This window comes from Bifidobacterium sp. UTBIF-78, from assembly GCF_006408945.1.
Taxonomy (GTDB): domain Bacteria; phylum Actinomycetota; class Actinomycetes; order Actinomycetales; family Bifidobacteriaceae; genus Bifidobacterium; species Bifidobacterium myosotis.
Genome location: NZ_JFAO01000019.1, coordinates 1 through 57671, shown reverse-complemented (window position 1 = coordinate 57671; position 57671 = coordinate 1). Strand labels below are relative to the sequence as shown.

Annotated in this window: 49 protein-coding genes and 2 riboswitches (1 of these 51 running past the window's edge); of the genes, 39 read left to right on the top strand and 10 right to left on the bottom strand. The window is 64.1% G+C overall.

Annotated elements, in window-relative coordinates; all coding sequences use genetic code 11:
• On the bottom strand, positions 1 to 1617 hold the 5' portion of the coding sequence (gene ligA, locus BG22_RS05260; protein WP_140493848.1) for an NAD-dependent DNA ligase LigA. Its footprint begins 1263 nt before the window's first position; only the first 1617 of its 2880 coding nucleotides appear in the window; the start codon lies at positions 1615 to 1617; its stop codon lies beyond the left edge, outside the window.
• A gap of 214 nt (positions 1618 to 1831) precedes the next feature.
• Here ligA and BG22_RS05255 point away from each other — a divergent pair, with 214 nt between their 5' ends.
• On the top strand, positions 1832 to 2806 hold the full coding sequence (locus BG22_RS05255; protein WP_140493846.1) for a cation diffusion facilitator family transporter: 975 nt from the start codon (positions 1832 to 1834) through the stop codon (positions 2804 to 2806).
• Positions 2807 to 2852: 46 nt separating this feature from the next.
• Here the strand turns inward: BG22_RS05255 and BG22_RS11130 are convergent, their stop codons facing one another.
• A complete protein-coding gene (locus BG22_RS11130) occupies positions 2853 to 3161 on the bottom strand; it encodes a CHY zinc finger protein (RefSeq protein ID WP_258186217.1) in 309 nt (102 codons plus the stop codon).
• Positions 3162 to 3439: 278 nt separating this feature from the next.
• Here BG22_RS11130 and BG22_RS05245 point away from each other — a divergent pair, with 278 nt between their 5' ends.
• A complete protein-coding gene (locus BG22_RS05245) occupies positions 3440 to 3814 on the top strand; it encodes a hypothetical protein (protein WP_140493844.1) in 375 nt (124 codons plus the stop codon).
• 269 nt (positions 3815 to 4083) lie between these two features.
• Here the strand turns inward: BG22_RS05245 and glnA are convergent, their stop codons facing one another.
• From glnA to BG22_RS05225, 4 genes are all read right to left on the bottom strand, one after another.
• Positions 4084 to 5520, bottom strand: coding sequence for a type I glutamate--ammonia ligase (gene glnA / locus BG22_RS05240; protein ID WP_094667715.1), 1437 nt, complete (start codon positions 5518 to 5520; stop codon positions 4084 to 4086).
• Between the two features lie 487 nt (positions 5521 to 6007).
• Positions 6008 to 6790, bottom strand: coding sequence for a DUF4191 domain-containing protein (locus BG22_RS05235; protein ID WP_140493842.1), 783 nt, complete (start codon positions 6788 to 6790; stop codon positions 6008 to 6010).
• 84 nt (positions 6791 to 6874) lie between these two features.
• Positions 6875 to 8362 (bottom strand): NAD(P)/FAD-dependent oxidoreductase, encoded by a 1488-nt coding sequence (locus tag BG22_RS05230; protein WP_140493840.1) that lies wholly within the window; start codon positions 8360 to 8362, stop codon positions 6875 to 6877.
• 147 nt (positions 8363 to 8509) lie between these two features.
• A complete protein-coding gene (locus tag BG22_RS05225; protein ID WP_094667712.1) occupies positions 8510 to 9130 on the bottom strand; it encodes a DUF3043 domain-containing protein in 621 nt (206 codons plus the stop codon).
• Between the two features lie 111 nt (positions 9131 to 9241).
• Between BG22_RS05225 and BG22_RS05220 the strand changes: the two genes are divergently transcribed.
• From BG22_RS05220 to BG22_RS05080, 29 genes are all read left to right on the top strand, one after another.
• Positions 9242 to 10633 (top strand): dipeptidase, encoded by a 1392-nt coding sequence (locus BG22_RS05220; protein ID WP_140493838.1) that lies wholly within the window; start codon positions 9242 to 9244, stop codon positions 10631 to 10633.
• Positions 10634 to 10740: 107 nt separating this feature from the next.
• Positions 10741 to 10849, top strand: a riboswitch (TPP riboswitch).
• A 72-nt stretch (positions 10850 to 10921) separates the two neighbouring features.
• Positions 10922 to 11542: an ECF transporter S component gene (locus BG22_RS05215; RefSeq protein WP_094667710.1), complete on the top strand. Its 621-nt coding sequence runs from the start codon at positions 10922 to 10924 to the stop codon at positions 11540 to 11542.
• Positions 11543 to 11557: 15 nt separating this feature from the next.
• Positions 11558 to 13195: an ABC transporter ATP-binding protein gene (locus BG22_RS05210; protein WP_181163391.1), complete on the top strand. Its 1638-nt coding sequence runs from the start codon at positions 11558 to 11560 to the stop codon at positions 13193 to 13195.
• On the top strand, positions 13192 to 14040 hold the full coding sequence (locus BG22_RS05205) for an energy-coupling factor transporter transmembrane protein EcfT (protein WP_223852026.1): 849 nt from the start codon (positions 13192 to 13194) through the stop codon (positions 14038 to 14040). The genes BG22_RS05210 and BG22_RS05205 overlap by 4 nt, the downstream gene beginning before the upstream one ends.
• An 88-nt stretch (positions 14041 to 14128) precedes the next feature.
• Positions 14129 to 14998 carry an RNA methyltransferase gene (locus BG22_RS05200; RefSeq protein WP_140493836.1) on the top strand — a complete coding sequence of 290 codons (870 nt, stop codon included), beginning with the start codon at positions 14129 to 14131 and terminating at the stop codon, positions 14996 to 14998.
• 53 nt (positions 14999 to 15051) lie between these two features.
• Positions 15052 to 16119, top strand: a complete 1068-nt coding sequence (gene pheS, locus BG22_RS05195; RefSeq protein WP_094667708.1) for a phenylalanine--tRNA ligase subunit alpha — start codon at positions 15052 to 15054, stop codon at positions 16117 to 16119.
• 7 nt (positions 16120 to 16126) lie between these two features.
• Positions 16127 to 18736 carry a phenylalanine--tRNA ligase subunit beta gene (pheT, locus tag BG22_RS05190; RefSeq protein WP_094667707.1) on the top strand — a complete coding sequence of 870 codons (2610 nt, stop codon included), beginning with the start codon at positions 16127 to 16129 and terminating at the stop codon, positions 18734 to 18736.
• Positions 18737 to 18759: 23 nt separating this feature from the next.
• Complete coding sequence (locus BG22_RS05185) at positions 18760 to 19563, top strand: DUF4190 domain-containing protein (protein WP_094667706.1); 804 nt, start codon at positions 18760 to 18762, stop codon at positions 19561 to 19563.
• Positions 19564 to 19748: 185 nt separating this feature from the next.
• Positions 19749 to 20843, top strand: coding sequence for an N-acetyl-gamma-glutamyl-phosphate reductase (argC, locus tag BG22_RS05180; protein WP_140493834.1), 1095 nt, complete (start codon positions 19749 to 19751; stop codon positions 20841 to 20843).
• On the top strand, positions 20840 to 22015 hold the full coding sequence (gene argJ / locus BG22_RS05175; RefSeq protein WP_094667704.1) for a bifunctional glutamate N-acetyltransferase/amino-acid acetyltransferase ArgJ: 1176 nt from the start codon (positions 20840 to 20842) through the stop codon (positions 22013 to 22015). Before argC ends, argJ begins: the two co-directional genes overlap by 4 nt.
• Before the next feature lie 146 nt (positions 22016 to 22161).
• On the top strand, positions 22162 to 23118 hold the full coding sequence (gene argB, locus BG22_RS05170; protein WP_094667703.1) for an acetylglutamate kinase: 957 nt from the start codon (positions 22162 to 22164) through the stop codon (positions 23116 to 23118).
• Positions 23108 to 24412 (top strand): acetylornithine transaminase, encoded by a 1305-nt coding sequence (locus tag BG22_RS05165; protein ID WP_140493833.1) that lies wholly within the window; start codon positions 23108 to 23110, stop codon positions 24410 to 24412. The genes argB and BG22_RS05165 overlap by 11 nt, the downstream gene beginning before the upstream one ends.
• A 137-nt stretch (positions 24413 to 24549) precedes the next feature.
• Positions 24550 to 25515 (top strand): ornithine carbamoyltransferase, encoded by a 966-nt coding sequence (gene argF, locus BG22_RS05160; protein ID WP_094667701.1) that lies wholly within the window; start codon positions 24550 to 24552, stop codon positions 25513 to 25515.
• An 8-nt stretch (positions 25516 to 25523) separates the two neighbouring features.
• A complete protein-coding gene (locus tag BG22_RS05155) occupies positions 25524 to 26048 on the top strand; it encodes an arginine repressor (protein ID WP_094667745.1) in 525 nt (174 codons plus the stop codon).
• A gap of 219 nt (positions 26049 to 26267) precedes the next feature.
• Complete coding sequence (locus BG22_RS05150; protein ID WP_140493831.1) at positions 26268 to 27506, top strand: argininosuccinate synthase; 1239 nt, start codon at positions 26268 to 26270, stop codon at positions 27504 to 27506.
• A 342-nt stretch (positions 27507 to 27848) separates the two neighbouring features.
• A complete protein-coding gene (locus tag BG22_RS05145; RefSeq protein WP_094667699.1) occupies positions 27849 to 28256 on the top strand; it encodes a GntR family transcriptional regulator in 408 nt (135 codons plus the stop codon).
• Positions 28257 to 28269: 13 nt separating this feature from the next.
• A complete protein-coding gene (locus BG22_RS05140; RefSeq protein ID WP_258186214.1) occupies positions 28270 to 29439 on the top strand; it encodes a DUF1648 domain-containing protein in 1170 nt (389 codons plus the stop codon).
• 123 nt (positions 29440 to 29562) lie between these two features.
• Entirely contained in the window at positions 29563 to 31044 is a 1482-nt protein-coding gene (gene argH / locus BG22_RS05135; protein WP_140493829.1) for an argininosuccinate lyase, read from the top strand.
• A gap of 219 nt (positions 31045 to 31263) precedes the next feature.
• A riboswitch (TPP riboswitch) is annotated at positions 31264 to 31366 on the top strand.
• 242 nt (positions 31367 to 31608) lie between these two features.
• Positions 31609 to 31803, top strand: coding sequence for a sulfur carrier protein ThiS (gene thiS, locus BG22_RS05130; RefSeq protein ID WP_094667688.1), 195 nt, complete (start codon positions 31609 to 31611; stop codon positions 31801 to 31803).
• Positions 31804 to 31836: 33 nt separating this feature from the next.
• Positions 31837 to 32706 carry a thiazole synthase gene (locus BG22_RS05125; protein ID WP_094667687.1) on the top strand — a complete coding sequence of 290 codons (870 nt, stop codon included), beginning with the start codon at positions 31837 to 31839 and terminating at the stop codon, positions 32704 to 32706.
• A gap of 249 nt (positions 32707 to 32955) precedes the next feature.
• Positions 32956 to 33765: a thiazole biosynthesis adenylyltransferase ThiF gene (gene thiF, locus BG22_RS05120; RefSeq protein WP_140493827.1), complete on the top strand. Its 810-nt coding sequence runs from the start codon at positions 32956 to 32958 to the stop codon at positions 33763 to 33765.
• An 88-nt stretch (positions 33766 to 33853) separates the two neighbouring features.
• Positions 33854 to 35161 (top strand): DsrE/DsrF/DrsH-like family protein, encoded by a 1308-nt coding sequence (locus BG22_RS05115; protein WP_140493825.1) that lies wholly within the window; start codon positions 33854 to 33856, stop codon positions 35159 to 35161.
• Positions 35162 to 35373: 212 nt separating this feature from the next.
• Positions 35374 to 35964 (top strand): HD domain-containing protein, encoded by a 591-nt coding sequence (locus BG22_RS05110; protein ID WP_140493866.1) that lies wholly within the window; start codon positions 35374 to 35376, stop codon positions 35962 to 35964.
• Entirely contained in the window at positions 35961 to 36890 is a 930-nt protein-coding gene (locus BG22_RS11445; RefSeq protein ID WP_140493823.1) for a putative ABC transporter permease, read from the top strand. The genes BG22_RS05110 and BG22_RS11445 overlap by 4 nt, the downstream gene beginning before the upstream one ends.
• 194 nt (positions 36891 to 37084) lie before the next feature.
• Positions 37085 to 38407, top strand: coding sequence for a tyrosine--tRNA ligase (tyrS, locus tag BG22_RS05100; protein WP_140493821.1), 1323 nt, complete (start codon positions 37085 to 37087; stop codon positions 38405 to 38407).
• A gap of 133 nt (positions 38408 to 38540) precedes the next feature.
• Positions 38541 to 40709: a hypothetical protein gene (locus tag BG22_RS11125; RefSeq protein ID WP_258186213.1), complete on the top strand. Its 2169-nt coding sequence runs from the start codon at positions 38541 to 38543 to the stop codon at positions 40707 to 40709.
• A gap of 5 nt (positions 40710 to 40714) precedes the next feature.
• Positions 40715 to 41755: an HAD-IIA family hydrolase gene (locus BG22_RS05090; RefSeq protein ID WP_140493862.1), complete on the top strand. Its 1041-nt coding sequence runs from the start codon at positions 40715 to 40717 to the stop codon at positions 41753 to 41755.
• A 65-nt stretch (positions 41756 to 41820) separates the two neighbouring features.
• Positions 41821 to 42006: a hypothetical protein gene (locus BG22_RS05085; RefSeq protein ID WP_094667680.1), complete on the top strand. Its 186-nt coding sequence runs from the start codon at positions 41821 to 41823 to the stop codon at positions 42004 to 42006.
• A 34-nt stretch (positions 42007 to 42040) separates the two neighbouring features.
• Positions 42041 to 42829 (top strand): TlyA family RNA methyltransferase, encoded by a 789-nt coding sequence (locus BG22_RS05080; RefSeq protein ID WP_094667679.1) that lies wholly within the window; start codon positions 42041 to 42043, stop codon positions 42827 to 42829.
• Between the two features lie 272 nt (positions 42830 to 43101).
• On the opposite strand, the gene BG22_RS05075 is transcribed toward BG22_RS05080, so the two are convergent.
• The 3 genes from BG22_RS05075 to BG22_RS05060 form a co-directional block, all read right to left on the bottom strand.
• Complete coding sequence (locus tag BG22_RS05075; protein WP_094667678.1) at positions 43102 to 43782, bottom strand: hypothetical protein; 681 nt, start codon at positions 43780 to 43782, stop codon at positions 43102 to 43104.
• A 512-nt stretch (positions 43783 to 44294) separates the two neighbouring features.
• Complete coding sequence (locus BG22_RS05065; RefSeq protein WP_094667677.1) at positions 44295 to 44957, bottom strand: TrkA family potassium uptake protein; 663 nt, start codon at positions 44955 to 44957, stop codon at positions 44295 to 44297.
• A gap of 80 nt (positions 44958 to 45037) precedes the next feature.
• The gene (locus BG22_RS05060) at positions 45038 to 46501 is read right to left on the bottom strand and encodes a TrkH family potassium uptake protein (protein ID WP_140493817.1); all 1464 of its coding nucleotides are present in this window, start codon (positions 46499 to 46501) and stop codon (positions 45038 to 45040) included.
• A 264-nt stretch (positions 46502 to 46765) separates the two neighbouring features.
• On the opposite strand from BG22_RS05060, the gene BG22_RS05055 reads away from it, so the two are divergent.
• The 3 genes from BG22_RS05055 to BG22_RS05045 all read left to right on the top strand — a co-directional run bounded on the left by BG22_RS05055 (position 46766) and on the right by BG22_RS05045 (position 50407).
• The gene (locus BG22_RS05055; RefSeq protein ID WP_140493815.1) at positions 46766 to 47797 is read left to right on the top strand and encodes an NAD kinase; all 1032 of its coding nucleotides are present in this window, start codon (positions 46766 to 46768) and stop codon (positions 47795 to 47797) included.
• Entirely contained in the window at positions 47797 to 49605 is a 1809-nt protein-coding gene (locus tag BG22_RS05050) for a DNA repair protein RecN (RefSeq protein ID WP_140493813.1), read from the top strand. The genes BG22_RS05055 and BG22_RS05050 overlap by 1 nt, the downstream gene beginning before the upstream one ends.
• Before the next feature lie 109 nt (positions 49606 to 49714).
• Positions 49715 to 50407: an HAD family phosphatase gene (locus BG22_RS05045; RefSeq protein WP_140493811.1), complete on the top strand. Its 693-nt coding sequence runs from the start codon at positions 49715 to 49717 to the stop codon at positions 50405 to 50407.
• Between the two features lie 21 nt (positions 50408 to 50428).
• Here the strand turns inward: BG22_RS05045 and BG22_RS05040 are convergent, their stop codons facing one another.
• Positions 50429 to 51049, bottom strand: coding sequence for a GNAT family N-acetyltransferase (locus tag BG22_RS05040; protein WP_258186212.1), 621 nt, complete (start codon positions 51047 to 51049; stop codon positions 50429 to 50431).
• A 276-nt stretch (positions 51050 to 51325) separates the two neighbouring features.
• On the opposite strand from BG22_RS05040, the gene BG22_RS05035 reads away from it, so the two are divergent.
• The 5 genes from BG22_RS05035 (at position 51326) to BG22_RS05015 (ending at position 57646) form a co-directional block, all read left to right on the top strand.
• Positions 51326 to 53377 carry a sodium:proton antiporter gene (locus tag BG22_RS05035; RefSeq protein WP_181163390.1) on the top strand — a complete coding sequence of 684 codons (2052 nt, stop codon included), beginning with the start codon at positions 51326 to 51328 and terminating at the stop codon, positions 53375 to 53377.
• A 1348-nt stretch (positions 53378 to 54725) separates the two neighbouring features.
• The gene (locus tag BG22_RS05030; RefSeq protein WP_140493807.1) at positions 54726 to 55100 is read left to right on the top strand and encodes a GntR family transcriptional regulator; all 375 of its coding nucleotides are present in this window, start codon (positions 54726 to 54728) and stop codon (positions 55098 to 55100) included.
• 52 nt (positions 55101 to 55152) lie between these two features.
• Positions 55153 to 56070, top strand: a complete 918-nt coding sequence (locus BG22_RS05025; protein WP_140493805.1) for an ABC transporter ATP-binding protein — start codon at positions 55153 to 55155, stop codon at positions 56068 to 56070.
• Positions 56071 to 56138: 68 nt separating this feature from the next.
• Positions 56139 to 56873: an ABC-2 transporter permease gene (locus BG22_RS05020; RefSeq protein WP_181163389.1), complete on the top strand. Its 735-nt coding sequence runs from the start codon at positions 56139 to 56141 to the stop codon at positions 56871 to 56873.
• Between the two features lie 5 nt (positions 56874 to 56878).
• Positions 56879 to 57646 carry an ABC-2 transporter permease gene (locus tag BG22_RS05015; protein WP_181163388.1) on the top strand — a complete coding sequence of 256 codons (768 nt, stop codon included), beginning with the start codon at positions 56879 to 56881 and terminating at the stop codon, positions 57644 to 57646.
• Positions 57647 to 57671 lie beyond the last annotated feature (25 nt).

Here is a 57671-nt window from a genome sequence, read left to right as displayed (position 1 = left end):
ATCGCCCAGATGCTCGATGTCGAAGGCCTTGCGCGAGGCCAGCGAGATCACGCGCTCGGTCAGCTGCGCCGGGCAGCTCTCGACGTTCGGGCAGCGGATGTCCTTGTCACCCTCCTTGGCCGGTGCCAGCTTGGCACCACAGGACGGGCAGTACTCGGGCATCACGAACTCGCGCAGCTGCGCCTCACGTCCGCGACGGCGCTCGAGCACCGGGCCCACGAGCTCCGGAATCACGTCGCCGGCCTTGCGCACCACCACGGTGTCGCCGATGAGGATGCCCTTGCGCTTGACCTCGAAGGCGTTGTGCAGGGTGGTGCGGGCCACTGTGGAACCGGCCACGTAGACGGGCTTCAGTATGGCCACCGGCGTCACGCGGCCGGTGCGGCCCACCTGCACGGTGATGTCGAGCAGTTCGGTGTTGACCTCCTCGGGCGGGTACTTGTAGGCGATGGCCCAGCGCGGCGCGCGCGAGGTGGCGCCCAGCGTGCGCTGTAGGCCGAGGTCGTCCACCTTGACCACGATGCCGTCGAGCGCGTGTTCGATGTCGCCGCGATGCTCGCCGTAGTAATCGATCATGGCCAGAATCTCGTCGAATGACGTCACCGAGCGGTTGTGCGGCGAGACCGGCACGCCCCACTTGGTATACAGCTCATAGGCCTCGGACTGGTCGGCCACCACATCGTGCGTGCCGCGCGGATGGTCGGCACCCCAGTCGAGCCGGCCGAGGCCGTGCGCATAGAAGCTCAGGCGACGGGTCGCGGTGATGCGCGGGTCCTTCTGACGCAGCGAGCCGGCTGCGGCGTTGCGCGGATTGGCGAACGGTGCGCGGCCGGCGTCCTCCTGCTCGGCGTTGAGCGCGCGGAAGTCGTCCCAGCGCATGAACACCTCGCCGCGGATCTCCACGAAGTCCGGGATGTCCTCCTTCGGGCCGCCGAGGTTCGCGGGAATCGAACCGATGGTGCGCACGTTGAGGGTGATGTCCTCGCCGGTGACGCCGTCGCCGCGCGTAAGTCCCTGTTCCAGTACGCCGTTGCGGTAGATGAGGTTCAGGGCCAGACCGTCGATCTTCACCTCGCAACTCATCGGCAGCGGTTTGCCGGCCGGCCAGCCGAGGTCACGGATGACCGAATCGTACCAGTCCCTGAGCTCCTCGATGGAGAAGACGTCGTCGAGGCTCATCATGCGGCTGGGGTGGCGTACGGACGCGAAGTCGTTCGAGAACGTGCCGCCGACACGATGCGTGGGGCTCTGCGGATTGTCGAGCGAGGGGAAGGCCGCCTCGAGTTTCTGCAGACAGCGCATGCGGGCGTCGTAGGCGGCGTCCGAGCTGACGGGCGCGTCGCCGATGTAGTAGGCGATCTGGTCGGCCTCCACCCATGCGGCCACGCGCGCCCACAGCCGGGCGGCGGCCTCGGTATCAAGATCGTTCACATCGAGCCGGTCGAGGCGCATCGCATCCTCATCGGTGGGCTCCAGCGCGGCGATCCACGGTGCGGAACCGGGTGCGAACCGGATGATGCCCGTGTCCGGGCGCAGTTCGGCCACCTGTCCGTTATCTTCGGTCGCGGTGTCGTCGAAATCCCATGCCAGCTGTTCGGTGCGCTCTTCGGTGCTCATAGTCGTCTACTCTAGCCGACGCCGTGCGCTGGTTGTTCGGTGGTCGATCGACGGATATACGTCGGTTGACCGGCGTCCGTTCATCGAGCTCCCGCCCTCTGGTCATTGGCCGGTCATTGGCCGGTCATTGGTCATGCCGGCTGTTTCGGCTGTCGTCCAAGGTGTGTCATGTCCGGTTGCAGCCCGCCTACAATGCTGTGTGAGGGAGTGACCAATCGTGTCTGATCAGAACAATCAGAAGAATGCGGGCGCGGCGGTCAAGGCCGCGCTGCTTGCCAACGTCGGTGTCGCCTGCGCCAAATTCGCGGCGGCCGCGTTCACCGGTTCATCGTCCATGTTCTCCGAATCCGTGCACTCGGTGGCGGATTGTGCGAACGAGCTCGTGTTGATGGTAGGGGACCGGGCCTCGGACCACCAATCCCGTGGTGATCATCCGTTCGGTCTGCATCGCGTGAAGTACCTTGCGAGCTTCATCGTGGCCACGCTGCTGTTCTTCGTCGGTGGTGTATTCGCCGTCTCGCAGGCCGCAGGCAAGCTCGTCGGTCTGCTCGAGGGCATGATGTCGCGCGATGCGAATTCCGTGGAACTCATCGCCGCGCTAGTGGTGGTCGGTGTTTCCGCATGTCTTGAAGGATATGGTCTGCACACGTCCGTCCACGAAGCACGCGAACGGATGAAGCGCGTGCAGGTGGAGGACGATTCGCTGATCGGCTTCTGGCGGCGCACCAAATCCGCCGAACTCGCCTCGGTGATGATGGAGGATACGCTGGCCCTGATCGGTCTCGCGTTCGCAGGCCTTGGCATCGGCCTGTCGATCGTCACCGGCGACGAGCTGTACGATGCCATCGGCGGCATGCTGGTCGGTCTGGTGCTGGTGTGCGGATCGGCGGCGCTGGCGTTCAAGTCCGGTTCGCTGCTGGTGGGTGAAAGCCTTGACCGCAGCACGCGCGCGCTCGTGGTGAAGGCCGTGGAGGGCACGGCCGGCGTGGACCGGCTCATCAACATGCAGGCCATCCACATGGACGAGGATTCCGTGCTGCTGTGCCTCAAGGTGGAGACCTCGAAGCTGGATCGCGACTACGACGTCGAGACTGTGGACAAGATCGAGACCAACGTCCGTCGCACGCTGCCATGGTACGAATGGGAGATCTACGTCGAGCCGGACATCTGGCGGGCCAAGCAGGCCTAGTGTGTTGCGTCAGGAATACGCTGATTATCAGTTGTGAGACTGGCCGCTAGGCCGGGCATTCCCCGAAATAGATGTCGTGGTGCAGCCGGCAGCCGGGATTGAACCGGGCGCCACATGACGGGCAGCGCGGTTCGGTGGATTCCATGGCCCGGCCGTATTCGGCTTCGGTCATCTGATGCCGGCATATGCCGCACATCACGGCGGGGGAGTCGGGGTCACTCCATGGGATGCGTGGGTGACCGGCCAGTGCGTCGTGGCATTGGTAGCAGGCGTAGTACTCGCCGCAGCAGGCGAAACGGTTGGCCACGATGTCCAGCGGCGAATGCCAGTGCCGGCAACGGCCCTGCCTGTCCACGTCCAAACCGTGGATGATGGGAGCACGCGTGCCTTGATCGTTGTGGATAGCATGGCCGTCTTGGTCTTGCCGCCGGCTCCTTGTATCGTCTCGGCCTCTTCGCTCGCTCCGGTCACGCGCCACTGATGGTGCCGCTGATGCTTCAAGCGGTACCGCAGCCTCATCGGCGCGGCGCCCCATTCCTACGATGTTCATCCCCATGATGCGACACATCATACCGCCCGATGCGTGGAGTGGGGGATGCACGAACGCCCGGTTTCTCGATACAATGAATATTTATGGGAAAAACGACGATCAGGGTTCAATTCGATGACCCACTGGATGCGGCGCATTTTCTCCAGCAGTGTCGCAAGGAAGGGCTTGACGCGGAACTGGAGGATTCCCGTCCGCAGATCAAACGCAATGGGCCGGCGCTGGCGGCGTGGCTGAAAACCCATCCCGGCTGGTACGAGGTCGGTGAGTCGGTGAATCGTACTGCGGCGAACAAGGCGGTGCTCAAGATCCGCAACGGCGAACGCCGCGGATTCGAAAGCGGCAAATTCGAGGCGCGCATGGAGAACCGTGACGGCCGCTGGCTGGTATACGCGCGTCACATCGGTCGCCCGGCCCGGCCCAAGGTACAGCCGACCACCGGCATGGACCCATTGTTCTGAGCAAAGACTTGGTGACGGTATCAACGACAGGCGGCACTAGTGTGCTGCGCCGTAAATTCGTTGACGAATGACTACCCCTCAGACCCACTCCGCGGGCCAGCTGGCAAGGGGAGCCGAAATTGCCCCACCCGCAACGGACAACAACAATGGCCTCCGGCACATAACCGGAGGCCATTGTTGTTGCAGGTTCATGGGATAGCAATGTATCCCGTTTGGCTACCCACGAGTTGCGGAATCATTGGAATTCCAACGATTCCAACCCCTACCTATCAGATGTGGTAGTAGAGCTCGTACTCGAGCGGGGTCGGGGTCAGGCGGGCCTGATCGATCTCGTCGCGCTTGAGGCCGATCCAGGTCTCAATGAGGTCATCGGTGAACACGTCGCCGGCGGTGAGGAAGTCGTGATCCTCTTCCAGCGCGTCCATGGCCTCGGCCAGGGAGCTCGGCACCTGCTTGATGCCGGCGTGCTCTTCCGGAGGCAGCTCGTAGAGGTCCTTGTCGACCGGCTCCGGCGGCTCGATGTGGTTCAGGATGCCGTCCAGGCCAGCCATCAGCTGGGCGGAGAAGGCCAGGAACGGGTTGCAGGACGGATCCGGAGCGCGGAACTCGATGCGCTTCGCAGCCGGGGAGGTGCCGGCCAGCGGGATACGGATGGCGGCGGAACGGTTGCGGGCGGAGTACACCAGGTTGACTGGGGCCTCGAAGCCCGGGACCAGACGGTGGTAAGAGTTCAGGGACGGGTTGGTGAAGGCCAGCACGGAGGAGGAGTGCTTGATCAGGCCGCCGATGTACCAGCGGGCCAGATCGGACAGGCCGGCGTAACCCTTCTCATCGTAGAACAGCGGCTTGCCGTCCTTCCACAGGGACTGGTGGCAGTGCATACCAGTGCCGTTGTCGCCGGCGATCGGCTTCGGCATGAAGGTCACGGACTTGCCGGCCAGAGCGGCGGTCTCGTGGACGACGTACTTGTACTTCATCAGGTCGTCGCCAGCGTGCTGCAGGGTGTTGAAGCGGTAGTTGATCTCCTGCTGACCGGCGCCGGCCACCTCGTGGTGGGAACGCTCGAGGATCAGGCCGACCTTCTGCAGGTTGGCGACCATGTCGTCGCGCAGGTCCTGGCTGTGGTCAATCGGCGGAACCGGGAAGTAGCCGCGCTTGACGCGGTTCTTGAAGCCGATGTTCGGGGTGCCGTCCTCTTCGGTGTCAACGCCGGAGTTCCACGGGGCCTCGATGGAGTCCACCTCGTAGAAGGAACGCTGCATGGAGTTCTCGAAGCGCACCTTGTCGAAGATGAAGAACTCGGCCTCCGGAGCGAAGGACGCGGTGTCGGCGATGCCGGTGGACTTCAGGTAGGCCTCGGCCTTGCCGGCGACCTGACGCGGGTCGCGGGAGTAGGGCTCGTCGGTCAGCGGGTCGACGATGGAGAAGGCCACGTCGAGGGTCTTGTGCTTGCGGAACGGATCCACGAAGGCGGTCGTGATATCCGGGACCAGCTTCATGTCGGACTCGTTGATGGCCTGGAAGCCCTGCACGGACGAACCATCGAACGGCATGCCTTCGGTGAAGGCGTCCTTCAGGAACTCGCTAGCCGGCACGGTGAAGTGCTGCTGAACGCCGATCAGATCGGTGAAACGAACGGAGACATACTCGATGCCTTCCTTATTGATAAGGGCCTCGGCGTCTTCCTTGGACTTGAGTTCGGTCACGGGACCGCTCCTTTCGTATGAAATATAACGGTACCTATCGTAAAATCGCGCGTTTCGCAAGGTCGAAACTTGGGTTACGAGAATGTTTCGACATAGTGGATTGCGTTGGCCTAACGCCGGTATTCCAACGAAACATACAGTGCCCTGCCAAGGCGCCGTCGTTCGGGCCCGTCCGCAACGTGGACAGTGCTTGAACCGTGTCAGTGGAATCGGATGGGCCGCCGAGGGCGGAGGCGGGTCGTCTCATGGGGATGGGGATGGGAATGGAGGGGAGCGGTTCAGGACGGCAATGTGCGAGCCGACAGACGATCCAAAGCAAAATCAACGAGCTTATGGCGTGGCGTACCAAGTCGTAAGAACGGGAACAACGGCAGGCTGAATACGAACAGTCCCCGATACCTTCCGTAAGGGAAGCCATCGGGGACTGTTCGGTGACGGTTGTCGATTGGCGATTCGGCCGGTCGTCGTCCGACCAGCGATGCCGGACTCAGCGGCCGCGCATGGCGCGACGGGAGACGCGCTGACGACGGTTCGGATCAATGCCCTTGGGGATGCCGTAGCCGGTCTTGGCCTGCAGAGTGCGCAGACGGTCGTCGAGCGTGGACACCTCGGCCTTGGTCAGCAGGAAGCGGCGGCGCGGGTGGATCTTGGCGATGAGCGGGTTCTTGTGGTCGGTGGGCTCGTAGCTCTTGGCCTTGGTGACGGCACTGCGCACGTCCTTGAGCTGCACCTGCTTGGGGCCGTGGCCCACGGCGATACGGTAGACCGGGATGGACGAGCCGGCGGTGACGCCCTTGATCTCGCGCTCCTGACGATCCATGGCCTTCATCACGCGGCCATAGTCGCCCTCGCCGATCAGGTAGATGCCGTTCATCGAGGTGCCGCGCCAGATGGCGTCCTTGGTACGCGGGTCGACCCACACCGGCTCCTGCGGGAAGTTGAAGCCGGCCTTGCCCATATTGCTCAGCACGCTGATGGCCGCGCCGGTCTTGCCGTCGATCTGCTTGTAGCCGACGGCGTCCGCACGACGGGTGAGCATCATCGTGGCCAGCAGGATGCCGAGCATCACGGCGGTGATCATGACGAAGATCCAGGTGAGCCAGCTCCACTTGAAGATCAGTCCGATGATCACGGCCACCACCACCGGCAGCAGGAACGAGCCGGCCTCAAGCCACGGCAGTGCCTTGTCTTCCTTGGCGGTGTACTTGTAGATCTGGATGATCTGCTTGATCGTGCTCTGCTTCTTCGGCTTTGCGTCCTTTTCAGCCATCACACTTCCTTTGTTGGGACGAAACACACACTGGGCATCAAGTCTATCAGGTGCGCTGGTCCGCGCGCTCCCTGATGCCGCCCGTCAGCGCGTGTTCAACGGTCGTCCGTCCGCCTTGAGCAGGCCTTCGCCCAATGTCTCGCTGAAGGTGGGGTGCGGGTGGATGAGCCGGGCGGCGTCCGACAGCGGCACGCGATTGCCGACGAGCTGCTCCGCCTCGGCGATGATGTCCGATGCCAGCGGCGAGATTATGTGCACGCCGAGCACGCGCGGGGTGTCCGGTTCGGCCGCGTCGCACCCGGAAATGATGGTCAGCGAGCCGCCGCTGCCGCGCATGAGCATGCGCGCGTTGGACAGCATCGGATAGATGGTCTCCTTGACTTCGACAAGATCCTCGCGGGCCTGAGCCTGATCGAGCGTGAGCCCCACCGAAGCGGCCTCGGGGGAGGAGAAGACGATCTGCGGCACGGCCTCGTCGTCTACCGGCTTGACGTGCTGTCCGTTCAGCGTTTCGGCGATCACCAGACCCTGCGCGAAGGCGCGGTGGGCCAGCGCCGGGCCGACTGTCACGTCGCCCACCGCCCAGACGCCGGACTTGCTGGTGCGTCCGTAGGGGTCGGTGACCACGCATCCGTCGTCGGCGAGCGCGACGCCCCACGCGGCATCGGTGACCGGTGTGCGCCCGATGGCCGCCAGCGCGATTTCGCCCCAGACGGTCTGCTCGCCGTCCTCGCCCGCGTGACGATAGTGGACCGTGGCCCCCAGATTCGCGCCGGTATCCACGTGGGTCACGTCGGTGTGGGTGATGACATGCACGCCGTGGCGCTTGAGCTCGCGGGTCAGGGTCACGCCGGCGCGGCGGTCCCATGCGGACAGCACGCGGTCCTTGCGGATGAGCAGGGTGACGTCCGATCCGGCCGCATTCCACATCGACGCGAATTCGAGGGCGATAGCGCCTGCGCCGATGATGACCGCGGAGGAGGGGAATTCGTTGAGTTCGAGGGCCTGCGTGGAGTCGATGAGCGCCCCGGCGAACGGGTTGCCGGGCAGCGGGCGCGGTTCGGCGCCGGTGGCGAGCACCACGTTGGGGGCGATGACGTCCAGCGCGGAGCCGGATGGTTCGGGCACTTCGGCCTTGTGATAGGTCAGGATGTCGTTCTGGCCGGGGGAGGGGACCAGATGCACGATGTGTCGGCCTTCGGCGTCGGTCTCGTCGGCGTTGAAGGATGCGGCGCCGCGCAGTACGGTGATGCCGCGGTGGGCGAGCAGGCCGGCCAGTCCCTTGACCATGGTGTCGACCGTACGCATGCGGTAGTCGCGCAATGTGCCGAAATCGATGCCGTTCACGGAGGCGTTGACGCCGAGTTCGGCGGCGCGGTGCACGACGTCGATGGTGTGGGTGGCGGTGATGATCGCCTTGGAGGGGATGCATCCGCGGTTCAGACAGGTGCCGCCCATGGTGGCGTCGCGCTCGATGAGAGCCACGTTCATGCCGAGTTCGGCCGCTCGCAACGCCGTCGAATAGCCTCCAGGCCCTGCGCCGATGATTGCCAGATCGTATTGCTCGCTCATGAATCCTCCTCGAATCGGTCGTACCCTATGACAACTGCTGCCAATTATAGGAAGCCATGGTGCGATATCCGCGGGAAAACGACGAAGCCCCCGTGATGGGGGCTTCGCAACGTCGGTGAGCAGAAGAAACGAGGAGGTAAGGACGGACTAGTCCTCCGGCCAGTGGCCGCGCTTGTCGTACCGCGGCTTGGGGAGCCTCCAGCGACGCATCTGGATCGAGCGGCTCCATGCGTAGGTCAGGGAACGGGAGCCCTTGGCCACGGACGCCTCGCCATACTTGGCGATGAGCTTCTTCTTGAGCTTGCGCCACATCAGCGCCACGTCGATGATCACCAGAATGAGGTAGCCGTACATGAGCACCATCATCAGGATGGACGTCCAGGCGTTCTGCGCCACCGAGGTGACCACCATGGACAGGACCAGGATAACGATCATCACCGGGATGAACCATTCGCCGAGGTTGATGCGGGCGTCCACGTAGTCGCGGATGTAGATGCGCCACGGCAGACGCTCGGACTTGGGCATGTGGTTGATGTCGCCTTTCTGCATCGCCTCGTATTCGGCGTTCTCGCGCTCGCGCATACGGGCCTTGGCGGCCTTGGCGCTGGCCTTGCGGTCGGCCGGGACCAGCGGGCGGATGCCGGCGGCCTGCGCCTTCTTCATCTTCGGGGTCGGGCGGCCCTTCGGACCCTGCGGGTCGGCCTTCTTGACGACGGGCTCAGCGGGCTTCTGGGCCTCTTCCTTCTTCTTGAACGGATTCCATGTCATGCTTTGAGGTTACGGTGACGTTCAGACACTGTTCAAGCGGTGTTTGCGGTCTGACCGCTGCTCTGACCGCTGCAATGACGCCGTTATATTACCGATATATAAGGAGGGCACATGGCCGCATCCAACGCCGAGAGGCTGTCCGCCGATGAGATTCGCGCGCGCGTGGAATCCGACTGGAACCGCATCGTGGAACTGCTGACGCGCAAGATCGCGTTGCGTTCGGTTTCCGCGCAGGGCATCACCGCCGAGCATATGAGGCGGTCCGCCGAATTCGTGGCCGAGGAGCTTCGCCTGGTGGGCGTCGACGCCAAGGTGGCGCAGGCCACGAACGAGGACGGCACCCCGGGGGCGTGGGAGGTCATCGGCTCTCGCGTCGTCTCGCCGGACGCCCCGACCGTGCTGCTCTATGCGCATCATGATGTGCAGCCGGTGCCTGACGCGACCGCATGGGACACTGATCCGTTCACGGCCACCGAGGTTGACGGTCGTCTTTACGGTCGCGGCTCGGCGGATGACGGCGGCGGCATCGCCATCCATTCCGGCGCGTTGAAGGCGCTCGGCGACGATCTCAAGGTGAACATCAAGGTGTTCATCGAGGGCGAGGAGGAGATGGGCTCGCCCAGCTTCATCCCGTTCATCGAGGCGCACCGGGACGAATTCGCCGCCGATGTGATCATCGTGGCCGACTCGGGCAACTGGGCGCCGGACATCCCCTCGCTGACCACCTCGCTCAGGGGCAACACCACCGTGGACGTCACCGTGCGCGCCCTGACCCATCCGGTGCACTCCGGCCAGTACGGTGGCCCGATCCTCGACTCCACCACGCTCGCCGCGATGCTCATCTCCTCGCTGTACGACGGCGACGGCGACCTCGCGGTGCCGGGCATCGCCGCCGACGAGCCGGTGGGTGGCCTGCAGCAGGACGTGGACGAGCACGGCGTGCGCGCCGACGCCGGCATCGTGGACGGCTATGTGCTCGCGGGCACCGGTTCGCTGGCCTCCCGCCTGTGGACCAAGCCGTCGCTGACCGTGATCGGCCTCGACGCCCACTCGGTGGAGGGGTCGTTCAATGTGATCAGCCCGGAGACCAGGTTCCGCCTGTCGCTGCGCACCGCGCCGAGCCAGCGTCCGGAGGAGGCGCAGGCCGCGCTGATGCGGTATCTGGAGTCGTCCGCGCCGTTCGGTGCGCAGGTCGAGGTCGAGGCCGGCGACAACGGCATGGGCTGGGCCATGGACCCGAACGCCGAAGCCACCCAGGATGCGCTCGAGGCCATGGCGGAGGCGTTCGGTGTGGCCCCGATCAACCAGGGCCAGGGCGGTTCGATTCCGTTCATCCCCGAACTGCAGCGGCTCTTCCCCGGCGCCCAGGTGCTGGTCACCGGCCCGGAGGACCCGAAGTCCAACGCCCACAGCCCCAACGAGTCCGTCTCGCTGCCCGGTCTGAAGAACGATGTGATTGCCGAGGCCCTGCTGCTCGACAAGTTGGGGAAGCCGGCGAAGTAGTCCGGGGATTTCCGCAGGGATACTCCGGGATTCCCCGGGATGATGCAGGGGCGGGCCGATTGTCGGACGCCCCTATTGCCTTCCGTCCGGTCTTGCCCTATAGTCTGGAGAGTTGACACGGGAGCTGCCGCAGGGCGGCTGAGAGGAGACGTGCAGTCTCGACCGATGGAACGTGACCGGGTAATGCCGTCGTCACGGAATTGTCGCTCTTATCTACCCGTGCCTGAACCAATCCGCGTGCGGCCCACTCGTCATGGCCGTATGCGAAATGAGAAGAAGGGCACTCACATGGCACAAGCTGTGGCCAAGGCCAACTACAAGTGGCGCGTCGTCGATATCGTCGTGGCGTCCATCGTCGCCGTCGCATCCGGCGTCATCTTCGCCGGTTGGGATCTCATCTACAAGATTCCGACCACCGCGTTGGATGCGGTACTCCCCGGATTCAGCGGTCTGGTATGCGCGTTCTGGCTGTTCGCCGGTCCTCTGGCCGGACTCATCGTGCGCAAGCCGGGCGCCGCCATCTACGCCGAGCTGGTCGCCGCCTGCATCGAATACATCATCGGCGCCGGCAATGTGTTCGGCATCAGCGGCTCCATCATCATCGGCCTCGTGCAGGGCGTGTTCGCCGAGCTGGCCTTCGTGCTGGTGCTCTACCGCAAGTGGAACCCGCTGATCGCCACGCTCTCCGGTCTGCTGGCCGGTCTGGGCAACTACCTGTACGAGTTCTCCCCGTTCGGCGGCTACGTGGGCATCGGCTACTTCAGCACCTACGGTCTGTGCTACCTCGTCACCACGCTGATCTCCGGTGCCGTGATTGCCGGCGTGCTCATGTGGTACGTGCACCGCGCCATCGCCGCCACCGGCGTGCTTGACCGCTTCGAGTCCGGCAGGACGAAGGCGCTGGTCTGATCGGTGGATGTCCATATGACATTGCAGCAGGTGGCCCCGGTCGGCGTCGAGGCGCGCGACTGGGGCTGGCGTCATTCCACGCGCAAGGACTTCGCCCTGCGCCATGTGGATCTGACGATTCGTCCCGGTGAGCGCGTCCTGCTTCTGGGCGCGTCGGGCGCCGGGAAAAGCACCTTCATGGCGGCCATGGCCGGTGTGCTGGGCAGCGATGACGAAGGTGAGAGCGAGGGCGAGCTCCGCATCGGCGGAACGGACGCCAATACGGCCAGAGGCAAGGCTGGTCTCGTTCTGCAGGACCCGGATTCCCAGATCATCCTCGAGCGTGTGGGCGACGACGTGGCCTTCGCCTGCGAGAATCTGGGCGTGCCGCGGGAGGAGACATGGCGTCGCGTGCGGTCGGCGCTCGACATCGTCGGCCTCGAATCCCTGGAGATGAACCACTCCACGCGCCATCTGTCCGGTGGTCAGCGTCAGCGGCTGGCGTTGGCCGGCGTGCTGGCCATGAGGCCCGGCCTGCTGCTGCTCGACGAACCCACCGCCAACCTCGACCCCGACGGCGTACGTGAGGTGCATGACGCGGTCAAGCATGTGATCGAGTCCACCGGCCAGACCATGGTCGTGGTCGAACACCATATCGACGTCTGGCTTGATCTGGTGGATCGCGTGATCGTGCTCGGCGCGGCGGCGGGGAAGCACGAAGGCGGCGTGCTCGCCGACGGGACGCCCGACGAGGTGTTCTCCACGATGGGCGACGTGCTCGCCGAAGGCGGCTCATGGGTGCCGGGGCGTGCGATTCCGCATTTCCCGCCCAAGGAAGCCGCGTCGGAGGCTGCGTCGGAGACCGCATCGGAGGAGTCGGAGGAAGCCTCTCACGATGGCGTTGTCGGTGCCGGTGCTGCTGACGGTGAAGGTATCGGCGCCGCCGATATCGTCCTGTCCACCGAGGACCTGTCCTTCGGCCGCAACGGGGTGGCGCTGGGCGAGCATGTGAGCCTGAGCTTCCGTCGCGGCCGGGTCTATGCGCTGATGGGGCCGAACGGCGCCGGCAAATCCACGCTGGCGCTCACCTTGGCCGGCCTGCTCAAACCGGTCGCCGGCCGGGTCCTCATCGCCCCGGAGCTTGCACCCCGCAAGGATCGTCGCGAGCCCTTCGCATGGAAGAGCCGTGAACTGCTCGGTCGCATCGGCATGGTCTTCCAGGAGCCCGAGCACCAGTTCGCCGCCAACACCGTGCGCGACGAGGTGGCCATCGGACCGAAATCCATGGGCAAAAGCGCCGACGAGGCCTATGCGATAGCGGATCGGCTGCTCGAACGGCTGCGACTGTCCCGATTCGCCCAGGGCAACCCGTACACGCTGTCCGGCGGTGAGAAGCGCAGGCTTTCGGTCGCCTCCATGCTGGCGGCGGCGCCTCGCGTGCTGGTCATGGATGAGCCGACGTTCGGACAGGATTTCCGTACCTGGAGCCAGATGGTGGAGCTCATCGCCGGCATCCGCGACCAAGGCTGCACGGTGATCATGGTGACGCATGACGAGCCGTTGGTGGAATCGCTGGGTGCGATTCCGGTGCGTTTCGCCGTCACGCCCACTGATGCCCGGAATGACTCCGGTGACTCCGGTGCTGGTGTCTCATCGCAGGAAAGGAATGCATGATGAGCGTGCTGCAGGATTCCTCCATGTCCGTTGTCGTCACGCCGCCCGACCAGCGCCACGAGCCGGTTCAGCCGGCCTCCCAGTCATGGCTGATCGCGCGTCTGAACCCGGTCAGCCGTTTCATCTGCCCATTCGTGATGAGTCTGCCGCTGTTCACCACGCTCGACGTGGTCTCCGCGTCCATCCAGTTCGCGGTGGTGATGCTGGTGCTGTGGGTCACCGGCATCAATCCGCTGGTGGTGTTCCGTCGGACGTGGCCGGTGTGGATCGGCGCGGTCGGTGGTTTCATCACCATCGTGCTGTACGGCCGCACCAGCGGAACCGTGTACTTCTCATGGGCCGCCATCGTCGTGAGCGAAGGCTCCCTGTATCTGGCGACGGCCACGTTCCTGCGCGTGGCGGCGATCGCGGTCCCCAGCGTGATGTTCATGCTGGGCCTCGATCCCACCGATCTGGCGGACGGTCTGGTGCAGATACTGCGCTTGCCGTCGCGTTTCGTGTACGGCGCCCTGGCCGGCATGCGCATGTTCACGCTGCTGCAGGAGGATTGGCGTGCGCTCGGCCTGTCACGCCGTTCCCGCGGTCTGGGCGACGGCAATGCATTCGTTCGCATGTTCGCCCAGGCGTTCGGCCTGCTGGTCCTGTCGATCCGCAGGGCGACGAAGCTCGCCACCGCGATGGAGGCCCGGGGCTTCGGCGGCTCCACCGAACGCAGCCAGGCGCGTGTCTCGCGGCTGCACACCATCGACTGGGTCTCCTACGTGGTCAGCTTGGTGATTCCTCTGGCGGCCGTCACCATTGCCGTGGTCACCGGCAACTGGCATTCGCCCCTCCGCGGCGCCTGAGCCGCGCGCCATTGTCGCGAACAAGTCGGTTGCCCAACGATTGTGTCCGGGCCCACCGCCGATACGGATGTGCGGTAGGGTAGGGCGTATGCCCATCAATGCCCAGATTCTTGACAATCCGAAATCCGACCGGGTGCGCCGCGTCGCGGACCTCGCGCGCGCCAAAGGACGCGAGCGCTCCGGACGGTTCCTCATCGAAGGGCCGCAGTCGGTACGCGAGGCCGTCACCTGGCGGCCCGACGTGGTACAGGACCTGTACGTCGAGGTCGCGCAGGCGCTCGACCATCCGCGTATCGCATCCTCCACGCTGGAGAAGATCGTCGACACATCGCAGGACGCCACCATCTACGTCCACCGCTGCACCGGCGAGGTGATCCGCCGCATCAGCTCCGACGCGCAGGGCATCGTGGCGGTGGGCAACGCCAACGCGATACGTTGGAGCGTGGAGGACGTGGATCTCGGCGGAGCCCCGCAGGTGGCGGCCTTCTGGCAGGTGCGCGACCCGGGCAACGCCGGCACAGTGATTCGCGCCGCGGACGCCGCCGGATGCGACGCCGTGGTGTTCGTGGACGACTGCGTGGACATGCTCAACCCCAAGGTCATCCGTTCCACCGTCGGCTCGCTGTTCCATCTGCCGGTGCTGACGATGGGCACCGAGGAGTTCTTCGCTTGGACGGCCGCCCAGCATATGGACGTATGGGCCGCCGATGTGTACGGCATCCCCGGGCGTGAGCCGGAAAGCCTGCCGTCGGTGCTCGCCGACCCGGATGCCGCAGGACGACCCAAGACCGTGCTGTTCGGCAACGAGGCGCGTGGGCTTGAGCCCGGGATCCTCGCCCGCTGCGGCCGTATCGTCTCCATCCCGCTGTACGGCAAAGCCGAATCGCTCAACCTCGCCACCTCGGCCGCGGTGATGCTGATGAGCCTGGCTATGTCGCGTCATATTGAAACAATGTGAGTTTGGAAAAAACTCTGTAAAACGCTGAGCAATCATCGGACGAAAGGGTTCTCGTGGCAGAACAACTGGTGTTCGACGCCGACCAGGTGACCGCAGCGGTCGCCGAGGGCATCGAGAAAATCCAAGGTGCCTCCAATCTGGAGGAACTTAAGGCCATCAAGACACAGTACGCAGGCGCCGATTCGGCGATGACCCAGGCCAGCAAGGCCATCGGTTCCCTGCCCGCAGACCAGAAGAAGGAAGCCGGCAAGCTCATGGGCAAGCTTCGCGCCGACTTCGGCCGCGCGTACGGTCCCAAGGAGATCGAGCTCAAGGAAGCCGCCGAGAAGGCCGCGCTGGCCGCCGAAACCGTGGACATGACGCTGCCGGTCAACCGCAAGCCGCTGGGCGCGCGTCACCCGCTGCCCAAGCTGATGGAGGACGTCGAGGACTTCTTCATCTCCATGGGCTGGCAGATCTCCTCCGGCCCCGAAGTGGAGGCGGAGTGGTACAACTTCGATTCCCTGAACTTCGGCCCGGACCACCCGGCGCGTCAGATGCAGGATACCTTCTACGTCAAGGGCAATCAGGCCAAGGACGCGGCCGGCTTCGTCGGCTCCAACATGGTCGTGCGCACGCAGACCTCCTCCGATCAGGTCCGCGCGCTGCTCACCCGCGGCGTGCCGCTGTACATCGCCAGCCCGGGCCGCGTGTTCCGCACCGACGAGCTGGACGCCACCCATACCCCGGTGTTCCACCAGTGCGAGGCCCTCGCCGTGGACAAGCACCTGACCATGGCCGACCTCAAGGGCGTGCTGGACAAGCTCGCCGTGGCCATGTTCGGCCCCGAGGCCAAGACCCGTCTGCGCCCGAGCTACTTCCCGTTCACCGAACCGAGCGCCGAGCTCGACCTGTGGTTCCCGGACAAGAAGGGCGGCCCCGGCTGGCTCGAATGGGGCGGCTGCGGCATGGTGAACCCGAACGTCCTGAAGTCCGCCGGCATCGACCCGGAGGTCTACACCGGCTTCGCATTCGGCGTGGGCATGGAGCGCACGCTCCTGCTGCGCAGCGACATCAACGATATGCATGACCTGGTCGAAGGCGACGTCCGTTTCGCCGAACAGTTTGTGATGGGGGAGTGAGTTACCCATGCCTATGATCGATATCGATTGGCTCAAGGACCATGTCGAGGTTCCCGAAGGCCTGACCTACGAACAGCTTGCCAAGGACCTCGTCAAGGTGGGCCTTGAGGAGGAGGAGATCCACTCCTCCCAGGTGACCGGCCCGATCGTGGTGGGCTACGTCGTGGACGCCACCCCCGAACCGCAGAAGAACGGCAAGGTCATCAACTGGTGCCACGTCGACGTCGGCCCCGAATACAACGAGACCGACGAGAACGGCAACAAGGTGCCGCGCGGCATCATCTGCGGCGCCCCGAACATGGCCGCCGGCGAGAAGGTCGTCGTGACCCTGCCTGGTGCCGTGCTGCCCGGCGACTTCAAGATCGAGCCGCGCAAGACCTACGGCCACATCTCCAACGGCATGTGCGCCTCCGAGCGCGAGCTGGGTCTGGGCGACAACCACGACGGCATCATCCTGCTGCGCAACTACGGCTTCTCCAAGGCCGAGTACGACGCGCTGAAGCCCGGCCAGGACGCCATGCACCTGCTGCATCTCGACCAGCCGCTGCTGGAGATCAACATCACCCCGGACCGCGGCTACACGCTGTCCTACCGTGGCGTGGCACGCGAATACCACCACTCCACCGGCCAGCCGTACACCGATCCGGCGATCGCCCTCAGCGAGAAGGCACCGGACACGGCCGGCTACGAGCCCGGCACCAAGGTGGACATCGACGTTGAGATCGACGACCAGAACCCGATCCACGGCGTGCCCGGCTGCGACCGCTACTACGCCCGCGTGGTGCGCAACTTCGACCCGTCCGCGCACACGCCCAACTGGATGCGCCGCCGCCTGACCCGCGCCGGCATGCGTTCGCTGTCGCTCGCCGTGGACGTGACCAACTACGTGATGCTCGATTTGGGCCAGCCGATGCACGCCTACGACCTCGACAAGCTCGAGGGTCCGATTGTCGTGCGCCGCGCCCGTGAAGGCGAGAAGCTCACCACGCTCGACGGCAAGAACCACGACCTGAGCGTCGAGGACCTGCTCATCACCGATTCCCCGAACGGCGAGAAGGGCTCCCGCATCATCGGCATCGCCGGCGTCATGGGTGGCATGTACGGCGAGGTGACCGCCGAGACCAAGAACATCCTGCTGGAGGCCGCGCACTTCGATCAGGTGACCATCGCTCGTTCGGCCCGCCGTCACAAGATCCCCTCCGAGGCGTCCCGCCGCTTCGAACGCGGCGTCGACACCGCGCTGCAGCCGGCCGCCGCCGAAATGGCCGCCGAGCTGCTGGCCCGCTACGGCAATGGCGAGCCCAGCGACTTCCCGAATGACCTCAACCGCACGCCGCGTCCGAAGACCATCCATTTCAAGGCCTCCGAGGTGGCTCGCGTGGCCGGTCTCGACGTGGACATCAACCGCATCTCCGACATCCTTACCGACATCGGCTGCACTGTGGCCGGCGGCGGTAACGGCGAGTTCTCCGTCACTGCACCGACCTGGCGTCCGGACCTTAACGAGCCGTGCGATCTGGTCGAGGAGATTGCCCGTCTGGTCGGCTACGACCAGATTCCGGTCACCGTGCCTCCGGCCCCGGTCGAGGGCCGTGTGGGCCTGACCCCGGACCAGCTGCGTCGCCGTCGCATCGCCGACGAGCTTGCCGAGTACGGCATGGTCGAGGCGCTGAGCTACCCGTTCGTGGGTGACGAGGACTACAAGGCCTTCGGCTACGACCCCGAGGCCACCAAGCAGGTGAGCGTCGAGATCGCCAACCCGCTCTACGGCGATCGGCCGTTCCTGCGCCGCGAGATCCTGCCCACGCTGGCCACCACCGTGCAGCGCAACATCCGTCGCGGCATTGAGAACGTCTCCCTGTACGAGCTCGGTCATGTGTACCTGTGGGACCCGAACGCCCCGGTCATCCCCGCCCTTCCGGGCGGCGTGCGTCCGAGCGAGGAGCAGCTCGCCGCGCTTGACGCCGGTCTGCCGGATCAGCCCGACCATGTGGCCGGCATCCTGACCGGACTCGCCGAGGACGAAGGCTGGCTGGGCGGCAAGCGCTCGGTCGACTGGTCCGACGCCGTGGAGGCCGTGCGTCGCATCGCCGACCGTATCGGCGCCGTCATCGAACTCGACCAGCCGGCCGCGCAGAACGTGCCCGCACAGTGGCATCCCGGCCGTGCCGCCCGCGTGATGGTGGGCGACCTGTTCGTGGGCTGGGTCGGCGAGCTGCACCCGCGCGTCAACGAGGCATTGGGCTTCCCGGCCCACTCGGCCGCGTTCGAGCTCAACCTCACCGCGCTGTTCGGCACGCTGAGCGGCAAGCCCGTGCAGGCCAAGCCGATTTCCACGTTCCCGCCCGTCAAGCAGGATCTGGCCTTCACCGTGGACTCCACCGTGACCGCCGCCCAGCTTGAGGCCGTGGTACGCGAGGCGGCCGGCGCCAACCTCGAATCCATCGAGCTGTTCGACGTCTTCACCGGCGAGCAGGTGGGCGAGGGCAAGAAGTCCCTGGCCTACGCCGTGGTGTTCCGCTCCCCGGACAAGACCCTGTCCGCCGAGGACAGCGACGCCATCCGTCAGGCCATCGTGGCCAAGGCCGCCGAAATCGGCGCCCAGCTGCGTGCCTGACACAACGACCATCAAGGAGCGCCATGAGCCAACCGGAGCAGCACAACGAACCGGAATACGGTCAGTATCAGCAGCCTGAGTACGGTGCGATGCGGAGCAAGTACGGACCGGACTACAATCCGTACCTCTATGGCGCTCCCGAACCCGACAAGCCCAAGTCGGATTCCGTGAATGGTAATGCGGATGCCGCTGCAGGGGCGACCTCACCGTTCGCTTGGCCGCAGGGCCCACAGGGCAACCAGCAGGCTGGCGGTCAGGGCCAGTTCGGCTGGCCGGGTACCGGATTCGGGTCCGGGCAGCCGGGTGGGCAACAGCCCGGTCAGCAGGGGCAGTCGGGCCAGTCCAGCTGGCAGCCCAATGGATCCCAGCAGGCCGGCCCCGGATACTATCCGGGCGGCTATCCCGGCATGCAGGGGCAGCCGTATCCGCCGCAGGGCCAGCCCGGCGGCGGGCAGGGGCCCCAGGGCAACCGTCCGCCGCGCTTTTACAACGGCGTCAATCTGGACGATCCCTCCCAGAACCCGTTGTACGGGCACTGGGACTCCTATGCGATCATCGCGTTCGTGCTCGCGTTGTTCTTCCCGGTCCCCGTGCTCTCCGCGTTCATGGGTGTCGTGGCCATGTGGCGCACCCGCACCTTCCATATGAAGGGCTTCGGTCTTGCGGTGGCCGCAGTGGTGATCAACGTGCTGTACACCATCGCGGTCATCTGGATGGCCATGAACGGCGTCGACGCCTCGACGCTGTATCAGGAGGCGTTGCAGCAGCTTATGGGCAACGGTTCCGGCGGCTCCGGCTCGACCGGCGACTCATCGCTGTCCGCCTGAGACGCCGTGCGACCGGGGCTTGCCGCCGATTCGGCCCGGTCGGGGCCGGGCTTGTCTGGTCTGTCCGGTCTGCGATGTCGCGCATGGGGTGTTTCACATATCAACACACCGCAGTGCATAAATATGCATGAGTTTGCATAATCGCGTATACTCGTCCGAGACACCTTAATGGAAAAGAGATGAGTATGGCGAAATATACAGTGGCCGTGGCCGGGGCCACAGGCTATGCCGGTGGCGAGGCGCTGCGCATTCTGGCGGCGCATCCCGACTTCGAGGTCACCTGCGTGGCCGGCCATTCCTCGGTGGGGGATTCCATGGCCAAGCACATGCCCCACATTCCCCAATTGGCCGAACTGGTCGTTGAGGACACCACGCCCGAAGTGCTCAACGGCCATGATGTCATCATCCTGGCCCTGCCGCACGGCGCATCCGGCAAGCTGGCCGCCCAACTCGATCCGGACGCGGTCGTCGTCGATCTGGGCGCCGACCACCGCCTCGAGGAGCGTCAGGCGTGGGACGAGTTCTATGGTGGCGACTTCTACGAGCACTGGACATACGGCATGCCCGAGCTCATCACCGGCAAAACCGCGAACGGCGAGTACATCCGCCAGCGCGAATCGCTGCCTGGCGTGAAGCGCATCGCGGGTCCCGGCTGCAATGTCACCGCTACCACGCTGGCCCTCCAGCCCGGCGTCGCCGAGGGGCTTGTGGAGCCCAGAAGCATCGTGGCCGACTTGGTTGTCGGCTATTCCGGCGCTGGCAAGAACCTCAAGCGCACCAACCTGCTCGCCGCCGAGGCATTGGGGTCCGCCTTGCCGTATTCGGTGGGTGGCACGCACCGGCATATTCCCGAAATCCTGCAGAACCTCGCGCACGCCGCCGGCAAGAGCGCCGCCGCGGCCAACGAATTCACGCTCGGTTTCACGCCGATTCTGGCACCCATGTCCCGCGGCATCCTAGCCACCGTCTCCGCAGTGATGACGGACAAGGCCCTCGCCATGAGTGACGAGGAGATCCGTGCCGTGTGGGCCAAGGCGTATGAAGGCCAGGACTTCATGGTGCTGCTGCCCGAAGGCATGCTGCCCGCCACCGGCAACATCGTCGGCTCCAACGCCGCGCATCTGCAGGTGGTCACCGACCGCCGATCCGAGCGTATCTACGCCTTCGCCGCCATCGACAATCTCAACCGTGGCACCGCCGGTCAGGCGGTCCAGTCCCTGAACATCGCACTCGGCCTGCCTGAGGATGCGGGCCTGACCAAGATTGGAGTCGCACCGTGAGCGTTACATTCGCACAAGGTTTCTCCGCCGCGGGCGTCGCGGCGGGCATTTCCGCCGTCGAAGGCAAGAAGGATCTGGCCCTGGTGGTCAACAACGGACCGCTGGACGCGGCCGCCGGCGTGTTCACCTCGAACCGTTTCTGCGCCGCCCCCGTGCAGTGGAGCCGCAAGGCTCTGGCGGATGGTCATATCAAGGCCGTCATCCTGAATTCGGGCGGGGCCAACGCCTGCACCGGCGAGGCCGGATACCAGCAGTCCGTCGCCACCGCCGAGACCGTGGCCTCGCTGGTCGGGGCCAAGGACCCGTCCGACGTGGCCGTCTGCTCGACCGGCCTCATCGGCGAGCTGTTGCCGCTTGACAACGTACTGGCAGGCGCGAAGACCGCATACGCCGCCTTGGCGAACACCGCCGAGGCCGGCGCAGACGCCTCGCAGGCCATTATGACCACCGACACCAAGCCGAAGACCGTCACTCTGACCGGCTCCAACGGCTGGAAGATCGGCGGCATGGTCAAGGGCTCGGGCATGATCGCCCCGCAGCTGGCCACCATGCTGTGCGTCATCACCACGGACGCCGTGGTCAGCGGCGGCCAGATGCAGGCCGCGCTGAACCAGGCGGCCGAGCATTCGTTCAACCGCATCGACGTGGACGGCTGCATGTCCACGAACGACACGGTGCTGCTGCTCGCCTCCGGCGCCTCCGGCGTCGAACCGGACAAGGACGAGTTCAACCGGCTCGTGCGTGAGGCCTGCTCTTCGCTGGCTCGTCAGATTATCGGCGACGGCGAGGGCGCATCCCACGACATCCGCATCACCGTGACCGGCGCGACCACCGAGGACGCGGCCCTGGCGTGCGGGCGTGCGGTGGCGGCCTCGAACCTGCTCAAGTGCGCCATCTCCGGCAACGATCCGAACTGGGGCCGTATCGTGAGCTCTTTGGGCACGGTCCCCGAGAGCGTGGCACCCTACGATTCGGACAAGGTGACCGTGGACGTCAACGGTGTGCGCATCTGCGAGAATGGCGGTGCCGGACGCGACCGCAGCGAGGTGGACATGACCCCGCGCGAGGTCCATATCGACATCGACCTGAACGCAGGCGACGCCGAGGCCACAGTCTGGACCGACGACCTGACCCACGAGTACGTACATATCAACGCCGACTACGAAAGCTGATTCCACGGGAGCTGACGGGTTTTGGCGCCGGTGTGTGTTGGTAGACACGCTCAAGGCCGTTCGAGCTAGGCCTATGGTCTTGCAACGTGCGTTGGCACCGAAACCCGTTCCCTCCGCGGGAATGAAAGATGAGGAATAACTAAGGAATGGCTACTGAACTGAAGGGACCCGGGTTCCACTTCGACGTGCATACCGATCTGCGCGCCGATCAGAAGGCCGAGGTGCTCATCGAGGCGCTGCCGTGGCTTGAGGAGTTCGCCGGCCAGCGCATCGTGGTCAAATACGGCGGCAACGCCATGATCGACGAACATCTGAAGGCGTGCTTCGCCGAGGATATGGTGTTCCTGCGTCAGGTGGGTCTGCACCCGATCGTCGTGCACGGCGGCGGACCGCAGATCTCCCATATGCTCAAAGCGCTCGGCATCAAGTCCGAGTTCAAGGGTGGCCTGCGGGTCACCACGCCCGAGGCCATGGATGTGGTGCGCATGGTACTCACCGGCAAGGTCTCGCGCGAGTTGGTGGGCCTCATCAACGCCCACGGCCCGATGGCGGTCGGCCTGTCCGGCGAGGACGGCGGACTGTTCTCCGCCATGAAGCGTCGGCCCGTCATCGACGGCGAACCCACGGACATCGGTCTGGTGGGCGACGTGGTCTCCGTGGACGCCTCCGCCGTGGAGGATCTGGTGGCGGCCGGGCGCATCCCGGTCGTCTCCTCCGTGGCGCCGAACGAGGAGGATGCCACGCAGGTACTCAATGTGAACGCCGATTCCGCGGCCGCGGCCCTCGCCGCCGCAGTGGGCGCCCACAAGCTGGTGATTCTGACCGACGTGGACGGCCTGTACGCCGATTGGCCGGACAAGAACTCGCTGATCGGCCGCATCGGCGTCGAGACGCTGCGCGACATGCTGCCTGATCTGGAATCCGGCATGCGTCCGAAAATGGAGGCATGCGTGCGTGCCATCGACGGCGGCGTGCCCCAGGCCCACATCATCGACGGCCGCAAACCGCATTCGATCCTGAACGAGATATTCACCTCCGCAGGCATCGGCACCATGGTCGTGCCCGAGGAGGGACTGGAGATGAGGAGCTCCTATGGCTGCTGAAACCACAGAACACAAGGAAACCCTGGGCGCCGAGGACAGCAGGTGGCTGGGGGAGTACGCCCAGGTCCACATGAACGTGTTCGGCACGCCCCTTCGCGTGATGGACCACGGCAAGGGTGCGCACGTCTGGGACGTCGACGGCAACGAATACCTCGACTTCCTTGCCGGCATCGCCGTGAACTCGCTCGGCTACGCACACCCGAAGTGGGTCGAGGCCGTCGCCGCGCAGGCCGGACGCATGGCGCACATCAGCAACTACTTCGCCTCCGAGCCGCAGATCGAGCTGGCCGCCAAGCTGGTCAAGCTCGCCGGCGCCCCCGAAGGCTCCAAAGTGTACTTCGGCAATTCCGGTGCCGAAGGCAACGAGGCGGCGCTGAAGCTTGCCAAGCTGTATGGCCGCACCCTCCCGGGCGCGCTGCCGTCGGTCGGCGGCAAGCCGGCCCGTATCCTCGCCATGACCCACGGCTTCCACGGTCGTACGATGGGCGCGCTGTCCGCCACTTGGAAGCCCGGCATCCGCAAGCCCTACGACCCGCTGGTGCCGAACATCGAATTCGTGCGCGCCGGCGACAAGCTGGCCCTGCACGACGCCTTCGCCCAGACGGGTCTCGGCAGGTACGGCAAAGGCCCGGTGGCTGCGGTGATTCTGGAGCTCATCCAGGGTGAGGCCGGTGTGCGGCCGCTCGGCGCCGACTATGTCAAGTTCGTACGTGAACTGTGCGACATCAACCACGCGCTGCTCATCATCGACGAAGTGCAGACCGGCATCGGCCGCACCGGCAAGTGGTTCGCGTTCCAGCGCGAGGACCTGTCCGGCGGCGTCACCCCTGACATGGTTACCTTCGCCAAGGGCGTGGCCGGCGGCTTCCCGATGGGCGGCATGATCGCCTTCGGCGCCAAGCTCTCCGCGCTATTCACCCCCGGCTCGCACGGCTCCACCTTCGCCGGCAATCCACTGGGCGCGGCCGCGGCGCTCGCCACGCTCGGCGTGATCGAGGACGAGCATCTCGTCGAGAACGCCGAGGAGCGCGGTCGCCAGCTGCGCGAGGGCATCATGGCCACCGGCAATCCGCTGTATGTGGACGTGCGCGGTCGCGGTCTGCTGGACGCCGTGGAACTCAAGCACCCGTGCGCCCACGCCGTGATGAACCACTGCCTCGAACATGGGCTCATCGTCAACGCGGTGGCCCCCGACGCGCTGCGCTTCGCCCCGCCGCTCATCGTCACCGCCGATGACGTGGACAAGGCCATCGCCATCCTCAAGTCCGTTCCGACCGACCTTCCCAACGACTGATGTATCCGTGGTTCCTCGTTTTCGAGAGACCACGGATACGTCGGGGCATCCCGTCTCGTCCCCGGTTTACATGAGGGAACGGCGTCACTGATGATCGGAAGCGCACCGCAATACGTATCACAACAAAGGAGATCACCATGACCCCAGAACTGCGCCACATGCTGCGCGATGACGACCTCGACCACGAGGAGCAGAAGCAGGTTCTCGAGCTCGCCATCAAATTCCACAAGGACCGCTTCTATCGGCAGCCGTTCGCCGGCCCGCAGGCCGTGGCCGTGCTGTTCGACAAGCCGTCCACCCGCACTCGCTCCAGCTTCTCCATCGGCGTGGCCGAGCTCGGTGGTTATCCGTTGGTCATCGACAAGTCCGGCTCCCAGCTGGGCCGTGGCGAACCGGTGGCGGACACCGCCCGTGTGCTCGACCGCATGGCCTACGGCGTGGTCTGGCGCACCTTCGGCCAGGACCGCGTCGAGGAGATGGCCAAGTACAGCACCCACCCGGTGGTCAACGCCCTGACCGACGACTTCCACCCGTGCCAGATCCTCGCCGACTTCCAGACGATTGCGGAGCACCGCGGCGGTGTGGACAACCTCAAGAACCAGACCATCGCCTACGTGGGTGACGCGGCCAACAACATGTCCAACTCCTACCTGCTCGGCGGTGCCGTGGCCGGCATGAACGTGCGCGTGGCCGGTCCCTACGGCTACCTGCCCCGTCCGGACATCGTGGCCGACGCCGAACGCATCGCCCGCGAGAACGGCGGCTCCATTCTGGTGACCACCGATGCCAAGGAGGCCGTCAAGGACGCCGATTGCGTCTTCACCGACACTTGGGTCTCCATGGGCGAGGAAGCGGAATACGCCATCCGTTCCAAGCCGTTCTGGGATTATCAGGTCAACGCCGAGCTGATGGCGCTGGCCAAGCCGGATGCCCTGTTCCAGCACTGCCTGCCCGCCTACCGCGGCAAGGAGGTTACGCCGGAGGTGATCGACGGACCGCAGTCCGTGGTCTGGGACGAGGCCGAGAACCGACTGCACGCGCAAAAGGCGTTGCTGACCTGGCTGACCGGCAAGGCCCGCGGCGACGAAAGCCTGCTGGCATGACCGCTCGCATGAGCGAGAACCATGAGAACCAGCCGTCGCTGCAGCGTCCGGCCACGAGGGCCGCTCGGCTGAGCGCCATCGAACAGGCGCTGGCCACGCATATCATCACCTCGCAGTCGCAGCTGTCTCGGATTCTGCTCGACGAGGGCATCGTGGTGACCCAGGCTACGCTCAGCCGTGATCTGGATGAGATGCACGCGGTCAAGACGCGTCTGCGCGACGGTACGGTCGCCTACACCGTGGACCGGTCGCAAACCGCCTCGGAGGGCGGTGAGGATGTGGGACAGCGCGGCGAGGCACAAATGTCGCGCGTGCTGTCCGGGCTGGTGACCTCGGTGGCCGCGGCCCGCAATCTCGTGGTGGTGCACACGCCGTCCGGCGCGGCGCAGTATGTGGCGTCGGTCATCGACCGCCAGCCGCTGGACGGCGTGCTGGGCACCATCGCCGGCGACGATACGGTCATGGCGATTTGCGCCGACGATGCCGCCGCCGTCGCCCGTCGTGACTGGTTGCTCGCCCTCGCCTCCAAGTAACCGCCGCGGCTACTTCAGACGAGGAAGCCCTGCTGGATAGGCGGATGCGGTCTGCCGGTCCGTGCGAGGGCGAATGCGCCGCATGCGTAAACGCTACAATTGACGAATACCTGTTTTGCTCCTCTCGGCATCTCACATCCCAACACGCTTATGCATAAATATGCATAGGTCTGTATATACTTTCAACCAGTTTGTTTTTTGACTCCAGAAAGGGAATCCATGGCAGATAACAAGCGCATTGTTCTGGCCTATTCCGGTGGTCTCGACACCTCCGTCGCCATCTCGTATCTCAAGGAACGCACCGGCAAGGACGTCGTGGCCGTGTCTCTCGACGTCGGCCAGGGCGGCGAGAGCCTCGAGACCATCAAGCAGCGCGCGCTCGCCTGTGGTGCTGTCGAGTCCTACGTGGTCGACGCCCGTGACGAGTTCGCCAACGAGTACTGCATGAAGGCCCTCAAGGCCAACGCCATGTACGAGGGTGTCTATCCGCTGGTCTCCGCCATCTCCCGTCCGCTCATCTCCAAGCACCTCGTGCGCGCCGCCCACCAGTTCGGCGCCGACACCATCTCCCACGGCTGCACCGGCAAGGGCAACGATCAGGTCCGTTTCGAGGTGTCCATCGCCTCCATCGACCCGACGCTGAAGGCCATCAGCCCGATTCGCGACCTCTCCCTCACGCGTGACGTGGAGATCGCGTTCGCCAAGGAGCACAAGCTGCCGATCACCCAGACCGAGAAGTCCCCGTACTCCATTGATCAGAACGTGTGGGGCCGCGCCATCGAGACCGGCTTCCTCGAGGACCCGTGGAACGGCCCGACCAAGGACTGCTACTCCTACACCGACGATCCGGCCTTCCCGCCGGTCGAGGACGAGGTGACCATCGAGTTCAAGCAGGGCATCCCGGTCAAGATCGACGGCCGCGACGTCACCCCGCTGCAGGCCATCGAGGAGATGAACCGTCGCGCCGGCGCCCAGGGCATCGGCCGCATCGACCTCATCGAGGATCGTCTGGTGGGCATCAAGTCCCGCGAGCTGTACGAGGCCCCGGGTGCCGTGGCCCTGATCACCGCGCATCAGGAGCTCGAGAACTGCTGCCTCGAGCGTGAGCAGCACCGTATCAAGCGTGACATCGACAAGCGTTGGGGCGAGCTGGTCTACGATGCGCAGTGGTTCTCCCCGGCCACCCAGTCGCTCAACGCCTTCATCGAGGACACCCAGAAGTACGTCTCCGGCGAGATCCGCATGATCCTGCACGGCGGCCGCGCCGTCGTCACCGGTCGTCGATCCGACGCCTCGCTGTACGACTACAAGCTGGCCACCTACGATTCCGGCGACACCTTCGACCAGAAGTCCTCCAACGGCTTCATCGACATCTACGGTCTGCCGTCCCGCGTAGCCGCTGCCCGCGACGTCAAGTTCGGCAACGGCATCGAAGTGCCGACCAACACCGTGGAGTAGGTTCCGACTCAATCCGATTCCAAGTCGATGTGGCAATCTGCATGCCGCAACGCCATATTGAACTCTCCTCAGCAATGAGGGGAGTTTTTGTTATGGGCGTGTGGCCTTTCCGCGTAAGCGAGTTCTGGTGTGTCGCGTGCGAAGTTCGTTGATTGTATCGTTGGCTCCCCTTGTCAGGGGAGCTGTCCCGGCGGGACTGAGGGGTAGTTGGATTCGCCATCGAATTTCTGATGCAGATTCTCGGTAGAAATAGCCTCCGGGCGCGTGATATGACGGAAATACGCAAAATTATTATAGAAGATATAGAACAAATAGTATGATTGGTGTGAGAGAGGAGAGGCTGTGATTATCGAGGTCGACCAGCGAAGCGATGTACCGATCTATGAGCAACTGCATCTCCAAATCATCGCTGCGATAGCCAACGATGAACTTGTCCCGGGCGACCAGCTGCCTTCGGTCCGTTCGCTGGCTGTGGATCTGGGTATCAACCTGCACACGGTGAACAAGGCCTATGCGTTGCTGAGGGATGAGGGTTACATCGTGATGCGACGCGGGTCGGGCGCGCTTGTCGCCGATTGGCGTGATGGCTCAGGCGAGGTGAACCTGGTGGCTGAAATGCAAGACAAGCAGATGAACGATGACTTGTATCGTCTGGCTTTGGCCTACAAGGCCCGTGGCGGAGCCGCGGCGGGGTTCCTTGATGCCGCAGAGCGTCAGTGCGGGCGCGCATATCGGAAATGCAACAGTTGAAAGGAGTGTTGTGATGGATAACATCAATACGATGACTGTGGCGACGAACATCATGCTGGGGCTGTTCTTTCTGTTGCTGGTATTGATGACCGCCAGTGTTTCGATGGTGCCATGGATCGCCGACCGGCATGTGGTGTTCGGAGTCAGTGTGCCGTTGTCCGCCCATACGGACAGACGCATTCGTGGATATAAAGCGATGTACGCGTGCAATATAGTGAGTTGTGGCATTATTGCCCTGCTTATCGATGCGATGATTTGGCGTAATTTCGGCATGGCCGGTGCACTCTGGGCGTTGTTCATCAGTTCGCTGGTGATTGCGGCAATGGGGTTTATCGCGCAGCAGAGGTATCGGCGTCTTACGCTTGAGCTCAAGAAGGAGCGCGGCTGGACCGCGACCGGCGAGCGTCACTCCGCATTGATAGGGGAGCGGGATAATCCGGAGCCGTTGGGTCTCGCCTGGGAATCGCTGCATGTTGTAGCGATCGCCGTCACAATAGCGGTCGGCGTGCTTGGCTATGACCGTATGCCGGATCGGGTGGCGATGCATGCGAATGCAGCCGGACAGATCGATGGATGGGCGGACAAGAGTCCCATGTTGATCTGGTATCCGGTGATTGCGCAGGTGATGCTGGCCATGGTCATGATGGCAGGTCATGCGGCGATCATCTATGCCAAGCATCCTATCGACCCGGACCATCCCGCCGCCACAGGGTATGCATATGGCGTGTTCTCCCGCGTGTGGAGCATCTACATGCTGGTCATCGGACTGCTGACTGCCGGTGGCATCGGTATGGGCATACAGCTGTCTAACATAGGGGTGATCACGCTGGGGACGTTTGGCGTATTCGCCATGTTCATCGCCGTGGCGGCACTGTTGGGCGCACTGGTGATAGGCCTGTATTACGGGCAGAACGGATCCCATGAATATGCGGAGCGCCGTTCGGTGACTATGGGTCGTGGCGGCGAGGATGCTGCAACCGATGGCGATAAGTCGATGCCGTATGATGACGACCGCTACTGGGTGGCGGGAGTGTTCTACGTCAATCGCGACGACCCCGCTGTCATGGTGCCCAAGCGTTTCGGCGTCGGATGGACGGTCAACTTCGCCCGCCCGTCGGTGATCATCGTGTCTGTGGTCCTCATTGCGGTTTGCATCGGTTCTCTGGTGTTCGCGGTGATGTAGCCCAACGCTGATACTCTGACAGACAGTCGCAAACCATATGAATGCATGTGAAGTGCACTATCATGCACGCACGCGCATTTTCCGGGATATCGCATGACGCGCAGGAACGCGAAGGAGTAACGCATGACCGAATCCAACCAGCAGTCCGAACACCTCGCCCTGTGGGGCGGCCGATTCACGTCCGGCCCCTCGCCCGAGCTGGCCCGTCTGTCCAAGTCCACGCAGTTCGACTGGCGCCTGGCGGACGACGACATCGCCGGCTCCCGCGCCCACGCCCGCGCACTCGGCCGCGCCGGACTCCTGACCGACGACGAGCTCAAGCGCATGGAGGATGCGCTCGACACCCTGCAGCGCCGGGTGGACGATGGCTCCTTCGCCCCCATCGAGGACGATGAGGACGAGGCCACCGCGCTCGAACGCGGCCTCATCGACATCGCCGGCGACGAGCTCGGCGGCAAGCTCAGGGCCGGCCGTTCCCGCAACGACCAGATCGCCTGCCTGATCCGCATGTGGCTGCGCCGTCACTCCCGCGTGATTGCCGGGCTGCTGCTCGATCTCGTCAACGCCCTCATCGAACAGGCCGAGAAGGCCGGCCACACCGTGATGCCGGGCCGCACCCACATGCAGCACGCCCAGCCCGTGCTGCTCGCCCATCAGCTCATGGCCCACGCATGGCCGCTCATCCGCGACGTGCAGCGCCTCATCGACTGGGACAAGCGCATCAACGCCTCCCCGTATGGCTCCGGCGCGCTCGCCGGCAACACGTTGGGCCTCGACCCGGAGGCCGTGGCCCGCGAGCTCGGCTTCTCCCGTGTGACCGACAACTCCATCGACGGCACCGCCTCCCGTGATTTGGTGGCCGAATTCGCGTTCATCGCCGCCATGACCGGTGTGGATATCTCCCGTCTCTCGGAGGAGATCATCATCTGGAACACGCAGGAGTTCGCCTTCGTCAAGCTGGACGACGCTTACTCCACCGGCTCCTCGATCATGCCGCAGAAGAAGAACCCGGACATCGCCGAGCTGGCACGTGGCAAGTCCGGCCGTCTCATCGGCGACCTGACCGGCCTTATGACCACGCTCAAGGGCCTGCCCACCGCCTACGCCCGCGACCTGCAGGAGGACAAGGAGGCGGTGTTCGATCAGGTCGACACGCTCGAGGTGCTGCTGCCCGCCTTCACCGGCATGGTCCGTACCATGCGTTTCGATGCTGACCGTCTTGAGGCCGAGGCTCCGACCGGATTCGCGCTCGCCACCGATATCGCCGAATGGCTGGTCAAGAACGGGGTGCCGTTCCGCCACGCCCACGAGCTGTCCGGCGCGTGCGTCAAGCTCGCCGAAGGCCGCGGTCAGGAGCTGTGGGACCTGACGGACGAGGACTTCGTCGAGACGTTCTCCGCGTTCCTGCCCGCCGACAAGGCCCCGGGTGTGCGCGAGGTGCTGTCGAGCCACGGTTCGGTCAACTCTCGCAACGGCAAGGGCGGCACCGCCTACGGCCGTGTGCGCGAGCAGATCGTCGATGCCAAGGCCGAGGCGGAGGAGCTCAAGGTCTTCGCGGACTCGTCCTCGGATGGTTCCGCCTACAAGGCGCCCGGCACGTTCTAAGGTTCGCCGAGGCTCGCAAAGATTCGTAATACCCGCAGGCTCACCAAGGCCTCAGGTTCCTGGAGTTCCGGACTTTCCCCGCGCTTCCGGACTTGCCCGGGCCTTTTCGCGCACTTGCGGTCTCCCGAACGAACTTCCAATCCAGTCGGCTCCCTCTCCGTGAGGGGGCCGTTTTTCGTGTCGCACAGCCGGTTGTCATCGTGGACATCTACACTAGAGCGCAGTACGAACGGGAGCCGTAAGGCTGAGAGGAAGCGTGAAGCTTCGACCGGGGAACTTGACGCGGGTCATGCCGCCGTAAGGAATCGTCGTTTGGATTTGTCAGGGGATGCAGTCGAAGCTTCCAAGGACTCGCAGCGTTGCGACAGACCGCTCGTGGAGCACTATAACCAAGCTGTAGGGCTGATAGGCGCGGGTCTAGTCATCGCGGGATTCGTGAAGACGAAGGCGAGAGACGGACGCAGTGCATATCGGGCATACGGTCGCATGACTGGGTTCATGAATGGGCGCACCACTTAGGGTACGGTTCGTTTCGTGCGCCCTTTTTTAGTATTCGGAGGGATTATGCAGGTCAACGGCGAGCAGGTCACGCTTGACGCACCGGTCAGCGTGGCCGACTACCTCGAAGCGCACGGATTCCGTGCCGAACGGGTGGCCATCGAACTCAACGGCGAGATCATCCCGCGTGAGCGGCGTGCGGACGTCATGCTGGACGACCAGTGCGTCATGGAAATCGTTCAATTCGTCCAAGGTGGATGAATCCGGAACGGATGTAAGGAAAGGAAACCAATCATGAGCAACATCAATCCGGTCACTGAGGAATCCGTCGAGGCCACGCCGTTGCCGCCGCAGCCGAAGGTCGTCAATCCGGTGGGCACGGCCGCTCCCATGCTGCCGGTCGAGGATAAGCCGCTGAACCTCGGCGGCCATGAGTTCCAGTCGCGTTTCATTCTGGGTTCCGGCCGCTATGACCTGAACCTCATCAAGGCCACCGTCGAACACGCCGGCACGCAGATCGTCACCATGGCGCTGCGCCGTGCGCAGACCACCGAGAACAGCGTGCTCGATTACATTCCCGAAGGCATCACGCTGCTGCCGAACACCTCCGGCGCGCGCAACGCCGAAGAGGCCGTGCGCATCGCCCGTCTCGCACGCGAGGTGTGCCACACCGATTTCGTCAAGGTGGAGATCGAGCACGAGACCAAGTATCTGCTGCCGGACAACGCCGAAACCATCCGCGCCACCGAAATGCTGGCCAAGGAAGGATTCGTGGTCATGCCGTACATGTTCCCGGACCCTATCGCCGCACGTCAGCTCGAGGAGGCCGGCGCGGCAGCGGTCATGCCGCTCGGCTCGCTCATCGGCTCCAACATGGGCCTGCGCATGCGTGACTTCATCGAGATCATCATCGCCAACGCGCATGTGCCGGTGATCATCGACGCCGGCATCGGCCGACCGAGCCAGGCTTGCGATGCGATGGAGATGGGCGCGGACGCCGTCATGGCATACACCGCCGTGGCCTCCGCGGGCAACATCCCGCTGATGGCCGAGGCGTTCAAGAACGCCATCAACGCCGGCCGTGCAGCCTACCTGTCCGGTCTCGGCAAGGTGACCGAAGGCCAGGCCGTGCCGTCCAGCCCGACCACTGGATATCTGCACTGAAATTTGTATTGATATTTGGGATTGCTCCCTGCGGGTTGGCGATGGTTCCCCTCAGTCCGTCCGGCTCTCCTCAGTCCGCTTCGCGGCCAGCTCCCCTCAGGGAGGGGAGCCGAGTGGGGGGAATGACGTCGCGATTATCTCACGTAAGGGGAGGCGAGTGGGGGCTGGCGTTGCGGTTCTCTCGCTTGAGGGGAACGGGGGCTCGTCGCTTCGGCTTCCTTGCTTGGGGAGCCGGGATTTGGAGACAACATGGCATTATCGGATGAACAGCTTGAACGGTACTCCCGTCACCTCATCCTGAAGGGTGTGGGCGTAAAAGGGCAGAAGCGGCTGCTTGCCGCCAGCGTGCTCATCATCGGAGCGGGCGGACTCGGCTCGCCAGCAGCCCTGTATTTGGCGGCAGCGGGCGTGGGACGCATCGGACTCGTGGACGGCGATGTGGTCGATCTGAGTAACCTCCAGCGTCAGATCATCCACACCAACGCCGCGGTCGGCACCCCCAAGGTGGAATCAGCCGCGGCGGCCATCCGCGCGCTCAACCCGGACGTGACAGTCGAGACCCACCATGAACTGGTGGACGCCCGCAACATCGCCGCGCTGATCGAACCGTATGACCTGGTGATCGATGCCACCGACAACTTCGCGGCCAAATTCCTCATCAACGACGCCTGCGTGCTGGCCGGCAAGCCGTTCATCCACGCCGGCGTGGTCGGATTCGCCGGTCAGGTGATGGACGTGGTGCCCGGCGAGGGACCGTGCTACCGGTGCATCTTCCGTGATATGCCAGCGGCGGGCGAGATCCCGACCTGCAAGGAGGCCGGCGTGCTTGGCGCGGTGGTCGGCGTGATCGGCAGCCTTGAGGCCACCGAAGCCGCCAAACTCATCGTCGGCGTGGGGGAGCCGCTGGTGGGCCGCATGCTCACCGTCGACGCGTTGACAATGAACATCCGCCGTGTGCCGCTGCCCACGCATGTGCCGGACTGCCCGGTATGCGGTGATCACCCGACCATCACCACACTCGAGCCGGCCAACTACGTCCAGCCGGTCTGCGCCATCTGAACCGCGCCATCTGAACCATCGAACAGGACGACCGCGTAGGCTCGTCCGCACGGCCATCGGGAACGGCCATTTTTGGAAGGGGAAAACCATGACCATCACCTTGAAGCACGATCATGATGCCGACGACTACCGGCACATCGACGCGAATGAATTCGCACATCTTGACACATCCTCGGTCACGTTCTTGGATTTGCGCGCGCCGGATGAAGTGCTGGTGCACCCGATCGCCGGAGCGATCAACATCCCGTTCGAGAACATCGGACACATCGGCGATGCGCTGAGCGACATTCCGAAATCCAAGCCGGTGGTCGTCTTCTGCCGGGTGGGCGACTGGAGCACGCAGGTGTGCGAGATTCTGGCCGATCGCGGATACGATGCCGTCAATCTCGATGGCGGGTATGAGGCGTTGCGGGAAGCCGCCGCCGGGGAGTCCGGGGATGCTCGGGCCGAGAGCAATCCGTCCGAGAAGGGGCAGTCCGGCTCCGGCTCGTCGTCGCATGCGGCCGCTTCCGGTTCCGCGCCGGTCATGCCGCCCGTCGCACCGGTCACGTTGACCGCGCCCGTCTCATCCAAGGCCAAAACAGGCGACGGCACCGCATCGAGCGGAACCGCAACGCCGCAGCTGCTGCATGTGGATGCCAAGGGACTCAAATGCCCCGGACCGATTGTGGCCGTGGCCGATGCCCTGCGCGACCAGCCGGTCGGCACCCGCCTGAAGGCCGAGGCCACCGAGGACGCCTTCTGCTCGGACATCGCCGTATGGGCCGAACGCACCGGCAACCGTCTCATCGATCTTCGCCGGGACGACGAGGGCATCATCCACGTCGAGCTTGAGAAAACAGCCGCACAGCCTGCGGGGCGGTCTCTCGGCGCGAACCCGAGCGCGGCTGCGGTGCCGACTCCCGCTGACGCCGGCGGCGATGTGCTCCATGACAAGACCTTCGTGGTGTTCAGCGGCGATTTGGACAAGACCATCGCCGTGTTCATCATGGCCAACGGCGCCGCGGCGATGGGACGCAAGGTCACCATCTTCTTCACGTTCTGGGGGCTCAACATCCTGCGCCGCCCCAAGCGCGTACGCACGAACAAGAACCTCATCGAGCGCATGTTCGGCTTCATGATGCCGCGCGGCACCCGCAAACTCGGTCTGAGCCGCATGAACATGGGCGGCCTCGGTGCCGCGATGATCCGTTGGATCATGAAGTCCAAGAACGTGGCATCCCTTGAGGAGCTCATGCGCCAGGCCAAGGAGCATGGCGTGCGGCTGGTGGCCTGCCAGATGTCCATGGACATCATGGGCATCCGCAAGGAGGAGCTGATCGACGGCGTGGAACTTGGCGGTGTCAGCACGTTCCTCGGCTCCGGCGAGACCAGCGATATGAGCCTGTTCGTGTGAGCCCATCCGCGTGAGCCGCCCTGTTGCGGCGCCCGCCGACGTCTTCGCTCATCTCATCCCGGAGTATGAGGGCGGGCGGGCAAGGTTCTGCCATACAATCGGTCACGAAACGCCGGCGCCCGACCGTACATCGCCATGGACCCCGGCCCGCCGCGACGGCCCTGCACGGCCATCGCGCAAGATCCTTGATTCCGATGGGGAGGACGCAAACCGTGGGACATCTGCTCACCCGTACGCAGATTCAACGACTGGTCGCCAGACACGGCCGTGAAGTCATCGAGCACAGTCATATGGAAATCGAACGATGCTGCTACCAGCACGGCAACGTGACCACCTTCGCCCATTCCGTGCGTGTGGCGTGTCTGGCCGTCTGGATGGCCGATCGCGCGCACCTGTGGCATCGCGTGGACCTGCGCTCGCTCATCCGGGCGGCCCTGCTCCACGACTATTTCCTGTATGACTGGCACGACTGGGACAACGGCGAGCATCGCTGGCACGGCTTCACCCACGGTCACGCCGCCCTTGTCAATGCGCTTAGGGACTTCACGCTCAACGACATCGAGCGCGACAGCATCGAGAAGCACATGTTCCCGATGACCCCGGTGCCGCCCCGGTACATCGAGGGATATCTGGTGACGTTGGCGGACAAGCTGTCTGCCACACGCGAGACCCTCTCCCTCGGCCGGTTCCACAAGAAGGCGCTGCCTCCACGGGATCGATTGGCGCATATCCCCGGCCACGGACCGCTGACCCATGCCGGACAGACGCACCGCTCCTCCGCCGGAACCGAGGCCCGTTCGTGACGCTGGTACTGGAGCACCTGTTCCTGTGGTTCATCCTGTACAGCTTTGCCGGCTGGGTCTACGAGTCGATTCTCGTCTCCTGCCAGGAGCGCCGTCTTGTCAACAGGGGATTCCTCAACGGCCCGCTCTGCCCGATTTACGGCACCGGGGCGGTGGCCGGCATTGTGGTGCTCGGCAACGTGAAGCATCCGCTGGTGGTGTTCCTCGTCGCGATGGTCGGCGCCTCGATACTCGAATACGCCACCTCCTGGGCCATGGAACGGCTGTTCCACGCGCGCTGGTGGGATTATTCGCATTTCCGGTTCAATCTCAACGGGCGCATATGCCTGTTGGGCGCGGTAGTCTTCGGCCTTGGCGGCGTGGTGATCGTCGATGTGGTCCAGCCTCCGGTGGAGCGGGTCACCGACATGATTCCGGCGCAGGTGGTGCATGTGCTGGTCGCGGTGCTGGTGCTGCTGACCGTCCTCGACACGGTGGTCACCGTGGTGGGCATCGTGGACTTTGAGCAGAGCCTCGAACGGTTCAGGTCGGCCGTGTCCAAGTACGGCGGGGCGATGCGCGAGAAGGTGGAGGACGCGGTGTCCGGCGCCACGGATCTGGTCGCCGGTGCCACTGGCAAGGCGTCCGGCGTCGCCTCCGATATGGCCGCCAGCGTGATTGATGGCGCCTCCGGGAAGCTCGGCGGCGTGCCCAGTTCCGTGGGCCAGGCCGTGGGGCAGATGGGCCAGCGGGTCGGCGAGTCGTGGCAGAACGGCAAGGAGATGTCGGCCGAGTTCATGCTGCGCATCAAGGACACCGCCGATGCTGTGTTCAACCACCAGCAGCGCCGTATGATCGCCTCGTTCCCGCGCCTGAAGACCACCCGATACAACGAGACGCTGCAGCAGTTGCGCGAGACAATGGAGAAGCTGTACCGAGGACGGTGACCGCCGTGTGGCTGACGCGCCATTGCCGTGCCAATCGGGGCGCTCGGATGCCGCTCACCGGCCCCGGCCCCGGTCCGCTAGCCGGGCGACCCTGCCGGCTGCATACTGTCGCCGTGTTCTGCGAGACTTGGAGACGCTTGAAAATGGAGTAGAGCATGTCCAATCACACAATTCGATAGGGAGAGCGACCAGTTATGGCTCACGTCATCGACTTCAAAGAGGCAGGATTCGATACCCTGCTCGATGAACTGGAATGGCGCGGGTTGATCTCGCAGTCCACGGACCGCGATCGACTCGCACACGCACTGAACGACGAGCCGATCACCTATTATTGCGGTTTCGATCCCACCGCCGCCTCCCTGCACATCGGCAATCTGGTGCAGCTCATCAACATGCGTCACCTGCAGCTTGCGGGTCATCATCCGATCGCTCTGGTGGGCGGTGCCACCGGTCTGATCGGCGACCCGCGTCAGTCCGGCGAGCGCACGCTCAACCCGAAGGACGTGGTGGCCGGCTGGGCCGACCGTCTCAAGCGTCAGATCGGCGGCATCCTGGCCACCGACGGTGACAATCCGGTGCGTTTCGTGTCCAATTACGATTGGACCGCGCAGATGACCGTGATCGACTTCCTGCGCGACGTCGGCAAGAACTTCCGTCTGGGTACCATGCTCGCCAAGGACACGGTGGCCCGCCGCCTCAACTCGGAGGAGGGCATCTCCTTCACCGAGTTCAGCTACCAGGTGCTGCAGGGCAACGATTTCCTCCACCTGTATGACGAGTACCACTGCACGCTTGAGCTCGGCGGCTCCGACCAGTGGGGCAACCTCACCTCGGGTCTCGACCTCATCCACAAGGTGCGCGGCGTGGACGTCAACGTGTTCACCAGCCCGATCATCACGGATGCGAACGGCAAGAAGTTCGGCAAGTCGGAGGGCAACGCCGTCTGGCTCGACGGCACCATGCTTTCGCCGTACAAGTTCTACCAGTTCTGGATCAACCGTCCGGACGTGGAGATGGAGAGCCTGCTGAAGGCCTTCACCTTCCTGCCGAAGGCGGAGATCGAGCGTCTGGTCGAGGAGTCCAAGACCAATCCGGGCGCCCGCGAGGCGCAGAAGACGCTCGCATGGGAGGTCACCAGCTTCGTGCATGGCGAGGCCGCCACCCAGGCCGCCATCGACGCCTCCTCCGCGCTGTTCGGCCGTGGCGGCAACCTCGAGGACATCGACGAGGACACGCTCGAATCCGTGCTGGACGGCTTCAAGGTCGTGGATGAGAACGGCGAGCATGCGTTCCCGTCCGCCGTACCCGGCGACCGCGTGATCGACGCCGCACAGGCCGCGGGACTGTTCAAGTCCGCGTCCGAGGCCCGTCGAGCCATCAAGTCCGGTGGCGTCTACCTCAACAACAACCGTGTGGAGGACGAGGAGCAGGTGCTTGGCGAAGGGGACTTCCTCGCCGGACGCTTCGCGCTGATCCGCCGCGGCAAGAAGGCGCTCGGCGCGGTCGAAAGCCGCTGACCGCAACCGTTTCCTCCGGTGGAATCCGCCGGAGGTGATCGAAGGGCGGCGCCACGATGGACGACCGCCCTTTTTCCGAAAGATGACACGTCATTCGAAGCAATGGACTTCGTATCAGAAAGGCACATGAACAATGGCAGAAGGCAACGAGCATTCCGGCAAGTCCTACGGCGGCCATAGGTCCTATGGCGACCGTCGCCCGTCCAACCGCGGCGGCAAGGGCTTCAAGCCGCGCCGTGAAGGTGAGGGCGAGGGCGGTCGTTCCGGTGGTTACCGCAAGTCGTACGGTAACAAGCCGTATGGCAAGTCCGGTGGCTTCCGCAAGGGCGGTTTCGGCGGCCGTCGCGATGGCGAGGGCTTCCGTCCGCGCCGCGAGAGCGACGGCGAAGGCTTCAAGCCGCGTCGCGAGGGCGATGGCGAGGGCGGTCGTTCCGGCGGTTACCGCAAGTCGTATGGCGACAAGCCGTATGGCAAGTCCGGTGGCTTCCGCAAGGACTTCCGCAAGGGTGGTTTCCGCAAGGACGGCTTCCGTCGTGACGGTGACCGTGACTTCCGCCGCGACAATGACGGCGAGGGCGAGTCCGGCGAGCGTCGTGACTTCCACCGTGACTTCCATAAGGGTCCGCGCCAGGGCGGCGACCGTGGCGGTTTCCGCGGCAACGGCGGTCGTTCCGGTGGCTTCCGCAAGGACTTCCACAAGGGTGGTTTCCGCAAGGACGGCGACCGTGACTTCCGTCGCGACCGCGACGATCGCGAGCACGGTGAGGGCGGCGAGGAGCGTCGTGACTTCCACCGTGACTTCCATAAGGGTCCTCGTCAGGGCGGTGACCGTGGCGGCTATCGCGGCAACGACCGTGGCGGATTCCGTGGTGGCGATCGTCGTCATGACGATGGCTTCCGTCCGCGCCGTCGTGAGGATGGCGAGGGCTTCAAGCCGCGCCGTAACGAGGACGGCGAAGGTTTCAAGCCGCGCCGCGAGGCCGGCGAGAACCCGCGTTACCAGCGTCGTGACGACAACCGTCGCTTCGACCGCCGTGACGATCATCGCGATGACCGCCGCGACAACCGTCGCGATGAGGGATACCGCGAGTTCAGCGCGGAGGAGAAGCACGAGTACCGCGAGCAGAAGCGCTCCGAGTACATGAACAAGCCGCGCCGTAATTCGGACGGCACCATGAGCTTCCCCTCGCAGAACCCGTACACCGCCCGTCGCCCCGATGAGCCGAAGATGCCCAAGGGTATGGAGTGGCGCATGCTGTCCACCGACGAGCGCGAGCGTCTGCGCGGCCTGTCCAAGGAGCACGCGGAGAACATCGGCCTGCATATTCTGGCCGCTTATTCGCTGGAGGAGAGCGACCCCGAGGGCGCGCTCGCTCACGCCAAGTGGGTGGCTCGTCAGGCCTCCCGCATCGACTTCGCCCGTGAGACGCTGGCCTTCGTGGCCTACCGTCAGGGCAACTACAAGCTCGCCCTGCGCGAGTTCCGTACCGCATACCGCATGAACGGCTACCCGGATTACCTGCCGTTCATCGCCGACTGCGAGCGTGGCGTGGGCAATCCGAAGAAGGCCGTGGAACTGGCCCTGTCCGATGAGGGCAAGGCGCTGGTCGGCGCGCCGAAGGCCGAGATGTTCCTGGTCTACGCCGGTGCGCTGGGCGATCTGGAGATGTGGGACAAGGCCATTCAGGTGGCGCACACCGTGGGCCGCTCCCAGGGGCTGCCGGGCGAGTACCGCATGCGCGCGGTGCAGGCCGAGCAGAACTTCCTCGAGCAGGCCGGCCGTCTCGACGAGGCCGCCAAGCTCGACGACCTGCTGGATCGTCTCGAGGACCAGTTCGCCGATGAGGACATCGACGAGAACAGCGAGGATGTGGTGATCGACCACGACCTCGACGGACTGACCGACGATTCCGAAGTGCTCGAGAAGCTGGGCATCGACCCGGCCGAGGCGGAGTACGCGCCGGATCTGGAACCGGAATCGGACTACGAATCCGATGACGTGGATGATGATGAGGCCGACGAGGCCGATGGCGACGAAGCATCCGACGAGGGCGAAGATACGTCGGCCGACGCTGAGCAGTCCGAGGATGCTGTGTCCTCCGAGGAGCCTGTCGAGGGCGAGGAAGCGTCGGAAAGCGTTGCCGAGACGGAGAACGGCGAGTCCGATGGGGATGAGTCCGAAGCATCCGATGAAGCCGAGGCGGCTGATACGGACGCTTCGTCCGAGACCGCTGAGACCGAGTCCGCCGCAGCGCCGGCCGACGATGCCGAGTCCTCCGAACCGGCAGAATCCGCGGAGTGACCGGCATGACCCGCTTCCTCAAAGGAACCGACCGGCCGCTCGCCGAGGCCTACGAGCTGGCGTTGCTCGACCTTGACGGCGTGGTCTACCGGGGCAAGAACCCGGTGGAGTACGCCGCCGATTCGATTCGCGCCGCCGAGCAGGCCGGCATGACCATCGAATACACCACGAACAACTCCTCGCGTTTCCAGCACGTCGTGGCCGACCAGCTCAAGGGTTTCGGATTGGACGTCGAACCGTGGCAGGTGATCACCTCCTCGGTGGTGGCGGCCCGCATGGTGGCCAAAGCCGTGCCCGCCGGCGCCAAGGTGCAGGTGCTGGGTGCCGAGCACCTGCGTGAGGAGGCTCGTCGCAATGGCCTGACCATCGTCGATGGGCCGGAAGACCATCCCGATGCCGTCATCCAGGGCTGGTACCCGGAGATGACCTGGCAGATGATGGCCGAGGCCGCCTACGCCGTCGAGCGTGGTGCCTCCTATTTTGTGACCAACCGCGATCTGACCATTCCACGTGAGCTGGGCATCGCCCCCGGCTGCGGCTCGATGATCCGCGCCGTGATCACCGCCACCGGCGTCGAACCGGTGGCCTCCGCCGGCAAGCCCGAGTCGTACATGTACGACGAGGCGCGCGAGCTCAATGCCGCCGAAGGCCATGATCTGATGCCCAAGGAGTCGTCCATCGCCATCGGCGACCGTCTCGACACCGATATCGAGGCGGGCAACCGTGGCGGATACGACTCGTTGGCTGTGCTGACCGGTGTGACCAATCCGACCGAGCTCATGCTTGCGCCGACTCACCTGCGCCCCACCTTTGTGGCTACGGACCTGCGGGCCTTGGGCGAGACCCAGCCCGCGCCGGTTCGCACCGAGGACGGCACCTGGACGTGCCACAAGGCCGACGCATGGTATGAGAACGGACGGGTGCAGGTCAGCGACCCTACCAGCGTGAACGGCCTGCGTGCCGCCATCTGCGCAGCATGGGAGGCCGCGGACAAGGGCGCTCATCTGGACGAGACCACCGTTCCGGTCTTCGATCTCAAGGACTGACCGGGCGAGTCGGGTATCAGCTGAATACAGACGAGGAACCAAAGGGAAACGGAGGAGGGGACGACATGACGCAGAACGGAGAGGGCCGCACCGGAGACGTGGGTAAGCGCATGGACGGTGGCGGCCCGTCCCTCACCGAGCGCTATCCCGAACTGTCCGACATCGCATCCAAGGCGCCCGACGACCAGCTCGAATCATATCGATCCGTGCTCGCGTCGCTTCAGCAGCGGCTCGATGACACCCGCGCATGACCATCCGACTCGACAACCCCACCAAGAGACATTCATGACCGAACAATCGTTGGACCCATCCATGCCATTGGACCGACTGGACATGATGCTGGTCGCCTCCGGGCTGGTCGAATCCCGGGCCAAGGCCCAGCGGCTCATCAAGGCCGGTCATGTGCGCGTGGATGGAGAGACCGTCACCAAACCCTCCTTCATGGTCAAGGCGGGGCACAGCGAACTCGCCGTGGACAAGGGCGACGACTACGTCTCGCGCGGCGCCTACAAGCTCAAAGGCGCGTTCGAGGCGTTCGCCGATGCCGGTCTCGCCGGTCCGCAAGGCTTGGAATGCCTTGATATCGGTGCGTCCACGGGTGGGTTCACCGACGTGCTGCTGCGTGAGGGGGCGGCCAAGGTCATCGCGTTGGACGTGGGGCATGGCCAGCTTGACCCGCGCATCGCCGGGGACGCCCGGGTCATCGAGATGAGCGGTGTGAACATCCGCGAGGTGGAGCCGGACGATCTGCCGTTCCGTCCGCGGATGATCGTTTCGGACGTCTCCTTCATCTCCCTGACCTACGTCATTCCTGTGATTGAGCGCATCGCCGCACCGGGGGCGGACGTGGTGCTGCTGGTCAAGCCGCAGTTCGAAGTCGGGCGCGAGGGACTCGGCAAGAACGGCATTGTGGAGGATGTGTCCCTGCGGCAACGGGCGTTGGATGATGTGACCGACTGCGCACGACGTTGCGGTCTCGACGTGGTGGCCACCGCCGATAGCCCGATAGCCGGCACCCACGGCAACGTCGAATACCTGCTGTATGCGCGCATGCCCGGCGTGCGTACGGAATAAGTCGTGAAACATGCTGTGAAACATGACGTGGCGTACTGGAACCATGCATGCTTCACGGTGGCGGCCCATGGTCGTCGTCCTTCGACGGAAGGAATGCCCTCGCCGCATGGCTTATGTCAGCTCTTACGACTTTGCAGACCATACGGCTGTGATTGCGCAGGCTCTGTGGCGTTGCCGCCTTTCGTGTGTTCCGCTATGGGAGCCTGCTCACTGTCGGGTGACCGCCTGCAGCCGTGTGGCTGATTGCAGCAACGGACACCGATGCGGACGTATCAGGCGGATTTGAGGTGCCGCGCCCGATGGCATCCGCCGTTAAGCAGCACGACGGCGGAACTGGTGTCCAGGCTGAGCTCGGTCGTGCATACCGCGTGCTCCACGAATGAGCCCTCGCGCAGCACGGCCGTATCCGCGTTGAGCAGCTTGCAGTCCAATCTGCCGGCGTCGAGGTCGGCCACCGTCACCGTGCCCGTCCGGGATCGCTCGCCGTATCCATCCATGCCGAATCTGTCGAACATGGCGCTGTGCAACGTGCGGATGGTCAGCGTCCGCCCGTTCACGTCGCCGCTGACCAGCGTGCCGGTGAGCGTGATGGATTCGGCCTCGACATGGCGCTTGCCGACCAGAAGCCCGTTGATGACGATGCTTCCGCTGCACCGGATGTTGTCCCGGCAGCGGAGCGAACCGGTCATGTCGATGGAATCGCATATGAGATCGCCATTGATCTCGATGACGCCCTGACCGGTGATGTGCCGTATATGGCAATTGCGCGAACCATGCACGATGCCATTGTCAAGATTCAGATATTCGCTGGAGATCGCCCCGGCGTCCAGCATGCCGGATACCCGGAGCGTGTGACATCGCACTCCGGCGGCGAATCGGGTGTGCGCCTCGACGGTTATCGTTTCGTGGAATCCGGGGTGTACATATGAGACCATGTCCGGTGGATCGTTCACATCGACTCCCTCGTTGATGCTTGCATACGTTAGCAATACTAACGCATCAATTCATGTAATGCGCGGTAGCGTTCACATTGCGGATTTGAATGCTATCGTATGCAAATCCGCTGGCGCCACGGCAACACATGACGAACCTGGCGGCCAACACTCAGGGTCTACTACTCTTTCCCGCTATTTATGACTATCGGGCTTGACGGTTCGTGTTGTTTGGCTGTCGTACTGTGACGGTTCGGTGCTGGACTTGGGTAATGACGCCGGTTCACACATTTGGCTGTCGGATTTCGCTACATGACTGTCGGACCTCGACGCATGGCTGTCGGACTTCAACCTTTCAGTGTCGGTTCTCAACGGTTGGCTGTCGGATTTCGTACAACATACGTACGAAATCCGACAGCCAACCGTTGAGAACCGACAGTCATTCGTCGAGTTACGACACTGAACCGTCGAAATCCGACAGCCATGGGTGATGGGGGATGGGTGATGGGGAATTTGTCGGCTCGGGCGGTGCGCTAGCCTTGGATGAAGCGGTCAATCTGATCCTGCTTGCCCATGATGATGAGCTCGTCGTTGCGGTGCATGACCAGCTCCCTGGACCCGTACTGGAACTCCTTGCCGGGGGCCTTGAGGCCCACCACGGTCACGCCGTACTTGTCGTGGACCTGCACATCCTCGATGGAACGACCCACCGCGTACATTGGCGTATGGATTTTGACCACGGTGTACGGGCCGTCGATCTCGATGTAGTCGAGGTAGTTGCCGGCCACCAGATGCCCCACGCGCTTGCCGGCGTCCGTTTCGGCATTGATGATGTGCCGCGCGCCGATGCGCTGCAGGATGCGCGCGTGCTCCTGGGAGACCGACTTGGCCCACAGGTCGGAGATGCCGGCGTCAAGCAGGTTGCCGGTGATGATCACCGACGCCTCGATGCTGTCGCCGATGGCTACCACGGCCGTGTCGAACTGCGCGGCGTCAATCTGCTCGATGGCCATCACGTCGGTCATGTCCGCTTGGATGGTGGGCAGATGTGCGGACCAACGGGCCACGATCTCCGGATTCTTGTCGACGGCGAGCACGTCCTGCCCCATCTGGTCGAGAGTGGATGCCACGGCGCCGCCGAACCGTCCGAGGCCGATGACCAGAACGCTTTTGTTGCCGCTTGGTTTCGCTGCCATGATTGCTGCCTTCCTTGTCTGCTGTGTTGCGATGCGATGTTGTAGTATCTCGATATTCCGCGGGCGATGTCCCCGGCCGTTCAGCCGACGATGATGTTCTCCTGTGGATAGCGTATGGGTTCCGGCGCCATGGGCCGGCTGATGGCGTAGGCGATGGTGAGGGGGCCGAGCCGGCCGACGATCATCGCGGCGGCGAGGATGAACAGGCATGCGGGATTGCCGGCGTTGGCCACGCCCACCGAATAGCCGCCCAGCGAGAAGGCGGAACAGGTCTCGAACACGGCGTCCACGAAGTCGCACCCGGTCACGAACATCAGCGCCACGGACCCCACCAGCACCAGGGCGAAGCATGCGGTCATCACCGAAACGGCGGTCATCTGGATGCGGCGGGGGAGACGGCGGCGGAACACCACCACGTCGCGGTGGCCGGTGAACGACGCGCAGCAGATGAGGACGATCACCGCGAACGTAGTCACGCGGATGCCGCCCGCCGTGGAGGAGGAACCGGCGCCGATGAACATGAGGGCGCTCATGAACACCTTGGTCTCGTCGGTCACTTCGGGCACCCAGGAGATGTCGAATCCCGCGGACCGCGGCATCACGGCGGCGGACAGGGCCCTGCGCATCTTCATGCCCGGATCATCGGCCGGGAACAGGGCGCTGTTGCTCCATTCGACCAACAGGAACCACGCCAGCGAGGAGAGCACCAGGATGCCGGTGGTCATCAGGGTGAGCTTGGTGTGCAGCGTCCAGCGCTTCGGGCTCATCCGCCGTCGAGCGCACTGCACCAGATTGAGCACCACCGGGAAGCCGAGCGTGCCGACGAAGGCGCTGAGCAGGATGGGCAGGCCCACGCCCCACCGGTTGATGTGCAGGCCGGTGGCGTCGGGGGTGAAGCCGGTGTTGTTGTAGGCGGAAACGGCATAGAACAGCGCCTCCCACAGCGTGCGGCCTACATTGCCGTGGTTGAGATGAAGCAGATCGGGCAGCAGCAGCACGAAGGTGAGCGCTTCGGCGATGATCGAGGTGCCGAGCACCACGCTGAGCACGCTTTTGATCTCCGACAGCTTGTTGGTGCCCAGCTCGCTGGCGGTGAGCATGCGCTGGGAGACCTTGAGCCGTCGCGAGACGCCGAGCGCCACCATCGAGGCGAAGGTCATGACGCCGAGGCCACCGAACTGGATGGAGAGCAGGATGACCACCTGACCGAACGCGGACCAGTATTCGGCCGTGTTCACCACGGGAATGCCGCAGGTGGACAGGGCCGAGACGGCCGTGAAGAACGCCACGGGGAAATTGGTGAACATCCATCCGCGGGTGGCGAAGGGCAGGAGCAGGAGCAGGGTGACCAGTACGATCAGCGTCAGGAAATACAGTATCGACAGCCGTCCGGGGTGGCTGAGCAACCGGTCGGTCAGCGAGATGCGGCGGATGCGACGGGAGGCGCGTTCCTCCTTTCGGGCGGCGGGATCGCCCGCGTACCACCATGACGGTCCTGCGGAGGATTGTTCGTTGAGGGGGGACTCGTCGAACTGATCGGGCATGAATTCCTGCTTCCTCAAACTGCTTGGACTCGGTGTTTGGCATGGCCGGGCTGGCATCGCATGAGCTGTGCCGCACGTCTGCCATTGTAGGCCGGCGAACCAGAATAATCGACCCGTCGGAATTGGCGGATGGCTACGGTTTCCTCGCGTGGGTCGCCGAATATCGAGACGCGCCCGTCGCATATCGATGCGAACATATGTACGATGGCGGCAAGGCCGGTTAGGATGGTCTAGGAACGCGAGTCGAACCGAGGGGAGGGTCTCATGCCCAGGCGGAATGCGGTGGTGGTGACGCACACCAGGCTCAGGCAGTCCGGCACGGTGGTGGCCGAGGCGGTGAGCCAGTTGCGTGTGGCGGGTTTCGAGGTCACCATCATCGACAACACCGAGGCCCCCGATTTCGGCGTGCAGCCGGCATGCGTGCCCGATGACACGGAAATCGTGGTGGTACTCGGCGGCGACGGCACCATTCTGAGGGCCGCCGAACTCGTGCATTGCACCCAGGTGCCGATTCTCGGCGTGAACATGGGGCATGTGGGCTTCCTCGCCGAGTTCGAGAGCTTCCAGATCGACGAGGCCATCCGCCGCATCGCCGAACACGACTACTCCATCGACGAGCGCATGATCGCACACGTCGACGTCTGGCTTCCCGGCGCATCCGAGCCGATTCAGGACTGGGCGCTCAACGACATCACCCTGGAGCGCGCCGACCGCGGCAAGATGGTGGAGCTGTCCATCCGCGTGGATGACGTGGAGATGAGCTCCTTCGGCGCGGACGGCGTGATCGTCTCCACGCCCACCGGGTCCACCGCCTACGCCTTCTCCGCAGGAGGTCCGATCATGTGGCCGAACGTCAAGGCGCTGCAGCTGGTGCCGCTCGCCGCACACGCGCTGTTCGCCCGTCCACTTGTCATCGGCTCCGGTTCGACCTTCACCATCGACATCCTCGACGATTCCATGTCCGACGGATGGATCTGCTGCGATGGCCGCCGTCAGCGCGCGCTGCCGAAGGGCACGCGCATGGTCGTACGCGAGTCGCGCGACACACTGCGGCTCGCGCGGCTTTCCGGAGTGCCGTTCACGAGCCGTCTGGTCTCCAAGTTCGACCTGCCCGTGGTCGGATGGCGCGAACATGCGCGCGCCGAATCCGGACGACCGGTCAGGCTGTCGAACCACGGTCATGTGTTTCCGGCGGGGGTGAGTGACGGCGCCGGACACGACGTCGCGTCTGATGATGGCGGGAGGGCCGATGCGAACGGTTCCGCGCCCGCCGACGGCGGCAAGGCGGCCGCCTGATGCTGGAAGAGCTCGACATCCGCAATCTCGGCCCCATACGGCAGGCCACCATCACGCCGGCGGCCGGCATGACCGCTATCACCGGCGAGACTGGTGCCGGCAAGTCCATGTTGCTTTCCGCGCTGAACCTCATCTCCGGCGGTCCGGCCGATGCCGGGCGCGTATCGTCCGGCGCGGACGAGGCATGGGCGCAGGGTATTTTCGCCGTGCACGACGATGCGGAAGCGGCCTCGGCTGCGCGGGACGCCGGCGTCGAAGCGGAGGACGGCGAGCTGTTTCTGTCACGTACCGTACGTGCCGCCGGCAGATCCCGGGCCATGCTCGGCGGCAAGGGCGTGCCGAAATCCGTGCTCGCCCTGGTGTCGGGCGAACTGGTCACCATCCATGGCCAGGCCGAACAGCTGAGGATCGCATCGCCTTCGCGTCAGCGCGAGTTCCTTGACCGGGCCGCGGGCGACGACGTCGAATTGGGGGCCTACCGCGAGGCATGGCGGGCGTTGTCCGCCATGGACGAGCGGTTGGCTCGACTGCGCTCGCAGGAGTCCTCCGCGCGTCAACGCGCCGACTACCTACGCGAATCGGTCGAGCACATCAATCAGGTGGACCCGCATCCGGGGGAGGATGACGAGCTCAAGGCGAAACGCGATCGCATCGAGAACGCCGCGGACATCGCCGAAGGGGTGTCCCGGGCGCTTGCCGCGCTCGACTCCTCGCAGATGGACTACGATTCCTCCGGCGAGTCCGCCGGGGCATCCGATTTGCTGCTGCAGGCTGCGCAGGCGTTGCGCGGCATCCGTGCCTCCGGCGATTTCGGGGGGCTCGCGGACCGGCTCGAATCGTTGAACGCGGAACTGCAGGACGTGGTGTTCGCCCTGTCCGGCCATCTGGACGAGGACTTCGGCGACGCCGACCTTGACACCCTGAACGCACGCATCCATGAGCTGGGCGAGCTGACCCGTCGCTGGGGGCCGTCGCTCGCGGACGTCATCGCATGGCGGGACAAGGCCGCATTCGAAATCGAGGACTTGGACGCCTCGCCGGAGAAGCTCGCCGAACTGGAATCGGAGCGCGAACAGCTGTATCAGGCGGCCGTGGAGGCGGCCGGCGTGCTGAGCCGGGCTCGGTCACAGGCGGCCACGCGGCTTGCCGCGCGCGTCACCGCCGAATTGGAGTCGCTCGCCATGTCCGGCGCATCGCTGGAAATTCGCGTCACACCGCGTGCGGAGACGACGGACCGTTGCCCGCTCGACCAGAACGGCGGGGACGACATTGCCTTCCTGTTCACCCCCTACGAAGGGTCGCCGCAGCTGCCGATGGGCAAAAGCGCCTCCGGCGGCGAACTGAGCCGACTCATGCTCGCCCTCGAGCTGTCCGCCGCGGACATGCACGGCGGGGAATCACGCGGTGAAGATGGAGCGAGGAACGAATCGGGCAACGGGTCGCGTGCAGGCTCGAACGCGCCGCTGTCCGATATGACGTTCATCTTCGACGAGGTGGATGCCGGCGTGGGCGGCAAGGCCGCAGCCGAGCTCGGACGACGCCTCGCACGGCTGGCCCGCACTTCGCAGGTCATCGTCGTGACCCATCTGGCTCAGGTCGCCTCCTGGGCGGACAGTCAGTTCGTCGTCACCAAGGAGCCGCCGGATGCGGACGATGACGAGGTCGGCGTCATCACCACCGTGGCCGAGGTCACGCAGGAGGCGCGCGTGCATGAAATCGCCCGTATGCTCTCCGGCAGCGAATCCGAAGCCTCGCTCGATCACGCGCGCGAGCTGCTGGCCGATTCCAAGCTGGGCAACCGGCACTGACCCGAATCGGCGTGATTGTCGCTGGCTTTCCTGGATTCCTTGTCAACAGGAGCCGCCGGCGAATCTCATAGACGAGGAACATCTCGAACACGGACCGAGAGGAGCATCGATGGAACAGCCGACGCAATCCGCACCATCAGCGGAAGCGGCACGACCACGGAAAGCCGCCATCTTCGATCTGGACGGCACGCTGCTCGACTCGATGGGCGTCTGGAACCAGATCGACATCGATTGTCTCGGCAGACGAGGCATCGCGGTGCCCGAGGACTACACCGCCACCGTCGCGTCCATGCAGTTCCGTCAGATTGCCGAATACACCATCGATCGCTTCGGTCTGACGGACACCCCCGAGGCCTTGATGGCCGAATGGGATGAGATGGCGTATGAGGCCTATGCGACCAAGGTCCAGGCCAAGCCGGGGGCGGTGGAATACCTGCGGGAGCTTGCGGCAGACGGCGTACGGCTTGGCGTCGCCACCACACTGCTGCCGAGGCTGCGCGAGGCTGCGCTCCGGCACTTGGGCATGGACGATTCCTTCGACACCATCGTGTCCGTGGACGACGCCGGCGGAGTCGGCAAAGACCATCCGGACATCTACATGCTGGCCGCAGCGCGGCTCGGTGCCGAACCTGCCGACTGCATCGTGTTCGAGGATCTGCTCACCGGCATCCGTTCCGCCAAGTCGGCCGGCATGACGGTCTGGGCGATGTACGACGACTCGTCAGCGGCGGACTGGTCCGAAATCGGCCGTATCGCCGACGGCACCCTCCACGATTTCCACACCGCCCCGCGCACTTGGTAGAGCGCAGGGCGGCGCAGTCCGCTAGAACACGGACTGCAGATCGGCGGAGCGGTTCGACGCGAAGCGCTGGCGTTCCAGCTCCTCACCTTCGCGGCGCTCCACCTCCTCGGCGGAGATGCGCTGCAGCAGCAACTCCACCGGTGCCCGATAGGTCACCTCGTCGTACAGGTGGCCCTCGCGCTCGACCGCCTCGGGGCGGCGTTCGGCCTCCTTGAATCCCAGAGATTCGGCCATATGACGGGCCCGCAGGTTGAACGACCACACCTTCACGATGATCGTCTTGGCGCCGAGCTGGGAGGCGGCGAGCCGGATGCCCAGCTTCATCGCCTGGTTGCCGTAGCCGTGTCCCTGATAGTACGGGCCGATGAGCAACGTCATCGTCGCCTCGCGCTCCGGATCGGTGCATCCCCAGGCGGCGATGTGGCCGATCGGCTGTCCGTTGGCGTCAAGCACCGTACGGCCGAATTGTCGGTCATCGTCAGTGTCGTTGGCGTCATGGAACAGGGCGTCGATCTGTTCGTCGGTCAGCGTCTCGAGCGTGTTGCGGCAGGCGTCGGCGATGGTCTGGTTGTTCCACCACAGTTCGAAGTACGGGTAATCGGTGGGTTCGGTGATGCGCAATGTAACGGCGTTGTCTGGCATGGCTGCTCCCTTCACGGGCATTATAGACACGTCCGATGTTTCGACATTATGCATCCGGCCCGTGCCGCGCCGATGTTCGCCTGTTGTTCATCAAAGGGGTGGAATGGAAGAGGTGAGGCGGACGATTCGCCCGGCGAGGGGCCATAAGCAAGTTGTTAGGGAAACGCCGCGGGGTGTCTTCCCTGCCGTATGACTTTCGTAAGAAACGCACGTCGGCCTGCGCCGCGCCGATACCTTGGAATGAAGGTGTGTCTGGGGGAGAGAGGCGGCCGGGCGATGGAGAATGCGATACTCGTCACGGAAATTCTGTTTGCTATCCTCATTTCCTCGTTCCTGAGCCGGTTCCTGCCGAAGATCTCCACACCGCTCATCCAGATCGCCTTCGGCGTCGCCTGGTACTTCACTCCCGGGCTGCGCAACATCCAGTTCGAACCGGACATGTTCATGCTGTTGTTCATCGTGCCGCTGTTCTATCTGGAGGCGCGCAACATCGACCGCAAGGCGTTGAGCAAGGACCTCAATCTGTCGTTGTCGCTGGCGGTCGGTCTGGTGATGGTCACGATGGCCCTGAGCGGCGTGGCTCTTCATGAGATCTGGCCGGCCATCCCGATGATGGCCGCCGTGGCCATGGGCGCCATCATCAGCCCCACCGATGCGGTGTCGGTGGCCCAGCTGGGCGGCGTCGTGGAGCTCACGCCCCGTCAGCAATCCGTGTTGCAAAGCGAGAGCCTGCTCAACGATCCGGTCAGCCTGGTCGGTTTCCAGACCATGCTGGTGGCGCTCGCCACGGGTTCGTTCTCGCCGGTGGGCTTTGGCTGGCAGGTGTTGATGAGCTTCGTGCTGGGCACGCTGATCGGCGCCGTGGTCGGTTGGCTGTTCGACCGTGTGGTGCTGTTCATGCGCAGCCACAATCTTGAGGACGTCACTACCCGCATGCTCATGGAATGCTTCCTGCCGTTCGGCGTGTATCTGCTTTCCGAGCATGTCGGCATCTCCGGCTTGCTGGCCGTGGTGGCCTGCGGCGTGGTCATCACCTTCCCCCGCACCGGTGTGGGCGGCGATGTGGCCCGCGTCAATCTGGTCTCGAACTCCGTATGGCATTTCGTGGACTTCACGCTGAACGGCATGGTGTTCGTGCTGCTTGGCATCGAGCTGCCCATCGCCATGCGCGCGATCTGGGACGACCCGCGTGTGAACCTCTGGGCGATAATCGGTCTGGTGTTGCTGCTCACTGTGCTGACTTTGGTGTTGCGGTTCGTCTGGTGCGTGGCCACGCTGCGTTGGGCGAAGGATCTGACGACCGGCAAACGTCGCAAAATGACTCTCGAGCGCTGGCATTCGGCCGTGGTCATGACCTTCGGCGGTCCCAAGGGCGCGATTTCGCTGGCGATGGCCTTCTCGCTGCCGTATTCGGTGGACAACGGTGCCTCGGTGCCAGTGCGCAACATCATCCTGTTCATCGTTTCCGGCTATATCGTGCTGTCCATCATCATCTCGAACGTCATGTTGCCGCTGCTCTCGCCCAAGCCCGCCGACACCTCGAAGGAGGAGTGGGCCAAGCGAGACATCGTGATGCTGCGGCGCACCATCGCCAAGATCGTGGACAACGACACCCCGGAGACCCATGCGGCCGTCACCCGTGTGCTCAAGAGCTACAACGACCGCATCGAGCGTGTGGAGGCGAATATGCCTTCCGCGTCGCCCCGCGAGGCGAACGAGCTGCGCATCCGCACGCTCAGGTGGGAGCGCGACTGGCTCACGAAGGCCATTGCGACCCGCGAGAACGTCGTCAACCCCGACGCGCAGACCATCACCCAGCTTCAGGGAGCGAAATACCTGCTCGAACACGTCGACGGTGTGCTGGAACGGCTGGAACCCGGTGAAGGGCGCGGGCGCGGCCTCATGTTCAACATGGCCAAGCTGCGTCGCCGCTTCATGCCGGTCATTCGCCGCTTCTGGGAGGGCATCGCGCGTCGCACGCCGGGGCTGGAGGCCGAGCGGACCCGTGCGATTCGTGAAGTGCAGGTGCCTTTGTACAACGACATCATGGAGCGTCTGCAGGACCTCATCCTCGACCATGTCTACGACGCCGAGCTGGTCGCCGAGCTACTCATCGAATACCGCAGGGCGTTGAACCAGATTCTCGACAACTCGATGTCGCCGCTACATGCGGCGGACAGCGCAAGCATCGAAGCCGTGCGCGCAAGCGCATTGCGCATGGAGCTGGACACCATCCGCGAGATGCTCGAGAACAAGGAGATCACCCGCGAGGATGCGCGGCTCATGCGTTCGAACGTCTACCTCATGCAGGCCGAGTCGGTGGTGTGATCTGGGGTTCGCCGGGGCGCCTCGGGTCGGTCGGTCGGGGATGGGGATTGAACGAGCGGCTGTCAGTGAGGGGAAGAAAAATCGTGGTTCACGCGATGTTGCTTGGGGTGAACCACAATTGGTTAGAAGAAGAATCCTCCCGCTGCTCCGTGACCCCGGTCTATCTGTCTGCGGATATCCTGGTATGCCTGACGGAGTTCAGGGTTTGCCTCGTCCTGGGATTTTTTATCCAAACGACGCTCGACGCTGAAGAATATCGACAGGGTGACACAGAACGCCACTATCAGGATTATGGTGATTATCGTTCCCCATGACATGATGTTCCCCCTATCCGCGGCTGCCGTAGCCGGACCATGCCAGGCATGCTCTCTTTTGCCATTCGGGTGCCTTGGCCTGGAAGACGTTACGGCATGAATCGCTCGAAGGAACCCAGTGGTCATAGCATTGACCGTTAACGTAGAAATCGCATCGTTTCATGATCTGAATACCGGATGAGTGAACTCCTGCGGAAATAGTTGATGCCTGTGCCACGGTGGGGATCGCTGCCGACGCAGCGCATACTAGCGCTAGTGAGGTGATGCCGCTGATAAAACCACGTTTCTTCATGATGACCTCTCGTTCAAATAGACGGTGAACGCTCCGGACAAGACGGGAATCCTCTATTCGAAATATTCAGCAGTGAGTTAGCTCCTCTTAGAGCAGACTACATACATGAAATGATACTCATTGCTTTTAAATCGTCAAGGCCCGGGGCCACTTCAGGGGATAGTCAAAGTGGTTCAACCAGACTGCGGAACATCCCAATGCTATGCTTGCTGTTCCACCGGCGGCGAAGCATGTGGAGGGGCGTCCCCGTCTCCGTCCAGTCCCGTCCCATCGAAGCTGATGAGACCGATCCGCCAGGGCACTCTCCGTTCCCGTTTCCGTCCCGATTCGATGCTCCTGGAAGGTTGTCTCCTGGAAGGTGCTCTGCGCCCTTTTATATCCTTTTTGGAATCTTTTTACATTCTTTTAGGCCCTCCGCAGCCCTACTCTCCCACCTACTCTCCCACCTACTCTCCCACCTACTCTCCCAACGAGTTTCAGAGCGAACCTACACCAAAAGGGGAGGGCCTAATGGTGTCCGCTTTGGCTCCCCTCCCTGAGGGGAGCTGTCAGCGAAGCTGACTGGGGGAGCAGCCCATCGCTCCGCCACGCCCTCCAAATCATCTACCGCCGCACTACTGTTCAACTGTTATGCAACACACCTTGACAGTGCTGCAAAACAGTTATACTGTTATGCATAACAGCTGAACAACCGACGGGTGGGGAGGCTGGAACCCAATCAACACAATCGAAAGGGGCATAGATGAAACTGATCATCTCATCCGTGTCCGGTGAACCGATCTACGAGCAGATCAAAACCCAGATCCGCGCCGCCGTGCTGGACGGCGGCCTCAAGGCCGGCGAGGCGTTGCCCTCGCTGCGCAAACTCGCCAAGGAACTGCGCATCTCCGTACTCACCGTCACCAGGGCGTACAACGAACTGGCCGATGAGGGCGTGGTGCAGAACATCCAAGGCAAGGGCACGTTCGTGATGGACAAGGGCAACGAGCTCATGAAACAGCAGCTCGAGGCCCAGGCCCGTACGAGTCTTGCCGAGGCCAGCCGCGCCGCCAAGGCCGCGGACATGTCGCTGGAGCGGCTGGGGGAGATGCTCGCGGAGGAGTACCGCGCAAACTGACACATACGCATGCACAAGCGAATGCGGCGAAACTGGTGAAAGGAGCATGGTGATGACCGCCATCACACCACAATCCGCGCCGACGGCACTGTCCGTCACCGGCGTGACCAAGCACTATGATTCCGGCTTCACGCTGGACGACGTGACCTTCGACCTGCCCGCCGGGTACATCATGGGTCTCATCGGCCCGAACGGCGCCGGCAAATCCACACTCATCAAGCTCATCCTCAACATGATCCACCGCGACGCCGGCGACATTCATGTGCTGGGCCTTGACAACCTCGCATACGAGGAGGCCGTCAAGGAACAGCTGGGCGTGGTGTTCGACTCCAGCTATCTCCACGAGCAGTGGAAGGTCAAAAACATCGAACGGGTCGTGGCGCCGCTGTACCCGGCATGGAACCATGACCTGTACCAGCGCCGTCTCGCCGAATTCGGACTCGCAGGCAAAGGCAACGGCGGCAAGCTCGTCAAGGACCTCTCGCGCGGCATGCAGATGAAGCTCATGCTCGCCATCGCGTTGAGCCACGACGCCAGACTGCTCATCCTGGACGAGCCGACCAGCGGCCTGGACGTGCTGGCCCGCGATGAGCTCATGGACCTGCTCCACGCCTATATCGAGGACGGTGAGCATTCGGTGCTCTTCTCCACGCACATCACCGCAGACCTCGAGCGTGCCGCCGACTTCATCACCTACATCACCGGCGGCCGCCTGTATTTCACCGGTCCCAAAGACGAATTCGAGGAGTCGTTCACGCTGATCAAGGGTGGCCCGGACGAACTCGCGCAGCTGCCCGCCGGCATGGTGCTCGGCTCGCACACCTATGAGACCGGCTTCGATGCGCTGGTCCGCAGCGAAAATCTTGCCGCCGCCATGCGCGCGGTGCCGGGGCTCGTCACGGAACGCGCCTCCATCGACGACATCATCCGACTGACCAATACGCGTCACACGAGTGGGGAGGTGCTCTGATGGACGGGATGGTTCGACGTGCGTCTGCCGAGGCTCGCACTGAGATGCGTACCGGAGCATCTGCAAAAGTGCGCACCGATATCGGTGCCGGCAGAGGCGGCGGCGTGCGCGCCACATGCCGCGCGCTGGCATCCGCGTTGCGGGTCGATCTCAACTATCTGTTCGGCGATGGCGTGATGCAATATCCGATCATGTTCCTGATGCCGTTCGCGTTCCTCGTGGTGTTTCAGGACAGGGCCTTCATCGAGGACTTCGGATATACGCTCGCCGTTTCGATGGAAGTGTTCTCATGCACGGCGCTGATCGTCTCGATGGCGGTCGTCGATGTGCAGAGCGGCTACCGTCTGCGCGCGCTGATGCCGGTCGTGCGGCGCACACAGGTACTGGCGCGTTACGTCATGGGTGTGGCGCTGGCCGTGCTCGCCTCCGTGATGATCGTGCTGCTCAATCTCCTGCAGTCGTATGTGATATCCGACTGGTCGGTCATGGCCAATATGCCGACGGCCGGGTGGGGGCTGCTCATCGTGCTGCTCGTCGTGGCCGTATACGTACCGCTCAGCTACCTGTGGAACAGCGCCAATGGATTGCAGGTGAGTCTCTTGGTGCTGTACCTCGTGTTCGTGGTCGGAATCATGGCGTGGAGCGAAATATCGGGCGGAATCACCTCCGGTATGCTGCACGCGTTCGGATTCGCGTTCCCGCATATGGCGTTGTTCGCGGTAGCTGCGGTGGCGGTGACGCTTGCGATTTACGTGGCCTCCTACCTGATCAGCGTGCGCATCTACCAGCGGAAGGAATGGTGATCGCCATGAACAAGGCTGCTGTTCCCCTCGCCGGGGCCGCTTCCCGGTCCTCATCCCGCAGACCCCTGTGGCAATCCGCTTTGGCTCAGCTGCGGCTTGACGCCACCCGCGTCGGGTCGTTCGGGCCGGGCGATGTGCTGCTGTTGCTGGGCGTGGTCGCGATTTCCCTGCTGCTTGCTGTGCTGACGAAATTCGCTGGCATGGATGTCCGTGTGGCCAGCGGGCTGATCGGCGGCATTACCGGACTGTCCGCGGTGGCGGGATGGTCGATGGCTCTGGGGCCGAGCGTGATGGAGGACCAGAACGGTCATCGCGCGATGGCCGGGTTGGTTCCAATCGCCCGCACCCCGCAGGTGATCGGCAGGTTCTTCTACCTGCTGTATGCCGCGGCTTTGTGGAGCGTGACGATCGGCGTGTGCAATCTCGTTTTCGACGCGCTGCTCAAAGGCGGTGCGGATTTCTCCGACTTCTTCGCCCCGTGCGCGACGGTGTTCGCGGCAGTGGTCGTATTCGGGTCCATCATGCTGGCGTGCACCTATCGTTTCGGCGTCAGGCAGCTGATGATTGTGGCGGCCGTCATCATGGGCTCCCTTTACCTGCTGATGGCGCTGCTCTCCTTCCTGCCGGTCGCATGGCAGTCCGTCATCCTGACGGTTTTCGAGTTCCTGTCGGTGCCGTGGCATGCCGTGTTGGTCGGTGTGGTGCTCTGCGTCGTCGCATACGGCGCGTCCCTGTTCGTCGCCATCCGTATCTTCAATGCCAAGGACCTGTGACGGCACTCAATCCCGCCGAAGCCCG

What these genes read in the sequence shown, in the direction of transcription:
- BG22_RS05245 (WP_140493844.1), top strand. Translation starts at nt 3,440, where the DNA reads ATGGGAAAAACGACGATCAGGGTTCAATTCGATGACCCACTGGATGCG.
- BG22_RS05235 (WP_140493842.1), bottom strand. Translation starts at nt 6,790, where the DNA reads ATGGCTGAAAAGGACGCAAAGCCGAAGAAGCAGAGCACGATCAAGCAG.
- BG22_RS05230 (WP_140493840.1), bottom strand. Translation starts at nt 8,362, where the DNA reads ATGAGCGAGCAATACGATCTGGCAATCATCGGCGCAGGGCCTGGAGGC.
- BG22_RS05225 (WP_094667712.1), bottom strand. Translation starts at nt 9,130, where the DNA reads ATGACATGGAATCCGTTCAAGAAGAAGGAAGAGGCCCAGAAGCCCGCT.
- BG22_RS05220 (WP_140493838.1), top strand. Translation starts at nt 9,242, where the DNA reads ATGGCCGCATCCAACGCCGAGAGGCTGTCCGCCGATGAGATTCGCGCG.
- BG22_RS05215 (WP_094667710.1), top strand. Translation starts at nt 10,922, where the DNA reads ATGGCACAAGCTGTGGCCAAGGCCAACTACAAGTGGCGCGTCGTCGAT.
- BG22_RS05210 (WP_181163391.1), top strand. Translation starts at nt 11,558, where the DNA reads ATGACATTGCAGCAGGTGGCCCCGGTCGGCGTCGAGGCGCGCGACTGG.
- BG22_RS05205 (WP_223852026.1), top strand. Translation starts at nt 13,192, where the DNA reads ATGATGAGCGTGCTGCAGGATTCCTCCATGTCCGTTGTCGTCACGCCG.
- BG22_RS05200 (WP_140493836.1), top strand. Translation starts at nt 14,129, where the DNA reads ATGCCCATCAATGCCCAGATTCTTGACAATCCGAAATCCGACCGGGTG.
- pheT (WP_094667707.1), top strand. Translation starts at nt 16,127, where the DNA reads ATGCCTATGATCGATATCGATTGGCTCAAGGACCATGTCGAGGTTCCC.
- BG22_RS05185 (WP_094667706.1), top strand. Translation starts at nt 18,760, where the DNA reads ATGAGCCAACCGGAGCAGCACAACGAACCGGAATACGGTCAGTATCAG.
- argC (WP_140493834.1), top strand. Translation starts at nt 19,749, where the DNA reads ATGGCGAAATATACAGTGGCCGTGGCCGGGGCCACAGGCTATGCCGGT.
- argB (WP_094667703.1), top strand. Translation starts at nt 22,162, where the DNA reads ATGGCTACTGAACTGAAGGGACCCGGGTTCCACTTCGACGTGCATACC.
- BG22_RS05165 (WP_140493833.1), top strand. Translation starts at nt 23,108, where the DNA reads ATGGCTGCTGAAACCACAGAACACAAGGAAACCCTGGGCGCCGAGGAC.
- argF (WP_094667701.1), top strand. Translation starts at nt 24,550, where the DNA reads ATGACCCCAGAACTGCGCCACATGCTGCGCGATGACGACCTCGACCAC.
- BG22_RS05155 (WP_094667745.1), top strand. Translation starts at nt 25,524, where the DNA reads ATGAGCGAGAACCATGAGAACCAGCCGTCGCTGCAGCGTCCGGCCACG.
- BG22_RS05150 (WP_140493831.1), top strand. Translation starts at nt 26,268, where the DNA reads ATGGCAGATAACAAGCGCATTGTTCTGGCCTATTCCGGTGGTCTCGAC.
- BG22_RS05140 (WP_258186214.1), top strand. Translation starts at nt 28,270, where the DNA reads ATGGATAACATCAATACGATGACTGTGGCGACGAACATCATGCTGGGG.
- argH (WP_140493829.1), top strand. Translation starts at nt 29,563, where the DNA reads ATGACCGAATCCAACCAGCAGTCCGAACACCTCGCCCTGTGGGGCGGC.
- thiS (WP_094667688.1), top strand. Translation starts at nt 31,609, where the DNA reads ATGCAGGTCAACGGCGAGCAGGTCACGCTTGACGCACCGGTCAGCGTG.
- BG22_RS05125 (WP_094667687.1), top strand. Translation starts at nt 31,837, where the DNA reads ATGAGCAACATCAATCCGGTCACTGAGGAATCCGTCGAGGCCACGCCG.
- thiF (WP_140493827.1), top strand. Translation starts at nt 32,956, where the DNA reads ATGGCATTATCGGATGAACAGCTTGAACGGTACTCCCGTCACCTCATC.
- BG22_RS05115 (WP_140493825.1), top strand. Translation starts at nt 33,854, where the DNA reads ATGACCATCACCTTGAAGCACGATCATGATGCCGACGACTACCGGCAC.
- tyrS (WP_140493821.1), top strand. Translation starts at nt 37,085, where the DNA reads ATGGCTCACGTCATCGACTTCAAAGAGGCAGGATTCGATACCCTGCTC.
- BG22_RS11125 (WP_258186213.1), top strand. Translation starts at nt 38,541, where the DNA reads ATGGCAGAAGGCAACGAGCATTCCGGCAAGTCCTACGGCGGCCATAGG.
- BG22_RS05090 (WP_140493862.1), top strand. Translation starts at nt 40,715, where the DNA reads ATGACCCGCTTCCTCAAAGGAACCGACCGGCCGCTCGCCGAGGCCTAC.
- BG22_RS05085 (WP_094667680.1), top strand. Translation starts at nt 41,821, where the DNA reads ATGACGCAGAACGGAGAGGGCCGCACCGGAGACGTGGGTAAGCGCATG.
- BG22_RS05080 (WP_094667679.1), top strand. Translation starts at nt 42,041, where the DNA reads ATGACCGAACAATCGTTGGACCCATCCATGCCATTGGACCGACTGGAC.
- BG22_RS05065 (WP_094667677.1), bottom strand. Translation starts at nt 44,957, where the DNA reads ATGGCAGCGAAACCAAGCGGCAACAAAAGCGTTCTGGTCATCGGCCTC.
- BG22_RS05060 (WP_140493817.1), bottom strand. Translation starts at nt 46,501, where the DNA reads ATGCCCGATCAGTTCGACGAGTCCCCCCTCAACGAACAATCCTCCGCA.
- BG22_RS05055 (WP_140493815.1), top strand. Translation starts at nt 46,766, where the DNA reads ATGCCCAGGCGGAATGCGGTGGTGGTGACGCACACCAGGCTCAGGCAG.
- BG22_RS05050 (WP_140493813.1), top strand. Translation starts at nt 47,797, where the DNA reads ATGCTGGAAGAGCTCGACATCCGCAATCTCGGCCCCATACGGCAGGCC.
- BG22_RS05045 (WP_140493811.1), top strand. Translation starts at nt 49,715, where the DNA reads ATGGAACAGCCGACGCAATCCGCACCATCAGCGGAAGCGGCACGACCA.
- BG22_RS05040 (WP_258186212.1), bottom strand. Translation starts at nt 51,049, where the DNA reads ATGCCAGACAACGCCGTTACATTGCGCATCACCGAACCCACCGATTAC.
- BG22_RS05035 (WP_181163390.1), top strand. Translation starts at nt 51,326, where the DNA reads ATGGAGAATGCGATACTCGTCACGGAAATTCTGTTTGCTATCCTCATT.
- BG22_RS05030 (WP_140493807.1), top strand. Translation starts at nt 54,726, where the DNA reads ATGAAACTGATCATCTCATCCGTGTCCGGTGAACCGATCTACGAGCAG.
- BG22_RS05025 (WP_140493805.1), top strand. Translation starts at nt 55,153, where the DNA reads ATGACCGCCATCACACCACAATCCGCGCCGACGGCACTGTCCGTCACC.
- BG22_RS05015 (WP_181163388.1), top strand. Translation starts at nt 56,879, where the DNA reads ATGAACAAGGCTGCTGTTCCCCTCGCCGGGGCCGCTTCCCGGTCCTCA.